Genomic DNA, 55,963 nt, shown 5'->3' with positions numbered 1-55,963 from the left:
CGAATTCCAGCGCCACACCGGCATAGCCCTCGGCGGCGGTGGAGGTCATCGTCTTCAGCCCGTCGAGATCCGAGAACTCGGTCTCCATCGGCTTGATCAGCAGGGTCTCGCTGTCCTCGGCCGAAATGCCCTGGAAGGGGACCGAGACGAAGAGGGCGGGGATCTCGATATCCGGCTCGCCCTCCTTTGGCAGGTTTCCATAGGCATAAGCGCCGGCCAGCAGCGACAGTATGATGAAGGCCATGATCATCCGGGCCCGCGAGGCGGCCCAGTCGATGACCCCGGTCATTGCCCCGTCTCCGCCGTGTCCTCGGGGAAGCTGGCCACCACGGGCACGCCGGCGATCACGTATTCCTGCCCGATGGTGATCACGTCGGCGCTCTCCGGCAGGCCAGTCACGTAGATGCCACCGGGGGTGTCGCGGATGATGTCGACCGGCACGAAATCGGCCCGGCTGTCGGAAGTGACGACGCGCACGCCCAGGGTGCCTTCGTCGTTGAGCGTCAGGGCGGAGGGCGGCAGCAGATGTGCCATGACGCCCGGCGCCGCGATGGCCAGGCTGGCGGTCTGTCCATCGCTGATGTGAAGGTCCGGGTTCGGCAGGGAGACCTCGACCTTGAAGGTGCGGGTGGTGGGATCGGCAGAGCGCGACAGGAAGGTGACGACCCCCTCCACCTCCTCACGGTTGGCCGAGAGCAGGGCGCGGGCCGGCGCCCCGACCGAGACGCGGCTCACTTCGGTTTCGGGAAGGTAGCCGACGATATGGATGGGATCGAGTGCGATCACAGTGGCGCAGAGGCTGCCCGCCTGCAGGAAGGCGCCCAGTTCTGCGGTGTCATCCTCGAGCAGGCCTGCAAACGGCGCGTGGATCCTGAGGCGGTCGATTTCCTTCTTCGCGGTGGCGACCGCGGCCTGGGCCGACTGGATCGCGGCGCGGGAACTGGCAAGACCTGCCTCGGCAGAGGCCAGGGAGGCCTCGGCAGACCGTACGGCCGCGCGGCGCGAGGCCAGCGTGGTATCGGATGCAAAGCCGCCGGCCGAGAGCTTGTCGGCGGCGTTGTAGTTGATCTCGGCCTCTTCCAGAAGCGCCTTGGCCTCTTCCACGCGGGCGGCTGCCGTGGGTGCGTTTGCCTCGGCTTCGGCGAGCGCTGCCTCGGCCTCGGCGAGCGAGGTTTCGCGGGTGCCGGAATCGAGTTCGCAGAGCAGGTCGCCGACGTCTATCAGGGAGCCCTTGCGCAGGGGGGGAGAGGTGACGGTGGAGCTGGTCTCTGCCATCAGGTCGACAGAGCGGGCGGCCTCGGTCTGGCCACGCAGCAGGACCGCGCTGTCGATCATCTGTGCGGCACTGTGCCGGGCCACGACGCGGATCACGTTTTCGGGGGCAGCCTGCCCGGCATCGGGCGCGCCATCGCCGGCGGCGACGGCTTTTCTTGCGGGGGCGGGATCCGCCTCGCCCCGGGCGACGTCGACCGCGGCATCCAGGCCGTCGCCGCGGGCAAAGGTAAGCAGGGCATCGCGCTGGATCAGCACCAGGTAGAGGGCGCCGACGACCAGAATTGCGGAAATAAATGAAAGCAAACGCATCGGAGGACCAAGGGTTTCGCGTAAAGGTTTCAAATGCACTTAGAGATACGTCCTGACATTGCAAGCGTCACGCGATATTTCCCGGGTCTCAATGTGGCCTTTCGGTTGTGCGCGCAGAGCGGAACGGGGCAGGACGTCCGCGGAGGGCTGCCCGTGCGGCGCCGCCATGGCCCTCGTGCCCTTGGCAGTCTTCGAGGGCTGCGGTAAGAGGGGCCGAAAGTGCAAGGGGGTGCGCCGGTGAGCGAGACCGACAGTTTCATTGATGAAGTGAATGAAGAGGTCCGTCGGGACCGTCTGTATTTCTATCTGCGGCGCTACGGCTGGATTGCGATCCTGCTGGTGATCCTGGCGGTCGGGGGCGCGGCCTGGGTGGAATACGACAAGAGCAAGACGACCGCCTCTTCGCAGGATTTCGGCGATGCGGTCCTTTCGGCACTGGATGCGGATGGCCCGGAGGCACGGGTGCAGGCACTGCAGAAGATCACCACGGATCAGCCAGGACAGCAGGCGATCGTGAACCTTCTGGTCGCCGGCGAGGCCGCCTCGATGGAGGATGGCGCCGACCTGGCAAGGCAGAGCCTGGAGAAGGTCGGTGGCGAGGGCCTGTCGACGATCTATTCCGACGTGGCGACCTACAAACAGGCGCTGCTGGCCGATGGCGGGACCTCTCCGGCGAAACGGCGCGAGACGCTGGCCAAGCTCGACGTGCCGGGCAACCCGATGCGTCTGCTGGCCGAGGAACAGATTGCGCTTACCTATATCGCGGAAGGCGACACGGATCAGGCGATTTCCATGCTGCAGCAGATCCTTGCGGACGCGGAGACGACGCAGGACTTGCACCAACGGGCAACACAGTTGATTGTGGCGCTTGGCGGCACGCCGGAAGCGGCAGGCTAAGATCTTGCCGGAGCTGGAAAACACCCGCTCCGGCCGCATGTGACATCAGAAGGCCGGGCGGGCGCGCTTCCGTTGCGGCAGAAGAACGAAGGCAGGGGCATGGCAAAGGCATTGACGACGTTCGGTGACGCCAAGGCGGGCACATCCGGCGCGGGCGCGCGGAAGAAACATCTGCCGGGCCGGCACGCGCGGGCGGTGGCCCTCAGCCTCGTGGCTGGGCTGACGCTGGCGGCCTGTTCGGAGCGCGAGGTGATTCTGCAGGGCGAGCGCCTACCGCCCCGCGCGGTGATGACGGACCAGGTGCCCGGTGACATCCCCGAAGTGCCGGTGAACAAGAGTGCGCCGATCTCGCTGCCCGCCATCACCGGCAATAGCGAATGGACGCAGGCCCCGGGCACTCCCTCTACCCGGGTCGCCAACGCAGCGCTCTCGGCCAATCCGCAGCTGATCTGGAGTGCCGATATCGGCGCCGGTGACAGCCGCAAGGCCTTTATCTCGGCCAGCCCCGTCGTGGCGGGCGGCCGCATCTTCACCCTCGACAGCTCGGCAACCGTGACGGCGACCTCGCCCTCGGGGCAGACGCTGTGGTCGGTCAGCCTGGTGCCGGCGCGCGACAGCGCGGGCGATGCCTCGGGCGGTGGCCTGGCCTATGGCGATGGCAAGCTCTTCGTCACTTCGGCCTTCGGCACGCTTACCGCGCTCGATCCGGCTTCCGGCGGAATCATCTGGCAACAGCGGCTGCTGGCCTCGGCCACCGGCGCGCCGGTTGTATCCGGTGGGCTTGTCTATGCCACCTCGGGCAACGACACGGCCTGGGCGCTCGACACCAAGCAGGGCCTGATCCAGTGGCAGCTCTCTGCCACCCCGACCACGAACACTTATTCCAACGCGCCGGCCCCCGCGGTCAGCAGCCAGTACGTCACCTTCGGTTTCGGCTCGGGCGAAGTGCAGACTGCGTTCCGCAAGGGCGGGCTGCGCGTCTGGGACACGATGGTTTCCGGCCGTCGCGTGGGCTATGCCCGCGCCAACGTAGAGGGCATCACCGGCGCGCCGGTCGTCTCGGGCAGTTCGGTCTTTACCGGCAATGCCTCGGGTCGCACCGTGTCGCTCAACCTCGACAGCGGCGAACGCAACTGGACCGCGGATGAGGGCCCGATGGGCCCGGTCTGGGCCACCGGCGGTTCGGTCTTCCTTGTATCCGACCTGAACCAGCTCGTCCGTCTTGATGCCTCGACCGGCGAACGGATCTGGGGCGTCGACCTGCCGCTCTTCCGCGAGACGCGTCCGAAGAAGATGGAATCGGTTTACGAGCATTATGGCCCGATCCTGGCGGGCAACCGCCTCGTGGTCGCCTCCAGCGACGGTCTGATCCGCTTCTTCTCTGCCACCAACGGCGCGATGACCGGCAGCGTCCAGCTGCCCGATGGCGCGGCCTCGGCACCGGTCGTGGCGGGCGGGACACTCTACGTGGTGAACAAGGACGGCAAGCTGCTGGCCTATCGCTGAGACGGGCGGGCCGGGACGGGGGCGCGGGGGCCGCGCACCTGTTCGGCCGGACCGATTGGAAAACGCTTGTACTGCGGGGGCTTTCCGAGGCGATAGTATTCGTGTATCCGGCCCCTTCGTAATGCTGCGGAGCACCCCATGTCTTTCACCCTGGCCATTGTTGGCCGCCCCAATGTCGGCAAGTCGACGCTGTTCAACCGGCTGGTTGGCAAGAAACTGGCGCTGGTCGATGACCAGCCCGGCGTCACGCGCGACCTGCGCGAAGGCGACGCGCGGCTGGGGGACATCGAGTTCACGGTGATCGACACCGCCGGCCTCGAGGAAGCCACGGATGAGAGCCTTCAGGGACGCATGCGCAAGCTGACGGAACGTGCCGTGGACATGGCCGACGTCTGCCTGTTCATGATCGACGCCCGTGCGGGCGTGACCTCGACCGACGAGGTCTTTGCCGAGATCCTGCGCAAGCGCGCGGCGCGCGTGCTGCTGGGTGCAAACAAGGCCGAGGGCCGTGCCGCCGACGCCGGTGTGCTGGAGGCCTACAATCTAGGCCTGGGCGAGCCGCTGCGCCTGTCCGCCGAACATGGCGAGGGGATGAGCGAGCTCTTCAGTGCTCTCATGCCGATCGCCGCGGAATTCGAGGAAAAGGCCCATCAGGCAGCGGCCCACGCACCGGCGATGGATGTGACCGTGGCCGAGGAAGACGGCACCGAGGCCGAGGATGAAGCGGCCTGGACCCCCACGGCGGACCGTCCGCTTCAGGTGGCGGTCGTCGGGCGTCCGAACGCCGGGAAGTCCACCCTGATCAACAAGATCCTCGGCGAGGACCGGCTGCTGACCGGGCCCGAGGCCGGGATCACACGGGATTCCATCTCGCTCCGTGTCGACTGGGACGGGGTGCCGATGAAGATCTTCGACACCGCCGGCATGCGCAAGAAGGCCAAGGTGCAGGACAAGGTCGAGAAGCTCTCTGTGTCCGATGGCTTGCGCGCGGTCAAGTTTGCCGAGGTCGTGGTGGTCCTGCTCGACGCGGCGATCCCCTTCGAACAACAGGACCTGCGCATTGCCGACCTGGCCGAACGCGAGGGGCGCGCCGTCGTGGTGGCCGTGAACAAGTGGGATATCGAGGACGAGAAGCAGGAGAAGCTGAAGGCCCTGAAAGAGGCCTTTGACCGCCTGCTTCCGCAGCTGCGCGGCGCTCCCCTGATCACCGTCTCTGCCAAGACGGGGCGGGGCCTCGACCGGCTGAACGCGGCCATCATCAAGGCGCACCAGGTCTGGAACCGTCGCGTCTCGACCGGCCAGCTGAACCGCTGGCTGACAGGGATGCTGGAACAGCACCCGCCGCCCGCGCCCGGCGGCCGCCGTATCAAGCTGCGCTACATGACCCAGGCCAAGACACGTCCGCCGGGCTTCGTGGTGATGTGCAGCCATCCCGACAAGATCCCGGACAGCTACTCGCGCTATCTGGTGAACGGACTGCGTGCAGATTTCGACATGCCCGGCACGCCGATCCGGCTGACAATGCGCGGGCAGGGGGACAAGAACCCCTATCAGAACAAGACCAAGTCGACGCCCTCGCGGCTGCGCAAGCACCTTGGCAAGGCGCCGGCCAATGCGTCGAAGACGTCGAAGAAATCCCGGCCTTCCGGTGGCAGGCCACTGGGACGGAAGCCGAAATGAGAAAGGGCGCCCCGTGGGGCGCCCTTTTCCCTTTCGCGTGAACCACGCTCAGCTGATCGCCCGATAGCGGTTGATGCAGCGGACCTCGACCACGACCAGGACAGCCAGCACCACGGCGGTCAGCAGGCTGAACCCTAGGCGGCCGGCCAGGAGATTGTCGATCAGCACGCCGAAGGTCGCCCAGAGCACGCCGGCAACGTAGAAGGGCAGCCCCTCTTCGCGGCGGGCGACGACCAGCGTGATGATGGCGGCGAGCAGCAGGAAACCGGCATGGATGAGCTGGACCGGGGTGGCACCGTACCCGGTGACGGTGACGGCGGTGCCGACGCAGCTGGCGGCGGTCAACCAGCCGGCATAGAGGCCGATGGGGCCCTGGGCCCAGAGACGATCCTCCAGCGGCGCGCGCATCAGCGCCATCAGGGCAGTGACCAGCATCGCCCAGATCAGGACGGTGGCGGCGATGGGCGAGAGATTGGCCACCGGGATCCACGCGGCGCCGATGGCGAGGCTGAGGATCAGAGGGGTACGGTGGGGATCCCAGCTGGGATGGAAGGGCCTTTTGATCAGGCCGAAGAGCCCCGAGATGACCAACCATGCATAGATGATCGTCCAGATGATCGCGAAGGTCCAACCCGTCGGCTGGATCGGCGGGTCGATCTGCGGCACCGGGAACTGGTCGGCGGTAAATCCCGAGAAGCCGGGCGAGACGATGGGCGAGAGCACGAAGGCGATCGCCGCGATCAGGACCAGGGCCGGTTTGAGCCGTGACATGGGAAGCTCCTGCTAAATTTCTGTAAACTATACGCAAAGGGCCCCGGCATGGTTCACCGGGGCCCCTGAATTTCGCATCATTTGTGTCGTGCAGGCAAGCGTGCCTTCACCGGGGAGGGTCAGATTTACGCCGCATCGGAAACGGGCAGGCAGCGAGCCGAGCGCAGAGAGACGGGCCGAACGGGGCAGGGGGATCTGCTTCTTGCGCCTGACCGGATGATGCGGAGCCTGTTCAATAGACGCAGACGAGACGGCCGTTGACGTCGCCCGCATGCAACCGGTCGAGACCCGCCGGAATTTCCTCCCAGGTGATCGTTTCCAGTTTGGGGACGAGTTTGCCCTTTGCAATCCAGTCCAGGACGGTCGCGATGTCGTCCTTGCTGCCACCGTTGCTGCCGCGCAGGTCGACCTTCTTGATGATCATCGGGTAGGTGTTGATCACCGCCTCCAGCTTGCCCATGCCGACGAGCACGACCCGGCCGCCCGGCGCCACGGCCTCGATAGCGCCTGCCGTTGTGGTGCCGAACCCTGCGAAATCGATGATGAGATCAAGCGCGTCTTCCTGCAGTTCGGTCACGTCCTTCACGACCTTCTTCGCGCCGAGGCTGTGGGCGTAGTCCCAGTTTTCCTCCTTGATTTCCGCCACGTAGAGCTCGGCTCCGTTCAGCACGACGAGCTGTGCCGCAAATTGACCAAGGCCGCCAAGGCCGATGACGCCGACCTTTTCGCCGGCTTTCAGGCCACCGCGGGTCAGGGCGCCCTGAGAAGTCATGCCTGCGTCGGTGGCAGAGGCCGCCATTTCGATGGGCATGCCGTCGGGGACCGGCACGAGGGCCTCCTCGGTGGTCACGATCTTTTCGCCAAAGCCGCCGTCGATCACGAAACCCGGGGTTTCCAGCATCGGCCAGATCGCGACCCGGTCACCAACCTTGAAGTCCTGTACGTCGGGTCCGATCTCCTCGATCTCGCCGGCAACCTCGTGGCCCATGGTGACCGGAAGCTGCGGGATGTTGGCGAGCCATTTCTCATCTTCCAGAACGCCGCAGTCCGTATGGCAGAGGCCGGCGGCCAGTACCTTGATCTTGACGTTCCTTCCCGTCACCTCCGGTTCGGGCTTTTCGACTGCGACGAGCGGTTCGTTGGTTCCGGTAAAGCTCCAGGCTTTCATCTGCCTTGTCCTTTCTACGTGTAAATCAATGCATTCAGCCGCCTGGCCGGGGAGCGGCGGACGACTCGCGAAGAAAGGTAGGGATTTATTACGCTCGCGTAATGACACGCATCAAGGTTTTGGCAATGGTGGCAAAGTCCCTGCCGAGGAGCGGTCAAAAAAGGCCCCCGCCGATGTGGCGGGGGCCTCGGAAATGACTGGCCGGGGCGTGGGCTCAGGCCAGCGTGCCCTCGGCGGTCAGAGTCAGCTTGCCGCCGAGATAGGGGCCGAGCACCTCCGGCAGTTGCACCGAACCATCGGCCTGCTGACCGTTCTCCAGCACCGCGATCAGGCAGCGGCCGACGGCCAAGCCGGAACCATTAAGCGTATGAACGAACTCGGGTTTCCCCCCCGCTTCCGGGCGGAACCGGGCGTTCATTCGGCGGGCCTGGAAATCGCCGCAGACCGAGACCGAGGAGATCTCGCGGTAGGTGTTCTGACCGGGCAGCCAGACCTCGATGTCGTTGGTGCGGCGGGCGCCAAAGCCCATGTCGCCGGTGCAGAGCGCCACGGTGCGATAGGCCAGACCCAACTTCTCGAGGATCCCCTGGGCGCATTCGGTCATGCGGTCGAGCTCGGCGCGCGAGTGGTCGGGGTGGGTGATGGAGACCATCTCGACCTTCTCGAACTGGTGCTGACGAAGCATGCCGGCGGTGTCACGCCCGGCGGAACCTGCCTCGGAGCGGAAGCACTGGGTATGGGCGACGAAGCGCCGAGGAAGGTAATTTTCCTCGAGAATGCAGTCATTTACGATGTTGGTCAGCGGCACCTCGGCGGTGGGGACGAGCCAGTAGCCGTCTTCCGTCTTGTAGCTGTCCTCGCCGAACTTGGGCAGCTGGCCGGTGCCGTACATCATTTCTTCACGCACCAGGACCGGGGTCCAGGTCTCGGTCAGGCCGTTCTCGTCGACATGGGTGTTCACCATGAACTGCGCGAGCGCGCGATGGATGCGGGCGACGGCGCCGGAGAGCACCACGAAGCGGGCGCCGGAGAGTTTCGCCGCCGTCTCGAAATCCATGCCGCTCTTCACGCCCTCGAGCTCGTAATGCTCCTTGGGGGCAAAGTCGAAGCCGGGGATCTCGCCCCATTTCCGGATCTCGACATTGTCGTTCTCGTCCTTGCCGTCGGGCGTGTCGTCGAAGGGCAGGTTCGGGATTCCCATAAGAAGATCAGTGAGTTGCTGATCAAGGTCCTTGGCCTTTGCCTGCATCTCGGCCACTTCGGCCTTCTTCTCGCCGACCAGGGCGCGCAGCCGTTCGAACTCGGCCTCGTTACCGGAGGCCTTGGCCTTGCCAACCTCCTTGGAGGCCTTGTTCTGCTCGGCCTGGGCGGTTTCGGCGGCGTGGATCATGCCACGGCGGGCGTCGTCGAGCGCGAGGATCTCCGACGACATCGACGCGGCGCCCCGACGGGAAAGAGCGGCATCGAAAGCGGCCGGGTTCTCGCGGATAGTGCGGATGTCGTGCATGTCTGGCACTCCTGATTAACTGAGTCGTGAGGGGGTTATGCCGGATTTCCTGCGAAAGCGTAACCGGGCAGATTTCACGGCGGTTGACAGCGTGTTTTGCCCGCAGCGCCGCGAAACCCCCATGCTGTATCGCGTCGGTTCGACGTCGGTATCACGTCGGTACTGCAGTGCAGCGAAAATCGCGAGTCGAAGGGTTAATTTTGCCGCGCTGCGGCGGAAAGATTTCCCGAATTATTTTCGGCAGGGTGCAGCGCGGGGCCAGGGGGCGGAACGGGCGGCGACGGGGCAGGGGGCGCTGCCCCCGCGCCTGCGGCGCTCCCCCGCCGTATTTCGGGAAAGATGAAGGGAGGGCGGCTGCAGGGCGCCGGCGCGGGACGAGGCGTGGCAGATCGGGGGGCGTCGGCTTGAACTGGCCGGTTCCGTCGCAGGCTGTGCAGATGCGCACCGACGCGGTTCCATCTTTGGGAATAGCGGGGCGGGTAACAAAGATTACATTGTTATCAGCAAGACAAACGAGAGGGTCACCCGCGAAGGTGACCGCACATTCGGCCCGAGGGCCAGGAGGACAAGATGACCAAGAAGATTGCCGTGATCGTGGGCTCGCTTCGCGAGGGCTCCTTCAACCGCATGATCGCCGACACGCTTGTGAGCGTGGCACCGTCGTCGCTCGAATTCGAGATGGTGAAGATCGACGATCTGCCGTTCTACAACCCGGATCTGGACGAGGGCGATGCGCCGGCGGCCTGGACCACCTTCCGCGAGACGATGAAGGGCATGGACGGCGTGCTGTTCGTGACGCCTGAGTACAACCGCTCTGTGCCGGCCGTGGTGAAGAACGCCCTCGACGTGGGCAGCCGACCCTATGGCGCCAGCATCTGGGACGGCAAGCCGGCCGCCGTGGTGACGGGCTCGATGGGGGGCATCGCCGGCTTTGGCGCCAACCACCACCTGCGCCAGTCGCTGGTATTCCTGAACATGCCCGCCATGCAGCAACCCGAGCTGTACCTGGGCGCCATCCATGAGCTGTTCGACGAGAACGGCGCGCTGAAGAGCGAGGAGACCAGGGCCTTCCTGACCTCGGCCATGGAAGCCTTTGCGAAATGGGTGGAGATCCACGCATAAGACCCGGGGTCTAAGGGTAGAAAGCGGAGAGCGCCGGCATTGCCGGCGCTTTTTGCGTTTCGGGGCCGGACAAGGGAGGCTGTGCAATGGAGCCTGTGCAAGGGAGGTTGGGCAAGCGAGGTTTGGCAAGGCCAAGGAGCTGCAGGAACCCCGGCGCAGGGGCGTCGCGCAGCGGAAAGGGTCCTCTCGCGGCTTTGTGATGCAGGGCGGCACCGCGGCCGCGCATCCGGGGCCGCGCCAACCCGACGCGGGGGCGCGATGCAAACGGCCTGTTTTCCATGGTGCTCCCGGCGCCGCGGCAGCCATGGCGGTATGGCGGGAGGGGGTCTGCACGCAGGGGGCGAGGGGCGCGGCGCCGCCGCGATGGCCGAAAGGCCGGGACCGGCGCCGCGTCGGACCCGTTCCGCCTTGCAATCCGGGCCAAGCAAACATAGGTTCCGGCCAAATTCGCGGGGGCTCCCCGCCCTGTCAAAAAAGGAACCCCCATGGACACAGGCGCTATCGCACAATTCCTGCCGCTTATCCTGATCTTCGCGATCATGTATTTCCTGCTGATCCGTCCGCAGCAGAAGAAGCTGAAGGACCACAAGGCCATGGTCGAAGCCGTGCGCCGTGGAGACCAGGTCGTGACCCAGGGTGGCATCATCGGCAAGGTCGCAAAGGTGCGTGAAGACGGCGAAGTGGAAGTGGAGATCGCCGAGGGCGTGAAGATCCGCGTCGTGAAGTCCACGCTTGCCAACGTGGTGTCCAAGACCGAGCCGGCCACCGCCGAAGCCAAGGACAAGTGAACCGCAGCCGCGGTCACATGCTCCGATGGTCGCGGGCGCCGCGACCGTCCTTCGACGCAATGAAATAACCTCGAAAGGGCCAGCTTATGCTGCAAATCGAGACGTGGAAACGGGTCCTGATCTGGGGGCTTGTTGCCCTCGGACTGCTGCTGGCCCTTCCGAATGCCTTCTACAGCCGGGTCGAGACCTACAACGATGCCGTGGCCGCCAATGACGGCGACCGCGCAGGCGTTCCGGGCTGGCCGCGCTATCTTCCCTCCAATCTCGTCAACCTGGGTCTCGACCTGCGGGGCGGTGCGCACCTGCTTGCGGAAGTGCGCGTCGCAGATGTCTACGAGACGCGGATGAATGCGCTCTGGCCGGAAGTGCGCGACCTGCTGCGCGACGAGCGCGACACGGTAGGCACCATCCGCCTGCAGCCGCAGAGCGCCGGTGATACCCTGGTGATCCGCATCGGCAACCCCGATGGCATGGAAGCGGCGATCAGCGCCGTGCGCGGCCTGGCGCAGCCGGTGACCACGCTGACCGGCACCGGGCAGAGCGACATCAACGTGACGGGCGAGGGCGACCTGCTGACGATCCAGCTGTCGGAGGCCGAGAAGGAGGCGATGGACGACCGCACGGTGCGTCAGTCGCTCGAGATCATCCGCCGCCGGATCGACGAGGTGGGCACCCGCGAACCGACGATCCAGCGCCAGGGCACCGATCGCATCCTGATCGAAGTGCCGGGCGTGGGCAGCGCGGAAGAGCTGAAGGACATCATCGGCACCACGGCACAGCTGAACTTCCAGCCGGTTGTCAGCCGCACCACCGATCCCGATGCCCCTGTCGGCCCGGGCCAGATGCTGGCCCCCTCGGTTGACGAGAGCGGCCTCTACTACGTGCTGGAAAGCGCGCCCGTGGTCTCGGGCGAAGAGCTGACCGATGCGCAGCCGACCTTCGACCAGAACGGCCGGCCGGCGGTGAGCTTCCGTTTCAACCCCTCGGGGGCGCGGAAGTTCGGCGATTACACGGCCGAGAACATCGGCAACCCCTTTGCCATCGTCCTTGATGACGAGGTGATCAGCGCCCCGGTGATCCAGGCCCATATCGCGGGCGGGTCGGGGATCATCACCGGCAATTTCACCGTCGAGGACAGCACCAACCTGGCCGTGCTTCTGCGCGCGGGCGCGCTGCCTGCCGGGCTCGACTTCCTCGAGGAACGGACCATCGGGCCGGAACTGGGCGCCGACAGCATCCGTGCCGGGGCCGTGGCATGCATGGTGGCCGGCATCGCGGTGCTGGTCTTCATGTTCGCGAGCTATGGCCTGTTCGGTTTCTTTGCCAATATCGCGCTGCTGATCAACGTGGGCCTGATCTTTGGCCTGCTGAGCCTGATCGGCGCGACGCTGACCCTGCCGGGGATCGCGGGCATCGTGCTGACGATCGGCATGGCGGTGGATGCCAACGTGCTGGTCTTCGAGCGGATCCGCGAGGAACTGAAGACGGCGAAAGGGCCGGCGCGGGCGATCGAGCTCGGCTATGACCGGGCGCTGAGCGCCATCGTGGATGCCAATATCACCACCTTCATCGTGGCCGTGATCCTCTTCGTGCTCGGCACCGGCCCGGTGCAGGGCTTTGCGGTGACGCTGGGGATCGGGATCGTGACATCCGTCTTCTCGGCGATCTGGGTGACCAGGCTGCTCGTGGTGATGTGGTTTGAACGGGCGCGGCCCAAGAAGATCGAGGTGTGAGATGCGGCGACTGAGACTTGTTCCGGAAGAAACACACTATGATTTCTTCAAGTACCGCTACCTGACCTTCGGCATCTCCTGCGTGGCGATGGTGGCCTCGGTCATCCTGTGGCTGACCATGGGGCTGAACTTCGGCATCGACTTCCGCGGCGGCACGACGATCCGCACCGAGAGCGAGAGCGCCGTGAGCGTGGGCGATTACCGCGCCGCGCTGGACCCGCTGGGCCTGGGCGACGTGATCATCTCGGAGGTCTTCGACCCGTCCTTCGGCAGCGACACCCACGTGGCCAGCATCCGCATCCAGGCGCAGGATGGCGACGAGAGCGTGACCAACACCACCGTGCAGACCGTCGAGGCGGCGCTGCAGGAGGTGGATCCGACGATCAAGTTCACATCGATCGAGAGCGTGGGGCCCAAGGTCTCGGGCGAGCTGGTCAAGACGGCGGTGATGGCGGTGGGCGCGGCGCTGGCGGCGATCCTGATCTACATCTGGCTGAGGTTCGAGTGGCAGTTCTCGGTGGGGGCGGTCTTTGCGCTGTTCCACGACGTGCTGCTGACCATCGGGATCTTCGCGCTGTTCCAGATCAAGTTCGACCTGGCGACCATCGCGGCGCTGCTGACGATCATCGGCTATTCGATCAACGACACGGTGGTGATCTTCGACCGGCTGCGGGAGAACCTGCGCAAGTTCAAGACCATGCCGCTGATCGACGTGATGAACCTGTCGGTGAACGAGACCCTGAGCCGGACGCTGATGACCTCGGGTACCACGCTGATCGCGCTGATCGCCCTGCTCGTGCTGGGTGGTGACGTGATCCGCGGATTTGTCTTTGCCATCACCTGGGGCGTCGTGATCGGGACCTATTCCTCGGTCTATGTTGCCAAGAACGTCGTTCTGTACCTGGGCGTGAAACGCGACTGGTCGAAGAAGGACAACAACAAGGGCAACCAGTTCGCCAACATCGATGCCTGACCTGACAGGCGGGATGGGCGGCGGCCTGAGCGGGCTGCCGCCCATCCCGGGATTGCTCCTGCTGACGGGGGCGATCCTGCTGGCCGGGCTGGCGCGGGGCTTTACCGGGTTCGGCACGGCGCTGATCTTCATGCCGATGGCGACCCACGTGGTGCCGATGCCGGTGGCGATGGTGGCCCTGACCCTGACCGACATGGTGAGCTGGCCGGTGATCGTGCCGAAGGCCCTGAAACAGGCCGACCGGCGCGAGGTGCTGATCCTGACCCTGGCCGCGGTGGTGGCAACGCCGCTGGGCGTGCTTCTGCTGGGCCTGGTGGAGGAGGGCGCGCTGCGCTGGATCGTCTCGGGGCTGGTGCTGGCAACGCTGCTGGCGCTGATCTCGGGCTGGCGCTACCGGGGCCGGGTGACCACGGCGGGCGTGGTGGCGATCGGGGCCGCGGCGGGGCTGCTGGGCGGGTCGACCGGGCTGGCGGGGCCGCCGGTGATCCTGTTCTACCTGGCGGGCGCGGCCGCGGCGGCGGTGGTCGTGCGGGCCAACACGATCCTGTTTCTGGCCCTGATCGACATCGCGATCCTTGCGAATCTCTTTCTGCAGGGCAGGGTAAGCAGCGAGGCGCTCTGGCTTGGCGCCCTGCTCGTGCTGCCCTATGCGGTGGCGATGCTGGGCGGACAGGCCCTGTTCCGCCCCGGACGCGAGCGGGTGTTCCGCCCGCTGGCCTACAGTTTCATTGGCCTGTCGGCACTGGCGGGCCTGCCGCTCTGGGACGCGTGAGCGCGCGCCGGGGCGCAGAGCAAGACGGGAGACGCAGATGCGACTGAACGAGATCAACTATGACAATGCCCGGCCGATCGACGGCTACGGGCCCGGGTTTTTCCGGATCGCGGGCAAGGCCCACGAGGCGCCGATTCTGGTGACCGCAGAGGAGGTCATGGGCTGGGGCGGTTTCGAGGATACCGATACGCCGCTGGCCTTTGCCGGCGAGATCGACGTGCTCTTCGTGGGGACGGGGCCGGAAATGGCGCCGGTGCCGCGCGCCTTTCGGGCCGCGCTGGAAGAGGCCGGGATCGGGCTCGAGCCGATGCCGACCCCCTCGGCCTGCCGGACCTTCAACATCCTGCTGTCCGAAGGACGCCGGGTGGCGGCGGTGCTGCTCTCGGCCTGAGGGAGGGGATGGCCGGCCAGCCGATTTCGGGGCCCCGGCGGGAGTGTTTCGGGAAAGATGAAGGCAGGCGCGCGGATCTGCGGACCCGCGCCGCTCGCATATTTCCGTGCAGAGCATGGGAACGGTTTGCGCTGGCTCAAGGTTGCGGCCGCATGAGGCCATTAGGGTGCTGAAAAGCGTGGGCTTTCCGTGGGCCCGGCGGTGCGTTAAGGGGAGCGGATGGAGCTGTCTGTGGAAGATCTGGCCGTCGCGCGCGGCGGTGTGCCCGTGCTGGAGGGGCTGACGTTCGCCGTGCAGGCGGGCGAGGCGCTGATCCTGCGGGGGCCGAACGGATCGGGCAAGACGACATTGCTGCGCACGCTCGCGGGGCTGCAACTGGCGCTGCGGGGCCGGATCTCGGTGGAGCGCGAGGCGGTGGCCTATGCGGGCCATTCCGACGGGCTCAAGGCGCAGCTGAGCGTGACGGAGAACCTGAGCTTCTGGGCGCGGGTGCACGGGCTGCGCGACATTTCCGCGGCGCTGGAGGCCTTTGACCTGAAGGGGCTGACGGCGCGGGCCGCGGGCACACTCTCTGCGGGGCAGAAACGGCGGCTGGGCCTTGCCCGGCTGATGGTGACGGGGCGACCGCTCTGGGTGCTCGACGAGCCTACGGTGTCGCTCGACGCGGCCTCGGTGGCGCTCTTTGCCGGCGCGGTGCGCGGGCATCTGGCGGGCGGCGGGCTGGCCGTGATCGCGACCCATATCGACCTGGGCCTCGACGACGAGGCGCGGGTGCTCGACGTGGCGCCCTTCAAGGCGACCCGGCCGGCGCCGGGGACGCTCGATGATTTCGACGAGGCCTTCCTGTGATCGCGCTGCTGACGCGGGACCTGCGCCTGGCCGTCAGGGCGGGCGGGGGCTTTGGCCTCGGCCTCGCCTTCTTCCTGATCGTGGTGGCGCTGGTGGCCTTTGGCGTGGGGCCGCAGACCGACCTGCTGTCGCGGATCGCGCCGGGGATCCTCTGGCTCGGCGCGCTGCTGGCCTGCCTGCTCTCGCTCGACCGGATCTTTGCGCTGGACTGGGAAGACGGCAGCCTCGACCTGCTGGCGACGGCGCCGCTGCCGCTGGAGGGGATCGTGAGCATGAAGGCCCTGGCGCACTGGATCACCACCGGGCTGCCGCTGGTCGTGGTGGCGCCGGTGCTCGGCCTGCTGATGAGCCTGCCGGTGGCAGGATATCCCTGGCTGGTGATTTCGCTGCTGGTGGGCACGCCTGCGCTGAGCGTGATCGGCACCTTCGGCGCGGCGCTGACGGTGGGGATCAAGCGGGGTGGGCTGTTGCTGAGCCTGCTGGTGCTGCCGCTCTACGTGCCGGTGCTGATCTTCGGTGCCGAGGTGGCGCGGCGGGGCGCGGACGGCATGGCGGTGGATGTGCCGCTGGCCCTGCTGGGGGGCATCACCTGCGGCTGCATCGCGCTGCTGCCCTTTGCCAGCGCGGCGGTGCTGCGGGTGAACTTGCGATAAAGTGAACGGACGACAGATAGGCGCCGGGGCGCCGAACGGATAGGAAATGGCATGGCCTCGATCTGGCAATATGCAAACCCGAAGAAGTTCATAGACACCTCGGACAAGGTGTTGCCCTGGCTGGCCCTGGCCACCGGGGCAGTTCTGGTCGTGGGGCTGATCTGGGGGTTCTTCTTTACCCCCGACGATTACCGGCAGGGCAGCACGGTCAAGATCATCTACATCCACGTACCGAGCGCCCTGATGGCGATCAACGGCTGGCTGATGATGCTGGTGGCGAGCCTGATCTGGCTGATCCGGCGGCACCACGTGAGCGCGCTGGCCGCCCGGGCCGCGGCGCCCGTGGGCGCCACGATGACGCTGATCGCGCTGATCACCGGGGCGATCTGGGGCCAGCCGATGTGGGGCACCTGGTGGGCCTGGGACCCTCGGCTGACCTCCTTCCTGATCCTGTTCCTGTTCTATCTCGGCTACATGGCGCTCTGGGCGGCGATCGAGGATGGCGACATTGCCGCCGACCTGACCTCGATCCTCTGCCTGGTCGGCTCGGTCTTTGCGATCCTGAGCCGCTACGCGGTGAACTTCTGGAACCAGGGCCTGCACCAGGGGGCCTCGGTGATGCGGGCGGGGGCGCTGATGGGCGATGACGCCCAGCGGGTGAGCAACGTCTTTGCGGTGCCGCTCTTCGTCTGCATGGCGGGTTTCGTGATGCTCTTCGTCGTGCTTGTGCTGCTGCGCACCCAGACCGAGATCCGCGCCCGGCGGATGCGGGCCCTGATGGCGCGCGAGAGAATGTCTTGAGAGGGAAATGATGCCTGATCTGGGAAAATACACGGATACGGTGCTGTCGGCCTATGGGCTGACGTTGCTGCTGCTGGTGGTTCTGGTCGTTGCCAGCCTGTGGCGCGCGCGCCGGGTCAAGGCGCAGCTGGCCGAGGTCGAGGAGCGCGTGAAACATGGGGTTTAAACCGCTGATGGTGCTGCCGCCGGTGATCTTTCTCGGGCTGGCGGGGGTTTTCTACTTCGGGATGCAGCGCGAGGACCCGGACCAGCTGCCGACCGCGCTCGCGGGCAAGCAGGCGCCGCCCGTTGTGCTGACGCAGCTGGGCGACAAGGAGAGCTTTGACGACGCGGTGTTGCGCGACGGCGGGGTCAAGCTTGTGAACTTCTGGGCGAGCTGGTGCGCACCCTGCCGGGTCGAGCACCCGAACCTGAGCCGGCTGTCGGAGGAAGAGGGCGTGCCGATCTATGGCGTGAACTACAAGGACAAGCCGGAGAATGCCCTCGGGTTCCTGGCCGAGCTGGGCGATCCCTATTCTGCGACGGGGGCCGATCCGGACGGTCGCATGGCGATCAACTGGGGCCTCTACGGCGTGCCAGAGACCTACGTGGTGGATGGCGACGGCACGATCCTGCTGCGCTTTGCGGGACCGGTGACCGAGCGGGTGATCCGCGAACAGATCGGCCCGGCCATCGACAAGGCCCGTGCGGGAAGTTGAGATTAACCTTTAACTACGACCTGTAACAATTTGAAAAGGCGCCATTATGGCACCTTCTTCTTCATGTGATGGTCAGCCGTGGGAATGGGCGTGGTGCCCGCCGTGGTCCCCGTGATCATGCGCGTGATCATGCCCGTGACGATGGCCGTGCGCGCCGTGGTCGGTCATGCGGGGATCCATCATGCCCTCTTTCACGCCGTGGGTTATCAGCCAGTAGTTCACAGGCCAGGCCGCGAAAAGGCCGCAGGTGAGCGAGATCACCAGCGAGGACCAGAAGACCCAGCTGCCCATCCCCGCGCTGCCGGCGAGGAGCAGGTCGACGCCGATCGCGACGATTTCCATGACGGTGATCGAGGGCGTCTCGGCCTTGAGCGCATCGGTAAAGGCGGTGCGGAAGGCGGTACCACCCTGGACCTCGGGGCCGACGGTGAGGGCGAACCCGAAGACATAGGCGAGGCAGAAGGTGACCACGGAGGTGGTGAGGTTGCTGGCCGATAGGATGCCGACGGTGATGATCACGCCGGTGATCTCGCCGATGCCGCAACCGGAATAGCAATGCGCCACGGAGCGGAAGGCGCGGCGCCAGTTGGCATCGTCGGGGATCTCCTTGCGGCCGGTGCGCCAGTAGACCGCGAGGCCGATCACCCCGGCCGAAGCCACGGTGAAGATCCAGACCAGCTTCATCAGCGGCATGAGGTGGGAGTTGTTCACCCTGAGGTCGCGGATCACGAGGATCAGGCTGGGGATCATCAGGACCAGCCAGATCGCGATGAACCAGGGGGTGTCGAAGAAAGCGCGTATGTCCTGCATCAGGTACCTCCCGGACCCAACGTGGACCCGGGCGAAGTTGTTCCGACAGAGGCGGAGCCGAAGGCTACATTGGCCAGGTTTTCGGCAGGCGGGCCATCTGTGCCGCGCTGCTCATCAGGGCGATGTAATTGTCGATGCGGTGATCCTCGCCCTCGTTGACGATCTCGGGGCTCATCCAGGCGGTGCCGCCCACGTGGCGGAAGCCCAGGAAGTTGAAGGGCACGTGACAGACGGTGTCATCGGTGCGGCAGAGGTTCAGCACGAATTTCTCGCCTGCGAGGCGGGTGTTGCTGCGCCGGGGCCGGGGCGAGGCAAAACCTATGGTGGGAACGCCGAGCGAGGCGCCGACGATCTGCGCCGAGGCGGCGCCGAGGGAATGGCCGATGATCAACTTGGGCTTCAACGGCTTGGCAAAGGCATAGATCAGCCTGGCGTGATGCAGGAAGCCGGCATGCCAGGCGGTGTTGCTGTCGCCCTCGGAGACGGCAAAGCCTGTCTTTGCGTCGCCGAAGAGGTTGAGATTGTACTGTGGCCAGTCGGAGGGTTCGTTGGTGCCGGGAATGACAAGGGTGCCGTCGGCGAGAAAGGCGGCCTGCGCGCCCTCGAGGTCGATCCGTTCGACGATGTCCACGCTGGCGGGCTGAAAATAGACCGCGGACATGATTTCTGCCGCTTGGATGCAATTCATCTGCGTGCTCCGGAAAGGGATATGGAAATGGGTCTTGAAAATGCGCGTGGGGCCCGGTGGGCCCCGACACGTGTTTCATGATGGCGGACTGCTTTGAAATAAGGGCAGTCTGCGTCAGACGGCGGGCCCGTCAATTTCCGTGAGGTCCGGCAGGCATGCGTGCCCTGGGCCGGCCGCTCGGAAGCCTAGTCTTCCTCTGGCGGGTTGGCGATCATGCCGGGGATCAGGAAGAGATCCGCGACCAGCCAGGCCAGAAGGATGCCGATGGACAGGTGACCGACGTAGAAGACCATGGTCATGAGACCGACGACGAAAAGGGTCATCATGATCAGGGCGGATTGGATCCGGCCCAGGTAGAACCGGTGCAGGCCGATACCGCCGGTCATGATCAGCAGCAGGTAGGCGCCGATCATGGATTTCCGTGCAGGGCAGGGACGCTCCTCCGTCCGAACCGTCGTGAAGTCATATGCAAGTGCCATAGTACGCTCCTCCCGCGACTACATGTCTCAGGGTAAGCGTATAGGTTGAGTGTTGACAAGATGTTTTATCAACAAAGAAAAAGGGCCCCCGCGGGAGCCCTTTTCCGAAATTTGTAATTATCCGTTCAGGATCAGGACTTTGCGAGATCCCGGAGCACGTAGTGCAGAACGCCACCATGCTCGACATATTCCTTCTCGATGGCCGTATCGATCCGGCACTTGAGAGTGATGTCCTTGGTGGTGCCGTCGGCGTAGGTGATCGTGCAGGTCACGTCCTGCAGCGGGGTCACCTCGGTCAGGCCCTTGATGGTGAAGCTCTCGTCGCCCGTCAGGTTCAGCGACTTGCGGGTGTCGCCGCCGGTGAACTCGAAGGGAATGACACCCATGCCGACCAGGTTCGAACGGTGGATACGCTCGAAGCTCTCGGCGATGACCGCCTTGACGCCCAGAAGGGCCGTACCCTTGGCCGCCCAGTCACGCGAGGAACCTGCGCCGTATTGCTCGCCGCCGATGACGACCAGCGGGGTGCCGGCTTCCTGATAGGCCATGGAGGCCTCGTAGATCGAGGTCTGTTCGCCATCGGGGCCCTTGGTGTAGCCGCCTTCGACGCCGTCCAGCATCTCGTTCTTGATGCGGATGTTGGCGAAGGTGCCGCGCATCATGACCTCGTGGTTGCCGCGACGCGAGCCGTAGGAGTTGAACTCGCGCACCGGAACCTGGTGGTCCAGCAGGTACTTGCCGGCCGGGGTGGTGTCCTTGAAGGAACCGGCGGGCGAGATGTGGTCGGTGGTGATCATGTCGCCGAGCAGGGCCAGCATGCGGGCGCCCTCGATGTCCTTGATCGTGCCGGCATCCTTGCCCATGCCCTGGAAGTAGGGCGGGTTCTGGATGTAGGTCGAGGTCGGCGGCCAGTCGTAGGTTTCACCGCCGGACACTTCCACGCCCTGCCATTTCTCGTCGCCCTTGAAGACGTCGGCATACTTGGACTGGAAGGCCTCGCGGGTGACGACCTTTTCGACCAGTTCGGCGATCTCGGCGTCGGTGGGCCAGATGTCCTTGAGGTAGACATCCTTGCCGTCCGGCGTGGTGGCGATCACGTCGTTGGCCAGGTCGATGTTCATGTCACCGGCCAGGGCGTAGGCGACGACCAGCGGCGGCGAGGCCAGGTAGTTGGCGCGCACGTCGGGGCTGATGCGGCCTTCGAAGTTCCGGTTGCCGGACAGGACGGAGGTGGCGATCAGGTCGTTGTCGTTGATCGACTTGGAGATCTCGGGCTGCAGCGGGCCGGAGTTGCCGATGCAGGTGGTGCAGCCGTAGCCCACGAGGTTGAAGCCGACGGCGTCGAGGTGCTCGGTCAGGCCTGCGGCGTCGAGGTACTCGGTCACGACCTGCGAGCCGGGGGCCAGCGAGGTCTTCACCCAGGGCTTGCGGTTCAGGCCCAGCTCGTGCGCCTTCTTGGCAACGAGGCCGGCGCCGATCAGCACGTAGGGGTTCGAGGTGTTGGTGCAGGAGGTGATCGAGGCGATGACGACGGAACCGTCGTTCAGCTCGTAGTCCTCTCCGTCGACCTTGGCCGACTTGATCAGCGGACGGTCGGCAACGGCGGTGTCACCCTCGGCAACCATGTCGCTGGCGGCCTTGGAGATGTCGATGCCGCGGAACTCGGCCACGACCTTCTTGAAGGCCTCGGCGGAGCCGGTCAGGGCCACGTAGTCCTGCGGGCGTTTCGGGCCGGAGATGGCGGGGACGATGTCGCCCATGTCCAGTTCCAGCGTCGAGGTGTAGACCGGGCTGTAGTCGGCATCACGCCAGAAGCCGTTTTCCTTTGCGTAGGCTTCGACCAGCGCGATGCGATCCTTGTCGCGGCCGGTCTGTTCCAGGTAGCGCAGGGTTTCGGCGTCGATCGGGAAGAAGCCGCAGGTGGCGCCGTATTCGGGGGCCATGTTGGCGATCGTGGCACGCTGGGCCAGGGGCAGGTTGTCGAGGCCGTCACCGTAGAATTCGACGAACTTGCCGACGACGCCGTGTTTGCGCAGCATTTCGACGACCTTCAGCACCAGGTCGGTGCCGGTGGTGCCTTCGACCATCGCGCCGGTCAGCTTGAAGCCGACGACCTCGGGGATCAGCATGGAGATCGGCTGGCCGAGCATGGCAGCTTCGGCCTCGATGCCGCCCACGCCCCAGCCGAGAACGGCCGCGCCGTTGACCATGGTGGTGTGGCTGTCGGTACCGACGAGCGTGTCGGGGTAGGCGACCTCTTCACCGTTCTGGTCCTTGTCGGTCCAGACGGTCTGGGCGAGGTATTCCAGGTTCACCTGGTGGCAGATGCCGGTGCCCGGCGGAACCACGCGGAAGTTCTCGAAGGCGGTCTGACCCCATTTCAGGAACTGGTAGCGCTCCATGTTGCGCTCGTACTCGCGGTCGACGTTCATCTGGAACGCGCGCGGGTTGCCGAATTCGTCGATCATCACCGAGTGGTCGATCACGAGGTCGACGGGCACCAGCGGGTTGATCTTCTTGGCGTCGCCGCCCAGGCCCAGGATGCCATCGCGCATCGCGGCGAGGTCGACCACGGCGGGAACGCCGGTGAAATCCTGCATCAGCACGCGGGCCGGACGATAGGCGATCTCGCGCGGGTTCTGGCCACCCTGCTTGCCCCAGTCGGAGAAGGCCTTGATGTCGTCGACGGAGACGGTCTTGCCGTCTTCGAAGCGCAGCATGTTCTCAAGGACGACCTTGAGCGCCGCAGGCAGCTTGGAGAACTCGCCGAGGCCGGCGGCTTCGGCGGCCGGAATCGAGTAATAGGCAATGCTCTGGTCACCAACCGTCAGCGTCTTGCGCGTCTTGCTGGTGTCCTGTCCGACTACGATGGGCATGGAGATGGCTCCCTTCCATTGTGAATAAGGGGTTCGTGCTGACTGACTTCTGCCCCATCGGCGTGAGGCAATCAAGAGGTGTCGCGATAATTTAGTATACATTTGTGCACAACGGCGGGATTTCAATGAATGACAGGCGGCGCTGCCACGCTGCCGCAGGGGAAGGAGGCAGCGGCGCGGCGCTCTGCCGCAGGGTGGGGCAGGGCGGCAATGCTGGCGCCGGCGGGGACAGGCGCGGGGGCATGAGTGGGGCAGGCAGGGAAAGGCGTTGGGCAATGGCAACAGGTTCCCCGATGCACGGGCCTCTCGCAAAACCTTGATTGGCTATTCCTGCCCGTGTTGTCTACCTATCGGCGGATGATTGAAACCAGTGGAGGGAGCCGGAATGATCGGACGGCCCGCGATGATCGGACGGCGGAATGTTCTGCTGATGGCAGGCGTGCTGGCGATGTCCCTGCTGGGCGCCCAGGCGCGGGCGCAGGAGACGTCGACCCCCACAGGCCCGGCCGGTGATGCCGGAGGGGCGGCCCCCTCTGCCGCGGCCCCGACGGCCCCGACCGCCGCAAGCGCGGGGGCTGCCGTGCAGTCGCCGGTGGTGGTCGAGCTTTTCACCTCGCAGGGGTGTTCCTCCTGCCCGCCGGCAGATGAGCTGCTGGCGCAGATGCTGAACCACGATGACATCCTGCCTCTGGCCCTGCACGTGGATTACTGGGACTACCTGGGCTGGAAGGACAGCCTGGCGGATCCGATCTATACCAGCCGGCAGAAGGCCTATGCGCGCGCCAACGGCAAGCGCATGATCTATACCCCGCAGATGATCATAGACGGCGCCGGTTTCGTGAAGGGCGCGCATCCGCTGCAGGTGGCGGAATATGTGTCTCTCTTTCGCAGCCGGCCGCGCAATTTCACCCTGACCGCCGAGCCCACGGGCAGCGGCAGCTATCGCGTGACGGCCGAGGCCGCGGGCGAGGTGCCGCCCGTGCCGATGGTGCTGGAACTGGTGCAATACACGCCGAGCAAGGACGTGAGCATCACCCGAGGCGAGAACGCCGGCAGCCACGTGCAATACGTGAACATCGTGAACCGCTGGGAGCTGCTGGGGGAGTGGAACGGGCAGGGCGATTACGTGCTCGACGTGACGATCAACGCCGAGATGCCGGGCGCCGTCCTGCTGCAGCGCTCGGGGCATGGGCCCATCGAGGCGGCGGTCAAACTGCCCTGAGCCCCGCCCGGGTTCAGTGAATGGATTTCCAGCGCTTGTGGATCCAGAGCCATTGCTCGGGATGGGCGCGGATGATCTTCTCCAGCCGGTCGTTGTAGGCCTGCATCATCTCTTCGGGGGTGCTGTGCGGGATCGGCGCCTCGACCACAACGCGGCAGTGGATGCCGTCCTCCTCGCGCAGGCACCAGATCGGCATCAGCAGCGCATCATGCTTGAGCGCCAGCTCGGCCGGGGCGAGCGAGGTATAGGCGCGCTTGCCGAAGAAGGTGAGCGGCGCGCCCTCTGTCACGTGCTGATCGACGAGGAAGGCGATGAAATTGCCCTGTTTCAGGAACTTGACCATGTTGGCCAGCCCGCGGCGGTCGCGCGGGAAGGCGGCGCCGTTGGTCTGCATCGCCCGGGCGTAGTGACGGTTGAAGTAGACATTGTCGAGCGGCCGGTAGAGGCCGGCGAGGATGTCGTCGCGATAGCGGCTGGCGGTGACCACTCGGAAGGCCTCGTAGCTGCCGATATGGGCGCCGACGATGACGACGGGCTGACGTTCGGCGGCGGCCTTGTCGAGGATCTGCTGGCCGGCGCCCTCGATTGCATCGCCCTGCACCTGGCGCAGCTCGACGCCCGAATACATCTCGATCATCGAGCGGGCGGCGATGTCGGGCACCTTGCGTTCGAGCAGGCGAACCTCGTCCTCGGGCAGGTCGGGCCAGACATAGGAGAGGTTGGCGCGGATCCGCTTGCGATAGCCGGCAACGGGGGCCAGAACGCGGCTGGCCAGCCAGCCGGTGAAGCGCAGGCGCGTCTCGTAGGGCATGGCCAGTGCAAGCCGGACGCTGCCCCCGAGAAGCATGTTGACCAGGTACTGGCCGACACGTGTGGGTAGGGGCAGGTCTTTCGGTTCCATCGCGGTCTACAGTCCCTCGGGTGGTGTCTTGGCCTGCGCGGGCAGGGCCGGCCGGGCCCCCCGCGTCTCTCGGTGCCAGACATAGACACCGGCGCCCACGATCACAAGCGCGCCGGTGATGGTCCAGGCATCGGGGATCTCGCCGAAGACGAAGATCCCCCAGAGGGTGGCATTGACCAGGCCAACATAGCCGAAGGGCGCCAGCATCGCAGCCTCGCCCAGCGAGAGCGCACGCACCATGAAGAGCTGGGCCACGGTGCCTAGAAGGCCCAGCACGACCATCACCAGGGCCACGTCGCGGGGGGGCGTCTGCCACTGCCAGGGCAGGGCCGCGGTGAGCAGGACGGCGCCAAGGAGCGCAGCGTAGAAGAGCGATGTCCAGGGGTTTTCACGGGCGCCCACGTAGCGGGTGGTGAGCGCATAGGCGGCGTAGCAGCAGGCGGCGAGCAGCGGCCAGAGCGCCCCGGCGCTGAGCACGCCCGAGCCGGGGCGGATGATGATCATGGCGCCCGCCATGGCGGCGAGGATCCCGAAGATCCGCCGGGGGCCGAGCTTTTCGCCCAGGAAGAGCGCGGCACCCAGGGTGATCAGAACCGGGTTCACGTCCATGATGGCGGTGCTCTCGGCGAGGCCGATGCGGGTGAGGCCGATGTAAAAGCAGCCCGTGGCCCCCATCAGGAAGACCGAGCGCAGGAATTGCAGTACGGGAAAGCGGGTGCTGAGGACCTGGCGCAGGCGTGGCGAGATGATCAGGGTGACCACGATGACCTGCCCGATGTAGCGCGCCCAGAGCGCGTTGAAGGCATTGCTGCCCTCGGCCACGTATTTCGCGGCGGCGTCCATGCTGGTGAAGCCGAAGACGGCGATGATCATGTAGAGGATCGCGCGGGCATTGCTGGACATGAGGTCATCCGGTGCGGGCCCGGACGGCACGGGGCACGCGCGCGGCGGGGCGGAAATCAGGGCGAGAGGCCCGGAAACCGCGCCCGGCGGAGAGCCTAGGGGGGCAGGGAAAACATGTCCATAGCACGTATCACGTTTCGGTGATCGCGCGGGAGGCGGCGGCCGGGGCGGGAGGCTATTCCTCTTCTTCCTCGTCGCCCGCCAGCAGCAGCAATTCGCCCGATGCCTCGAGCTTGCGGATCTCGCTGATGACCTCGTTCATGGCATCTTCGCCGTCCTTTGCCTTGACCTTGCCCTTGTCCTTGACCTCTTCGCGGATGCTGTCGGCGAGGCGGGCGGACATGTTGCCGAGGATATACTCGGCGGTCTTGGCCTGTTCCTCCTCGGTGGCGGCGGCCAGGGCGGTGACGAGCACGGCGGGATCGAGCTGTCGCACGATCTTGGGCACGTCGCGCGGGGCGATGCGCGAGGGGATGTTTGTGAAGGTGAAGATGGCCTTGCGGACCTTCTCGGCAAAGTCGCTGTCGGTCTCGTCCAGTCCCTCCAGGACATCGTCGCGGGTGGCGGCGGTGGAGAAGTTTAGGATGGCACCGACCCGTTCGACCGGGTCCTTGTCGAAGACGGAATCCGGCTGGGCATCGAGTTGCGAGGCGAGGGAGAGGCCGATGCGGTCGAGCGCCTCGGGCGTGATGGCAGAGGTCAGCGACACGGCATAGGTGATGCGCCGCGCCTTGGGGCCGGGCAGTTTCGACAGCAGCTGTGCCGCCTTGGTGGTGTCGAGCTTCGACAGCATGACTGCTGCGATCTCGGTGCTTTCGTTCTCGGCGATGGGGATCAGCTTCTTGACGTCGAGGGCGCGCACCCGCTCCCAGGGATCGCCGGTCTGGCGCACGCCGGCCTCCTTGCGGAGCCGCGCTGCGGTATGGGCGCTGATCTTGCCGTCCAGCACCGAAAGCGCCCCCGCAATGCCGCGCGGGAAAGTCAGGCCGAGGGCCTCCAGTTCCTCCATGAATTCGTCGACGACCATGGCGAGGGTATTGCGGTCGATGTAGCGCATGTTGCCGAGGAGGAGCGTCAGCTCGGTCTGCATCTCGTCCGGCAGCTCCTTCAGCGGCACGTCCATGCCGTGATTGAGCAGTAGCCGCACGATGATGGCCGCCTTCTGCTTGCGTGTCAGTTGGCCGGGCACGGACGGCATTGCCGGCGGTGCGAGCTGCGCCATAGGCGTGAGATTGCCCATATTCCCCTCTTGTTCCGTGTTTGACGCAGATAATCAGGGAAGGGTGAAGAAAGGCTGAAAGGCCGGCGAGGGCGCCTAGCCGTTCAGCGGCATGACGCAGACATTGCTGTCATGGGCCGCTTCCTCGGCGGGGGCCTGCCCGGCCGGCAGGCTGCAGGCGGCGGGAGGGGGCTCGTTGGAGGCGGTGACGCCGCGCGAACAGGCCATGGCGCCACCGGCCAGCGGGAGCGTCAGGAGAGCGGTCAAGAAAAGGGTCCGGGTCATGGCTATCCTCGTTTCCATGACGAAAGGATAGCACGAGCCGGACCCGCTTCAAATGCGCGTGAGCTGTGGTAGGCGAAATTCGCCTGCCACAGGCAGGATCATGCCTCGCCGAAGACCCGACGGAAGATCGTGTCGACGTGCTTGGTGTGGTAGGCCATGTCGAATTTCTCGTTGATCTGGTCGACGCCGAGCGCCTTGACCACATCCTCGTCCGCCAGCAGCTGTTCGCGGAAATCGACACGGTCTTCCCAGACCTTGAGGGCGTTGCGCTGGACCATGGAATAGGCGTCCTCGCGGCTGACGCCGGCCTGGGTAAGGGCCAGCAGCACCCGTTGCGACATCACCAGGCCCGGGAACTTGTTCATGTTGTCGAGCATGTTCTCGGGGAAGATCAGCATCTTGTCGACAACGCCGGCGAGGCGGTTCAGGGCGAAGTCGAGCGTGATGGTGGCATCGGGGCCGATGCCGCGCTCGACGGAGGAATGCGAGATGTCGCGCTCATGCCAGAGGGCGACATTTTCCATTGCCGGAACAACGGTCATGCGGACAAGGCGCGCAAGGCCGGTCAGGTTCTCGGTCAGCACGGGGTTCTTCTTGTGCGGCATGGCCGAGGAGCCCTTTTGCCCCATGGAGAAGAATTCGGCGCCTTCCAGCACCTCGGTGCGCTGCATGTGGCGGATCTCGATCGCGACGTTCTCGATCGAGGAGGCGATGACGCCGAGGGTGGCGAAGAACATCGCGTGACGATCACGCGGGATGACCTGGGTCGAGATCGGCTCGGGCTTCAGGCCCAGCTTTTCGCAGACATGCTCCTCTACCGCCGGGTCGATGTTGGCAAAGGTGCCGACGGCGCCCGAGATCGCGCCGGTGGCGATTTCCTCGCGGGCGGCCAGAAGGCGGGCCTTGTTGCGGTCCATTTCGGCGTAGAAGCGGGCAAAGGTCAGACCCATGGTGGTGGGCTCTGCGTGGATGCCGTGGCTGCGGCCGACGCGCACGGTCATCTTGTGCTCGAAGGCACGTTTCTTCAGCGCGGCCAGCACCTTGTCGAGGTCGGCCAGAAGGATGTCGGCGGCGCGGGTCAGCTGGATGTTGAGGCAGGTGTCGAGCACGTCGGAGGAGGTCATGCCCTGGTGCACGAAGCGGGCCTCCTCGGCGCCGACGTGTTCGGCGAGATGGGTCAGGAAGGCGATGACGTCATGCTTGGTGACGGCCTCGATCTCGTCGATGCGGGCCACGTCGAATTCCACGTCCTTGGCCTTCCAGACGGCCTCGGCGTTTTCCTTCGGGATCACGCCCAGCTCGGCCATGGCGTCGCAGGCATGGGCCTCGATCTCGAACCAGATGCGGAACTTGGTGGCAGGCTCCCAGATGGCTGTCATCTCGGGACGGGCGTAACGGGGGATCATCGGCAGCATTCCTTCCTGGCAAGAGGCATGTTCTGGCTTCGCAGGCCTCATAGGCGAGGTGCCCCGTCTTCACAAGGGTGCAGAGGGAAAGGCCGGGCGGATGTGCGGTTGGCGCCGCGGTGCAGTGGCCGTAAAAGGGGCATGGAAGGGAACCGGGCTGGAGGGGGCATGACACCTGAGCTGATGGATTTTCGCGGCATCTGGCAGATGAGCCGGCGGATCGACGACCGCAAGGCCGGCGAGACGGCCCATGCCGAGGGCCAGGCCGAACTGAGCCCGCGGGAGGGCGGGCTGCTCTATCTCGAGCGCACCGAGCTGCGCCTGCCGGGGCGGCCGCCGTTCCAGGCGGAGCGGCGGTACCTGTGGCAGGCGGCGCCCGAGGGCGGCATCGAGGTGCTTTTCGACGATGGTCGCCCCTTTCATGTCTTTGATCCGGCCAGCGGACGGCCGTCCGCACGCCATGACTGTGAGCCCGATCTTTACCTGGTGAGCTATAGCTTCGCCGGCTGGCCCGAGTGGCAGGTCACCTGGCGTGTGACCGGCCCGCGCAAGGATTACCTGATGCACAGCACCTACACGCCGGCTGAGACGGGCGGCACATCCCCCTGATCCGCTGCGAGACCGGCCGGGCTGTCTGCGGATCTGCGATCAGGGCGAGATTGCAAGGCGCGATCAGGCAGATTTCCGACGCCGCTCTGGCTAGGCGCGCCTGTGGTCTTGACGAGCCGCTGCTGCATGGAGACTGACGCCCCGCCTGGCAGGGGATGCGCTGAAACCGGCACTGGTACCCCTGGGCTGCCGCGGTCAGGGAGGCCAGGGGCGGTCCGGCGGAATACACCTCATGCGGGAGCGGGCCGATTTCCCGGGCCGCACCTGCCTGCGCCGCAGGCAAACGCGCGGAGATGACGCGAGGAGCGTCGTTTTCCGGCTCGCCCGGCGGAAATCGTGGCGCTAGCGTTCGGTCATGAGCACACCGATCCTGCAGACCCGCATACCCTATGACATCCCTTCCCGCCTGCCCGGTACGGCGCCGCTGGACCCGTCGGACTGGATCATGGTCGACGATGCCTTTGCCGCGCAGATGGCCCTGCGCGAGGACCTTCTGGACAACCGCCTCGAAGATGTCGTGCAGGTCTCGGAAGGGGCCAGGCCCGCTGCGGCGGAGCTCTATCGCACCGTGCTTGGGCAGCTCGCGGAGCGGCGCGATTACACCGTCGGCGCTGACCGCGTGACCCGGCCCGATGGCGTGACGGTGACCCTGAGGCCGGACCGGCCGATGGAGACCCTGGGGCGGCTGGTGCAGCAGGATTTCTGCCTGATGGAAAAGCCGCAGGGCGGGGACGAGCATGTGCTGACCGGCGCGGTGCTCTGCTTTCCGTCCTACTGGACCCTCGCAGAGAAGTTCATGAAGCCGATGGTGGCGATCCATGTGCCGGTCGCGATCTACGACGACGCCCTGGCCCGGCGGGTGCAAAGGCTGCTCGACGGGGTGCAGCCGGGCCGGCCGATGTGGCGGGCCAACTGGCTGCGGCATCCGGATCCGTCGCTGTTTCACCCGCGGCTCGAAAGCGCGCCACGCGACGACAGTTTCAAGGACGATTCCCCCTATCTGCGCAGCGAAAGGCAGAGCCTCTGGCGGCTGCCTGAAACAGGGGCCGTGGCCTTCGGCATCCATACCTTCGTGGTGAAGACGCCGGTGGCCGAGGCGGCAATGGCCGCTGCGGAGACCAGCGCCTGAGGTGTAACGCGCGGTTCATGCACTGCGTGAGCTTTGCCTGGCAGACAGTTGATCCCAAAATGAAAGGGGCGCCCGAACGGACGCCCCTCTTTTTGCAAATTCCGATGGGGATCAGCAGGAGTAGTACATTGCATATTCCACGGGGTGCGGAGTGTGCTCGTACATTTCCAGCTCTTCCATCTTGAGGGCGATGTAGCCTTCGATCTGGTCCTTGGTGAACACGTCGCCGGCCAGCAGGAAGTCCATGTCCTTCTCCAGCTCGTCGAGTGCTTCACGCAGCGAGCCGCAGACGGTCGGGATGTCGGCCAGTTCCTCGGGGGGCAGGTCGTACAGGTTCTTGTCCATTGCGTCGCCGGGGTGGATCTTGTTCTTGATGCCGTCGAGGCCGGCCATCATGAGTGCGGCGAAGCACAGGTAGGGGTTGGACGAGGGATCGGGGAAGCGAGCCTCGACGCGTTTTGCCTTGGGCGATTCTGCCCACGGAATACGAACGCAACCCGAACGGTTCCGTGCGGAGTAGGCGCGCAGAACGGGGGCTTCGAAGCCCGGGATCAGACGCTTGTAGGAGTTGGTCGACGGGTTGGTGAAGGCGTTCAGCGCTTTCGCGTGCTTCAGGATGCCGCCGATGTAGTACAGCGCCTCGTCGGAGAGGTCGGCGTACTTGTCGCCTGCGAAGAGCGGCTTGCCGTCCTTCCAGATCGACATGTTGACGTGCATGCCGGTGCCGTTGTCGCCCTTGATCGGCTTCGGCATGAAGGTTGCCGACTTGCCGTAGGCCTGAGCCACGTTGTGGATGACGTACTTGTACTTCTGAAGCTCGTCGGCCTGCTTGGTCAGGCTGTCGAAGATCAGGCCCAGCTCGTGCTGGCAGGACGCCACTTCGTGGTGGTGCTTGTCGACCTTCATGCCCATGCGCTTCATGGTGGAGAGCATTTCGGCACGGATGTCCTGACCGTCGTCAACGGGGTTGACCGGGAAATAGCCGCCCTTGATGCCGGGGCGGTGGCCGGTGTTGCCCATCTCGTAGTCGGTGTCGGTGTTCCAGGCTGCGTCCAGTGCGTCGACCTCGTAGGAGACCTTCTGCATGGAGACGGCGAACTTCACGTTGTCGAAGAGGAAGAATTCCGCTTCCGGGCCCATGTAGGCCGCGTCGCCGATGCCCGAGGACTTCAGGTATGCTTCTGCCTTCAGAGCGGTGCCGCGCGGGTCACGCTCGTAGGGTTCCATGGTGTCGGGTTCGACAACGGTGCAGTGAATGCACAGGGTCTTCTCGGCGTAGAACGGATCGAGGTAGACCGACTCGGTGTCGGGCATCAGTTTCATGTCGGATGCTTCGATCGACTTCCAGCCGGCGATGGAGGAACCGTCGAACATGAAGCCTTCTTCGAGGAAGTCTTCGTCGACCTGATCAGACATCACCGTCACGTGTTGCAGTTTGCCCCGCGGATCGGTGAACCGGATGTCGACGTAAGCGACGTCCTCGTCCTTGATCAGCTTCAGAACCTTGTCCTTGCTCATTCCCTTTTCCCTTCGGTTTTGAGTCTCTTAGAGTGCGCTCGTCAAAGAGCGTCTGTGCCGGTCTCGCCGGTCCGGATGCGAATGGCCGTCTCGATCGGGGAGACGAAGATTTTGCCGTCGCCGATTTTCTCGGTCTTGGCCGCATCAACGATTGCCTGAATCGCGCCATCCACCTGGTCGTCGTCCAGCACTGCCTCGATTTTCACCTTCGGCAGGAAGTCGACAACATATTCGGCGCCGCGATAGAGCTCGGTATGACCTTTCTGACGTCCAAAGCCTTTTACCTCGATGACCGAGAGCCCCTGAACGCCCACGTCCTGAAGCGCCTCCTTCACTTCATCAAGCTTGAACGGCTTGATGATCGCTTCGATTTTCTTCATCGGAAACTCCTCGCAGTAACGTCGTTCCGGTCAGACCACTTTCGCAGCACGCCCTCAATTGACTAATGTGAAAGCCGGGGAAGAGGCCAGAGTCCGCGCGAAAAAACCGCGTGAAAACTGTGCGGAGTGATCAAAATTTGTGCAATATGAAAAATCATCCGATTTTGTTGACCGGTGGTGGCATGCGCGCCGTGGAATTGGCCGCCATGGAGGCCGGCGAAGTGACCGGCCTGGAGCTCATGGAGCGGGCCGGACAGGGCGTTCTCGCGGCGATTCTCGCGAAATGGCCCGAGCTGGAGGCCACCCGCGAGAGGCGAGCGGTGATTCTGTGCGGTCCGGGCAACAACGGCGGTGACGGATTCGTGGTGGCGCGCCTGCTGAAGGCGCGTGGCTGGGAGGTTGTGCCGAGGCTGCTGGGCGATCCGACGCGGTTGCCGCCGGACGCTGCCGCGAACCTTGCACGATGGCGGGAACTGGGTGAGGTCGTGCCACTGGAGGCCCTGGGCGTGGAGGCACTGGACGGGCCGGTGGACCTGATGGTGGATGCACTTTTCGGCACCGGGCTGGCCCGGCCGCTGTCGCCGGAGGTTGCAGGCATCCTGACGCAAGCCATTGAGGTCGCAGAGCGAACTGTCGCCGCCGATATTCTCTCAGGGCTGTGTGCGGATAGCGGGCGGAGCCTTGGCGGGGCGCCGGCGGGGCGGATCGATCTTGCCGTGACCTTCCAGACGATGAAGCCGGGACATCTGCTTGGCGAGGGCGCCGGAGCGATGGAGAATGTTGTCGTGGCAGACATCGGATTGACGAGCAGGACAGTTGCCGCAGAGGCGCGCGGACAGGGCGGAGCAGTCACCCTGATTCAGGATGAGGCCTGTTGCGCGGACGTCGCGCAGAAGGATGGCCCGAGCCACAAATACAACCATGGACATGCATTGATCCTGTCCGGCGGAGCCGGGCGGACCGGTGCGGCCCGGCTGAGCGCGCGGGCGGCGCTGAGGATCGGGGCAGGCCTGGTGACAATGGCGGTGCCCCCTGCGGCGCAGATGGAAGTGGCCGTGCAAATCACGGCGATCATGCTGCGCCGGGTCGGAAATTCGCGGGATCTGGCGCAGTTGCTGGAGGATAAACGCTATTCTGCGCTCTGTCTGGGGCCTGGTCTGGGCGTGGGAGAGGGCTCCCGGGCGCTGGTCGAAACCGCGCTCATGGCGGATCGGTCCGTAGTACTCGATGCCGACGCGCTGACGTCGTTTTCCGATGCACCGGAGGCGCTCTTTGCCATGACACGGGGGCGGGCGGTGGTGATGACGCCGCATGACGGGGAATTCGCCCGACTGTTCCCGGATCTGGCCGACCGGATGAAGGGAACGGCGGCGCATGGGCCGGCCTATTCGCGGGTGGACGCAGTGCGGGATGCGGCCGTGCGGGCAGGCTGCGTGGTGTTGCTCAAGGGACCCGTGACGCTGATGGCAGAGCCGGGTGGGTGCTGTCTTTGCCACGATGCGCTGAGGAAAAGGCCGGCGCCCTGGCTTGCGACGGCCGGCGCGGGCGATGTTCTGGCCGGGATGATTACCGGCCTCTTGGCGCGGGGGTGGGGTCCGCTCGAAGCCGCCGGGCAGGGGTCCTGGCTGCACGTTGAAGCGGCGCGTCGTTTCGGGCCGGGCCTGATCGCGGAAGACCTGCCGGAGATCCTGCCCGAGGTCATGGCCGCGATGGCGTCCTAGCCGGCGGAGCGCCGGCGCAGCGGAACAGGCAGTTCGAGCCCGCCTGCATAGATGACGTGGCTGCTGTCGAAGGTGAGGGAATAGAGTGTCATCTCGACCTGGCCGAGAGAGCGCGCCCGGATGCCGTCGGCAAGGGTAGAGGCCTGGGCCAGAAGAGAGGTGAACTCGACCCGCTGGCTGGAGGTGGCAAGCGCGTCGGCCGCGCTGCGGAGATAGATGATCTGATGACCGGGGAGAATGATGTCGCGAGCGTCGGACGCGCGGCCCAGCCAGGGGCCGCAGACGGATATGCCTTCGCAGGTCGAGCGCAGATGGGTGATGTCGCACAGGATGGCGCTGCCACACTGTCGAGTCACGATGCGGTCGCCGGGAACCAGGTATTCCACGGGGATCTCACCCTGCAGGGTCAGCACCGGCGTGCCAATCGCGAGCCCGACCGGGCAGGCCGACGCCCTGTCCGCCTTTGCAGGCTGTTGCTGTCTCCGGGCGAATTGCATCGGGCCATCGGTCCTGAGCTTGTCGATCGGCCCAGACTAACCGATCACGGGCATTCAATCTATAGTCGATTAAGATTGCATATAATTCTCGGAAAGGTGGGTCGGGAGCGTATGAAGCGGTGCTGCGACTTGAGATTTTCAGCCGAAAGCACGGCATCTCCTGGCGTGGTTGTTTTTACGCTTCAAACCGCCAATGCCCTTTGCTAGTAAGCCTGACACGCAGAGGGTCCAAGCAGACCTCTGTGCAGGTTGCGGGTGTGGCGGAATTGGTAGACGCACCAGATTTAGGTTCTGGCGCCTTTGGCGTGGGGGTTCGAGTCCCTTCACCCGCACCATGTTGATTTAATTGGACAAAACCGCGGTCTTCCAAGCGGGTTCTGTTGCGCCTTGCGGGATTTCGCTTTCTTTTCCCACATTCCCCTTCCAGTCGTGCTCCGTTCTTCGACCAGCCTTCCCGGATTTGCTGCGCAGGCTTCTTATGCTGCTTGTGATCGGCGCGGTTTCGATACTTCTGGTCCATGGAAAGGATATGGTGGCAACTCAGGGCCTGTATCTGCGCGTCTCTGCAACCTGCTTCGGCTCGCTGGACTGCTGCAGTGTCGTGCCTACCATGGGGCACAGAACCCTTTGATCGGCTGGCGCTGCCTGTGGCTGCATGTTTCACGTCTTTCAGCTGTGAAGGTATCGTGAGCAATCATTTCTGGCCGACCGAGGCGCAGATGGCGCGTGCTCAGCGATGCTGCCAAAGGTCCACGGCCGGCCTTCTGTTGATGACAGACCCGGTCTTGGAGGAATGATTTTCTTCAATCGCAATGGCTTGCCCTGGCGTGTTGGGCCGAAGGAATTTGGCCCAGCCAAGACGCTCCACAACCGCTGAAAGCGCTGGAGCGAGATGGGCGTGTCTGCGCAGATCTTCGATGGTCCGGCGGTCGACGCGCGGTAGCCCGCGACCATCATGATCGATGCGACGCATCCCGGAGCACATCGCAAGGCATTGAACCTGCGGTCGAAAAAAAGGGGGGCTTTCCTTTTGTAAGCCCCCCTTCGCTTCATGTCCTTCTTCGCCGCAGCAGCACGGAGGCCAGCACCAGAAGAACGATCACCACAGCCGCAATCCCAATGAGCAGGCGCACGATTTGCAACAGGTTCGAAGACGGGCCACCGGCGCGGATCTGAGCCACATCCATGGCGTCAACGTCGAAAGATCCATTCCCGAACTGCTTGGATGTGTAGTTGGTCAGCTGTGCGACTTCTTCATCGGTAAGGCTGTTGAAGGCATTAACCTGCATGCCGAAGGGCGGCATGAAGACATGCCCCTGGTCGGTGGTGCGATCAATGCCGTTCAGCACCGCCGCGATGAAGTTCGACGCGTCGGGCCCCGTGGTTGCCGAATTGTGAAACAGGCTGGGGTAATATTGGTCTTTCGTCCCGGTCCCGTTGAAACCATGGCAAGAGGCACAATTCGCCGAATAGATCCGCGCCCCGGAAGCCAGGCCGGTTGGCGCCGCATCCAGACCACGGAAAGACACCGTCATGTTGCCCGGTTGCCCCTTGTCGAAGCGTCCCTCTGTCGCTGAACCAGCAGAGGCAGGCACATCCGCCAGATAGGTGGCAATGGCCTCGAGATCCTCGGTCTTCAGCCTTGAGAAACTGTGTTCCACCGCCTCCGCCATGCTGCCGCCGGCCTGGGCCCGACCTTCGGCGCGACCGGTCCGTAGATAGGAAACGATCTCATCCTTGGACCAGCTGCCGATGCCTGCCTCTGGATCGGAGGTGATATCGGGGGCGTACCATGGGCCCACCTGCGCCCCTGCGAGGAACTTGTCATCCAGTTCCTGCATCAGGGCACCGCGCGGGGTGTGGCAGGTAGAGCAGTGCGCCGCCCCCTGCACGAGGTAGGCAGCACGGTTCCAGGCGTCGGATTTCGACGGATCAGGTTGATAGGTGGCCGTATCACGGAACAGCAGGTTCCAGCCGATCATCGACGCCCGGATGTTGAACGGGAATGGCAGGTTGGTCTTGGCGGAGGGTTTGTCCACTGGCGTCACACCCTGCATGAAGTAGGTGTAGAGCGCATGCATATCCGCGTCGGAGAGCTTGGCGAAGGCACTGTAGGGCATTGCGGGATAGAGGTTCGCCCCATCCGCACGCACTCCACGCCGGACCGCGTCCGAGAACTGGGCCTCGGTATAGCTGCCGATCCCGTAGGTCTTCGAAGGCGTGATATTGGTCGCGACGATGTCCCCCACAGGAGAGGAGATCACGTGGTTCCCCGCGTAGGGTTTGTCGGTCGTGCCGGTGTGACAGGCCACACAGTCTGACGCGGTCGCGATGTAGCGTCCGCGCTCGATCAGGGCATCCTGCGCAGACGCGCTTCCTGCCAGAAGCAACGCACCAAGGGAAAGCGAAACGAGAACGGTCTTCATCAAGCGCTTTTCGCCTCCGAGATCAGGGCCTCGGCTGCACGGAAGGCCAGAGAGGTCATGGTGATGGTGCTGTTGCCACAGGCGGTCGAGGCCATGGCCCCGCCGCCCGGCAGGTACAGATTCTCGTGATCGTGGGTCCGGCAGACCGTGTCGACGACGCTGTCGGCCGGGTCATGGCCCATGACAGTGCCGCCCATCAGGTGCTTGGACGTGGAGAACTTCATTCCGGCCGACTTGAAATCCGTGGCGCCGATAGCCTCTGCGATCTGCTTGACGATGGGTTCGGCGTAGTCACGGGCTGATCGGCGTGTATAGTCCCCCACGTCCCAGTAAACGCTGGGGCGAGGCAGGCCGAAGGCGTCCTTTCTGGCCGATAGGGTCAGGCGGTTGTTCGGATCGGGCAGCATCTCGTAGGCGGCAACCACGGCGACCGTGCAGGCGGTGAGACGACGGATTTCCTCGTCCAGCGCCCGGCCGACCTTGCCGGTCTTCAGCGCACGTTGCGCGATGTAGCGGTTGCGGGCGAAGTTGTTCATGCGGAAATAGGCACCTGCATGTTCGCTGCGGAACGCCCCTTGAGACGTCTCCATGATGCCGCTGTTCACAACCGGTCCCTGGCCCAGCCAGTAGGGTTCGGTCGTGGTGAAGGTGTAGCCCTGCTGCGGATGGTCCATGATGTTGCGCCCCACCTGGTCGGAGGAGTTCGCCAGGCCGTTCGGGTTGCGGTCATCCGCGGACATGAGCATCAGCTTGGGCGTCTCGATACCGTTGCAGGCCACGACGAAATGCTCGCCCGTCACGCGATGGCTCTCGCGATTTCGGTCGTAGTAGTGGACTGCGGCGATCTTGTTCGCCTCGGTGGTTTCGACCCGGTAGACGACGGAGTTTTCGAGGATCGTTGCCCCCTTCGCCTCCAGCCGGTTCAGCGCGGTAGCTGCGTCGTATTTCGCGCCAACCGGGCAGACCGGGACACAGTTGTTGTTGGCGCAGCACGCCGGACGATCATCATAGGGCGTGCCGGAGTTGCGGGCCTGGGCAACAGGCAGGTTCCGCAATCCCATCTTCTCGCCGATGACGCGAGTGAACTTCTGCTCGCCCTGGCTCATCGGCAGATGCGGCATGGGGTAGGCCATCGACCGCGGGCGACGCGGCCATTGGTCCAGCGGGTCGGAGGGGCCACAGATGCCCAGCTTGTGCTCGGTCTTGTTGTAGTAGGGATCCAGGTCTTCATAGCTGATCGCCCAGTCGCGCCCCACGCCGTAGAGGCTTTGAAGCTGCATGTCCTCGGGCGTCAGGCGCCAGCAGGTTCCGGCCCAGTGCCAGGTGGAGCCACCGGCATAGCGCACGTAGGTCGGATTGTAGGTGTTGGGGCCCGTACTCTCGAGATACTCCTGCCCCGGATAGGGATGCTGCGCCATCTCGGTCGGGACATAGGCGGCCGTGGCCGCAGGCTTGGCCCCCAGCGGCAGGTTGCGGTAGCGCTCGACGATCTCGGAGCGCGTGACGCGGGGGCCGGCCTCGATCATCAGGACTTCGAGCCCGGCGTCGAGGCATTCCTCGGCGATCACGACACCGACGACACCGGTGCCGACAATCACGACTTGAGAAGATGTGGTCATGGGAAGCTTTCGGGTAACTGGTGAATGGTCAGAACTGCGGCAGGTTGGCCAGGGGATAGAGCTCCCGGCCCCAGCCGTTCGGCGCGGAAAATCCGAAGGTCGGGATCGGCACCATGTCGAGCGTCGGCCGATAGAGCAGCGCTTCCTCGTACGTGAAGAGCGTCGCGTCCCGCTCTCCGGAAGAGGAGCCGGTGTACCAGGCGGCAATCACCCAGTAGGCGAAATCGCGCAGCGGGCCCTCCGGGAGGTCGTCGAAGAAGTCCTCGACACGGGTGGCATTCCGGGCCGTTGCCGCGGTCGAAATCTGTTCCAGCATTTTGTCAAGGTCAGGGTATCTGGCAGCGGCGTAGGCGGCGATGCGCGCGCTGTTCGCCGGATCGAGTTCATGGTTCACCAGCAGTCGCGAGGCGTTCAGGAATGCGCGTTCGATGCTGGCGTCTGAGGCGGCCCAGAGCGGGGCTGGAGTGCTTGCGGCAACCAAGGCGGCGGCGCTTCCAAACAGGAAGCTGCGCCGCCCCGGGCGAAAAGAAGGTCGGGACATTGGCAATGAAACCTCGGGGGCTACAGGCTGCGTGCCGGGCGTGTCGTGCACGGCCGTGAGAGATGGCGCAGTCGGTATTCCTTGACCAATAATAATACAAATCGTAATAATTTAACTATTAATAAGCAGGTTCAATCAATATGCTGCCCCCTTCACGCCAGCTCGAAGCTTTCCTCGCCGTTGCCGAGGCGCGCTCCTTCCGCTTGGCAGCAGACCGACTTGGCATGTCGCAGCCCGCCCTGTCGCAGAACGTCGCCCAACTGGAAGCGTACCTCGAGACCAAGCTGTTCCTGCGCAACACCCGCTCGGTCCGCCTGACCGCCGAGGGGGAGGAACTGCGTGGACATCTGCAAACACTGCTGCCCGCCCTGCGAGACGCGCTCGACCGGACGCGCACCTTCGGTCAGGAAGAAGGCACGATACTACGGTTGGGTTTCCTGGCGTCGGCGGCCGTAAAATACCTGCCTTACGCGCTGCAGCGTTTCAGGGCGGAATTTCCCAAGGTGGTCGTGCATGCGCGCGACGACACGGCGGAAGGCCTTTTTGCGGCGGTAAACGAGGGGAACCTGGACCTGGCTGTAACCAGCTTCCTGCCGCACAAGACACTCCAGGTGGAATTCGAGTTGTTCCGTGCGGATCCATTTGTTGCCGTCCTTCGAAGGGACCACCCGCTGAGCGAGAAGGAAGAGGTGACCTGGGCAGAGCTTCTTGCGTATGATTTCATCGGCGCCAACAGTGGTAGCGGGACCAGGCTGGCAACGGATGAGGCGATGCGGGCCATCAACCGACCTGCGCGCACCTCGATGGATTTCAACCACTTCACTGCAGTTGCTGCGATGATCGAGGCAGGCATGGGTGTCAGCGCACTTCCGACGGTCAACTGTCCCCCCGAAGATCACCATGCACTCTGTACGCGCCCTCTGGTCTCGCCGTCTGTCACACGAGACCTGGGTATCCTGACACCAAGCCGTGACGGGGCAATTTCTCACATAGTGCAGCAATTCCGGGCTCACCTGATTGCGTCTGTCGAAATTGCCCATCGGGATGATCGGATCGACACGGGGCAGTGAGGAGTATTCTGCTTGCGTTGTGGTGATCCTCGGCACAGCGCTCCTGTTCAAAGTCTGAACGTCTGTTGAGGTCCAGGGGCGGGTTGTGGTTTGGCCATGCGGGTTCAGCGGCGTGGCGCATGAGACTGGGGAGGGCTGCAGCCCATACGATGGCCTATCGAGAAGCGCGCTCGTCATTGTTCTCGGAGCAGAGCTCGCTCCTTTGATGGCGCAGTGTCGGGCACACGCCATGTCCCGCAGTTTGCTCCGGCAGGGGCCATTCGTCCGTCGCGGCTTTCTGCGCCGCACGCGCCTTGAAGCAGCATCATGCCTCCTGTGTTTCGTCATCTTCCGATCTCCTCGTCCCTGGAGACCAAGAGGAGTGAGATTGCAGCGACTTTCACTGTCCGATTTTCGGGCAGCAGCCAGTCAGGGCCAGGACACATCGGATGCAATCATGTCGGTGGGGGGGCGACATACTTTCAGGAAATGCCGGTTCCGGTGGCGGTATGTGTGAGGCGATGGCCTTGAGGCACCTCGAGACACCGGGGCGCCGCGCCTTATGCCGGTCGCTCTACCGGAAGCGGTCATCCGCAAGTGGGTTGGCAGCGGCCGCAGCCCAATGCGGGTTTCAGATGGTGCAAGGATGCGCTACTGGGTTTTGGGCCAGGCCAAGCCAAGCTGACACATTTCGCAAATGGATTGACAGCCTTGGCTCACCGATCAAAATCACTCGCCAGCACGATGATCGATTGCTACCCAGAACTGCTCCGCCACATGACACGCCGCACCGGTGCCGCAGTGGACGCCGAGGACCTGTTGCAGGATCTTTGGATCCGCCTTCAGCACGCGTCACCCCGCGAGGTGGATCGACCGCGCGCCTATCTTTTCCGTGCAGCCGACAACATCGTCGTCGATTTCTTCCGCAAAAGACTGCGCCATCCTGCGGAAGAGCTGCCGCCCGAGATCCCGTCGCGGGAACCGGACGCGATGGCGCAGATCGAGGGCCGGCGACAGGTCCGATCTCTTGCCGAAGCGGTACGCCAGCTGCCCCGTCGCCAGAGGGAGGCCCTGCTGCTTTACCGGGTGCATGGCATGACCCTGGAGGAAACGGCGCGTCACATGGGTATCTCGGCAAGCGGGGTCGAAAAGCTCATCGCCAAGGCATTGATCCGGTGCCGACGGGAAGTCTGCCCGGACGGATTAGACCCATGAGTCGGGAGGAGCATGAAGCGGCCCGCTGGCTCATGTGCAGCGCCGAGGAACGTGAAACGTCGCCGGAGTTTGCGCGCTGGATCGCGCGACCGGGAAACAGAGCGCTTTTCGATCAGATGGCTGTACTGCTGGATCTTTTGCCACAGGACGAGGCACTCGGCGCGATGCCGCTGCCCGGAGCGAGACGGGTGTCGCGCCGGGCGTTGATCGGGGGAGGCATTGGGCTGGCCGCAGTGATGGGCGGGCTGGGCATTGCGACATCGGACAGGGGCGTCTTGCAGACTGGGCGCGACGAACGGCTTACGGCGGACTTGCCCGAGGGCGAGATCCTTCTGGATGCCGGCAGCCGTCTGTCGCAACGTGAAGGGGCGCCGCTGGAATTGCTGGACGGGCGGGCGGAGATCCGCAGTGCCGCCACCGTCGCGCTTGTCCTTCCGGGGTGTCGCGTTCAGGCCCGCGGGCGGGTCTCGCTACACCGGGCCGGGCCAGGCAGTGAAATAACTGTTATCGAAGGCAGCTGCACTGTCATCCCCGACCTGGGTCCGCCCTTTGACTTCGGGGTTGGTGATCAGGCGTTGATTGTGCCGGGTGAGCCTGCACGCAAGCGGTCTGTCGACTTGACCGAGGTACTGGCCTGGACCGAGGGGCGCGCGGTATTCGAGGATCGTCCGCTATGGCTGGTCATTGCGGATCTCAACCGGTACCGGCGTGGCCAGGTCCGGCTGATTGGGGCGCTGGCGGCGCGGAGGGTCAGCGGCGGCTATCCGATCTCCGACCCGGAGCAGGGGCTGGATGGCCTCGTTGCCGGGCTTGGGCTGAGGCGTCGCGATGTGACGCCCTGGCTGGTGCTCCTGTCCGCGTGACAGGAAGTTGATAAAAAAAATCAGGAATTAGGGGTGAGGAAGCCGGTCGCGACTTCGTCATAGGTCTGACAGTGAAATAAAGACGGGATGCAGACCATGACCACCTCACGACGCCGGGCCTTGCTGCTGGGGGCAGCGCTGACCTTGACACAGACGGGGGGCGCGTTTGCTCAGGGGTCCTACGCGGTGTCGGCGGGTTCGCTTGCCGCGGGTCTGAACGCGCTCGGAAGCCAGGCCGGTGTCAGCGTCATAGCGCCGGCCGATCTGGTCGGTGGTCGTCAGACGGCCGGGGTCTCGGGCGCAGACTCGCTGGACCTGGCGCTGAAGCAGCTGCTGGCGGGCTCGGGGCTGGTGGCCGAGACAACGGCCTCCGGTGCCGTGGTCGTGCGCCGCCCGGAACCCGTCTCGGAGGCGGGTGCGATCATGCTTGAGGCGATCTCCGTCACAGGGGCCACGGGGGACGGGCCGGTGCGTGGCTATCAGCCCGAATGGACGATGTCCGCCACCCGCACAGATACGCCGCTGCTCGATGTGCCGCAGACTGTCGATATCGTCGGCCGACAAGAGATCGAGGACCGACAAGTGCAGTCGCTGACGCAGGCCGTGGAGACGGTGCCGAACGTTCAGCAGAATTCCACCAGTGGCAACCGGGGCGATACCTTCCTGCTGCGCGGGTTTCAAAGCAGCGCCTATGCCATTGACGGGACGTCTATTTCACCCGCGGCGGACCGGCCCGAGGTTTTCCTGGACTTTGCCAACGTCGAGCGTGTCGAAGTGCTCAAGGGGCCTGCCGCCGTGCTTTATGGGCAGGGCGAACCCGGTGGCGTGATCAACATCGTCACCCGTCGGCCAGAGGCGACGCCGGGCGGCGACGTCAGTCTTTCGCTGGGCAGCTTCGGGCAGAAGCGGCTGGAGGGCACCGCGACCGGCGCGCTGGACGAGGCGGGGCGGCTGCGCGCGCGTGTCAGCGCCTCGCTGAACGCCGAGGACGGTTTCCAGCGCGAGCGCCCGGAGAGCGAGCGTCAGTTCGTCGCCGGAGTTCTGGAGTGGGATGCCACCGAGGCCACGACCGTGACCTTCGGGATCGACTACACCCATCAGAGGCTGCCGTTCGACCGGGGGCTGATCGTGGGGGCCGACAACGAGGTGATCGATGACCGCGACCTCTGGTTGGGCGAGGACTGGTCGATGATCGATAGCGAAAAGGCCCGCCTGACCTTCGACAGTGAAACCCAGTCGTTCGACGGGCTGGTGCTGCGCAGTCACCTGGCCTTCGAAGATTCCAGCACCGCGGATCAGGGGATAGACCTGCGCGGTCTGGAGGCTGACGGCCGCACCCTGAATCGCCGCTGGACCAACCGGACCGAGGATCAGCAGAACCTTGACCTGCGGTTGGAGGCCGAGGCTCAGCTGACCACGGGCAGTGTCGATCACACGGTCCTGGCAGGGGTCCAGTACGGTTGGTCCGAGATGGACTTCCGGAATGCCCGCGCCAACATCGACCCGATCGATATCTACGATCCGGTTTATGGCGCGGCGCAGATTGCCCCCGAGGAAACCCGCAACGCCTACGTCGAGACCGTTCGGCGGCGGTCGGTCTATCTTCAGGATCAAGTCGATCTGTCACCTAGCTGGAAGCTGCTGGCCGGTCTCCGCTACGACGACTACGATATCTCTCGCGACGTCACCGTCGGCAGTGTGGTGCCCGATACGTCGGATGCGGCCTGGACCGGGCGGTTCGGCGTCGTCTACCAACCCACCACGTCGCTGTCGCTCTATGGCAGCTGGGCACAGAGTTTCGTGCCGCAGGCCGGGGTTGACCGGGAAGGTGCGACCTTGCCCGCCCAGGAGGGGGAGCAGTTCGAAATCGGGCTGAAATACGATGCGGGTGCGCTGTCCACGACCCTTTCCGTCTTCCAGATCACCAAGAGCAATGTCGCCACCTCCGACCCCGACGCGCCGGACGCTGACTGGTCCGTTGTCACCGGTGAACAGCGGGTGCGGGGGATCGAGGCCGAGGCGACGGGGGCGATCGGGCAGGGGTGGCACTTGCACGGGGCGGTCGGCCTGCTGAATGCAGAAATCACCCGCGACGAGGATTACGCGGTCGGCAATCGCCTGCCGGGCGTGCCGAAGGTCAACGCCAGCCTCTGGGCCACATATCAGCCGCAGGGTGCAACATTGGCCAACTGGACCTTTGGGGGAGGAGTTGTCCATGTAGGCAGCCGCGAAGGTGATCTAGACAACAGCTACGATGTCGCGGGCTACACCCGTTTCGATGCCTCTGCCGAATGGCGTCCGCGGGAGGATCTGCGCCTTCAGGTGATGTTGCGCAACATCACGGACGTATCCTATATCGTGTCGCCCGTTGGCAGGACGGAAAACTATGCCGGCGCGCCGCGCAGTGTGGTGGCCAAGCTGACCTACAGTTTCTGAGGGGCGACATGACGCAGGACGCGCCTCTGCGCCTCTACATGGTGCGCTTCGGGTACGGAGCGCGCCCGCTTCTGCATGACATCTCGCTGACCGTGCGGCGCGGCGAGGTGCTGGCGCTGGTCGGGCCGAACGGAAGCGGCAAGAGTACCTTGCTGCGCATCATGGCTGGACTGCTTCGCCCGGACGCCGGGCGGGTCACTGTCTGCGGGGCGGATGCTGCAGCGCTCGGCCGGCGCGCCTATGCACGGCGAGTAGCCATGCTGACGCAGCAGGGTGGCGAACCGGGATCCATTCGTGTGGCGGATCTGGTGGCGATGGGACGTTTTCCACATCAGGGCTGGCTGCGCCGGGCCAGCGCGGCAGACCGCTGTGCCGTACGTGACGCCATGCGTGCCGCCGAGGTTGAGGATTTGGCGGATCGCCCGATGAATCGCCTCTCAGGCGGGCAGCAGCAGCGCGTCCGCATGGCGATGACGCTGGCGCAGGGTGGCGACATCCTTCTGTTGGACGAACCGACCACGTACCTGGATCTGCGCCACCAGTTTGGCCTGCTCGATCGCGCCCGTCGCGTTGCGGCCGAGGGGCGGGCGGTGGTCGCCGTGCTGCACGATTTTTCGCTGGCATCGCTCTATGCCGACCGCTTGGCGGTGCTGCACGAGGGGCGTCTTGACGGGGTGGGAGCGGCAACCGAGGTGCTGGACCGGGCGGCGCTGGCGCGGGTGTTCGGCGTTTCGGCCCGGCTGGTCCGCGATGGGGCCGCGATCTTTCCGGTGCCCGATGTCTGATGCATTCCTCCGCACTCTGGTCCTTGTCGGGCTGTTTGCCGGTCTGATGGTTCTGGCGCTGCTGCACCTGAGCCTCGGCGCGGTGCCGGTCCCGCCGGCGGCGGTCCTGGCGGCACTGTTCTGCCCGGAGGGCAGCTTTGCCGAAACCATCGTGCGGTCCCAGAGGCTGCCGCGGCTGATCGTGGCGGCCTTTGCCGGAGCGGTTCTGGCCGTCGCGGGCTTTGTCCTGCAAAAGGTGCTTCGCAATCCCCTGGTGTCGCCCTCGACATTGGGACTCAGCGGCGGCGCAGCGCTGGCAGTGGCGGCGAGCCAGTTCACTTTTTTCCTGCCCGGGCAGGGCCTGCTGCTGCCCGGAACGGTCGGTGCGGCTCTGGCGCTTGGTGCGACGCTTGCATTGGCGCGCATGATCGCGGGCCAGGGGGATCCGAGGATCGACTTGGTGCTGGCGGGGGCGATGGTGTCGATGCTGTGCGGCGCCCTGGTGACACTGCTGATTTCGCTCGATCCGCAGGCTTTCGACGGGGTGATGCGCTGGCTGGTCGGCGACATCGGCCGGCGTGACATCTCCGGTCTGCCGGCGGTCGCCGCTCCTGCCGCGCTGGCGCTGCTGGTACTTCTGGTGTTGTCGCCCGTGACCGACCTCCTGCTGGGCGGAGAAGACGATGCCCGCGCCATGGGCCTGTCCGTTGGCTGGGTAACGGGCGGCTGTATCGCCCTCTGCGTGGTCCTTGCGGTGGCGGCCGTGGGTACGGTTGGACCCATCGGCTTTGTCGGGCTGGTCGTGCCGCATTTGGCGCGGCTGCTGCTGGGCCCGACGGGGCTGCGGCCGATGCTGGGGTGCCTGCTTCTGGGGCCGGGCATCTTGATCCTGGCCGACCTGTTGGCGCGGGTTCTGCGCGCGCCGCAGGTGATGATCACCGGAACGGTCATGGGTATCGCCGGTGGTGGGATCTTTCTCGCGCTGATCCTGCGCCTCGGGCGGCGGGGGCTGACATGAGGGCCTTGGTGCGGATCGGGCTTATTGCGCTCTGCGCTGCGCTGATATGGTGGGCGCTTTCCCAGGGCCTGACTGAGACCACCTTGGCGCAGCGCCTTGCGGCCCTGTGGCCCGGCGATTCGGTCGATCCCGCAGCGGCCCGGATCGAGGCACTGCGCCTGCCGCGCATCTATGTGTCTCTGCTGGCCGGGGCGATGATCGCCGCCTCGGGCGTGATCCTGCAGGGCGTGGCGCGCAATGGTCTGGCGGATCCGGGCCTGCTGGGGGTGTCGCAGGGCGGGGTACTGGCCATTCTGGCGGGCCTCGTGCTTTTCGATCTGTCCGAAAGCGCGCTTGTGCCGCTCGGTCTTTTTGGCGCCCTCACGACAGCCGGAGCGGTGTTGCTGATCGCGCGGCGCAGCCTGTCCGGTGGGGGGCTGATCCTGGTCGGGATCGCGGTGAACATCCTCTTGGGCAGCGTGACGGAACTGATCACCACATCTGGGGACATGGCGCGGTTTGCGCGGCTGGCAGTCTGGTCGCGCGGGTCGCTCGCCGGGGCGTCGGGGCAGGACGTCACCCTGATCGGAACCTGGGCGATTGGCCTGTTGCCGCTGGCGCTTATTGCGGCGCGCTGGCTGGGTCCGCTGTCGGTGGGCGAAGATCTTGCCCGCGTGATCGGTATCGACACGCGACTGGCCGTCCCGCTGCTGGTAGTGCTGGCCGCAGCGCTGGCGGCTCCGGTGGTTGCGGTCTGTGGCCCGATCTCCTTTCTCGGACTGATCGCCGGGCATGTCGCGCGCCGCCTTGTAGGGGGGCGCATGGCCGATATCCTGCCGGCGGCCATGTTGCTGGGCGCGGCGGTCCTGCTTGTGGCTGACACGCTCGGCCGCAGCCTGTTTCAGCCGATGGTCATCCCGGCAGGGATCGTCACCTCTGTCGGCGGTTTCCTTGTCTTCATCCTTGCTGCGCGGCTCGGCCGGCGCACCCGCAACACTTGAGAGGTTCGATGTTTCGCCTTATTGCCCTTTTCCTCTGCCTCGCTTCGATGGCCAATGCCCGCGAGGTCGTAGACGACACCGGGCGCGAGGTCACCGTGCCCGATGCGCCGCAGCGTGTCGTGTCGCTGCACGACTGGACGCTGACGGTAATGTTGCACGAACTGGGGGTACCGATGGCAGGCAGCAGCTACCGGATCGCGCCGGACGGCACACGCTTCATGCGCGGGGCCACGGATCTCTTCGGTCTAGGCGAGGCGGAGATCCCACTTGCCTCCATCCACGGTCAGATCGACGCCGAGCGGATTGCCTCACTGGCGCCGGACCTGATCATCGGCAACGTCGGGGACGTCGCCGGTCAGCGGGACCAGTTGGCCGGGATCGCTCCGGTCCTGTTGTTCAATGCCGTCACGGATGAGGCCCCCATGGAGCGCTACCGCAGGGTGGCTGTCTGGCTTGGTGCCGCGGCGGTCTTCGACCGGCACATGGCAGCGCTGCCCTCGGCATCGGCCGGCTCCGGATGCAGCTGGGCGTTGGTGAACGCGGCCTCGGGCGATGGCACGCTGACCGTGGCCCGGCACTACGGCGCGCTGGATCTGGCCGCCGCACGCATGGGCTGGCACCCCGACGAGGCGGTCGGGATGGTGCCGGAGGCGGCTGATCGTGCGATCCTGAGCCCAGAAGTCGCAGGCGCGATCGTGCCGGATGTCCTGGTCACCACCTATCTGGCGAGGCGCGGCGAAACGGCGCGCAGCGCGCGCGAGGCCTTTGATGTGGTGGCGCCGGGCTACCTGGACTTTGTCGAGCGGCAGGGCACCCAGGTCATCGCGCTGCCGCGGGAAACCTACTATCCGACCAGTTTCCGCGGCACGGAAAGCGCGGTTGCAGCCTTTTCTGCGGTCAATCTGGCAGGGTGCCGATGATCGGCCGCGTGAAGGCTGCAATGACGGCATGGGCGCGGCGCATCCTGACCGAAATCCGCGTGCTTTGGCTTGCGGCGCGGGACCGGCGAACGCCGCTGGTGCTGCGGCTGGGGTGTTTCATGGTGGCCGCGTATGCGCTCAGCCCCATTGACTTGATCCCCGATTTCATCCCCGTGCTGGGGCTGCTGGACGACCTGTTGCTGGTGCCGCTCGGCGCGATGCTTTGCCTGCGGCTTCTGCCCGACACATTGCGGAAGGACCTGCGGCAGCGGGCCGGCGACACACCGCGCGTGTCAAAACGCGCCGGGTTGATCCTGTTTGCAGGCACCTGGCTGGTCATCGCGATTGGCGGCTTTCTGGCGCTGTCACTATAGGGGCTGAACCAACGCCGCGCCCGGAAAGCGCGTTGAGCTGTCCGCCGAAAATCGTGCCTCCATTTGGGACAGGATCAGCAGGCGCGCGATCCTCGGCAGGAAGGTGAGCGGAAATGCCGAAACGCGAACGGCACCCGTTTGCATTCGTGGCGAATGCTGCGCTCCGCGCGTTGGATGAGATGGGAAGAGACATGGGGCGGCGAGGACAGGCTTGCGCGGTTCCGCAGCCCTCGATCAAGTCGCTGCGGTGGCACAGGTCCTGCGCTGAATGGTCCAGTTCGCGTATCTGCTTCGGCTGGTCAAGACGGCAGACACTGGCGGGTGGCCGGAAAGGGGACGGCCCCGGTTGAAACCGGAGCCGAAGTGATATCAGTGGCCGAGCTCGCAGGCCACCAGGTTCATCCAGTAGGCAACACCGACCGGGATCAGGGCATCGTTGAAGTCGTACCTGGGGGTATGGACGAAGGCGGCTTCCGGACCGTCGCCATTGCCGATCATGACATAGGCGCCAGGCACCTTTTCCAGCATGAAGGAGAAGTCCTCGGATCCGCCTGCCAGCGGCGCTTCGGCGTCTACCATCCCCTGGCCCACAGCGAGGCCTGCCGCGGCGGCGGCGCGCTCGACTTCCTCTGCCGTGTTGACCAGCGGGGGATAGCGACGGGTGTAGACAAGCCGGGCGGTGACGCCATGTTGTGCGGCGCAGCCGTCGGCGAAGGCACCGATGGAGGTTTCCAGCAGGTCACGGATTTCGGGTCGATAGGATCGCGCGGTGCCGCGCACCACCACCCGTGCCGGGATGATGTTCGGACTCATGTAGTCGCCGGCGTTGATGTGGCCCACGGAGATCACCGCGGAATCTGTCGCGGGCACCTTGCGCGAGATGATCTGGGCAAGGGCGGCCACGAACTGACCGGCGGGGATCGTCGGATCCGTGGCGGCGTGGGGCATGGCGCCATGGCCGCCGGTGCCTTCGAAGATCACCTCCCAGGTGTCGCCGGCCGACATGTAGGGCCCCGGGCGGGTCTGCACGCGGCCCAGGGGCTCCTTGGGGGCATTGTGCACGCCGTAGACGGCATCGCAGGGGAACAGATCGAAAAGACCATCTTCGATCATCACGCGTGCGCCTCCGAGGCCTTCCTCTGCGGGCTGGAAGATGAAGTGGACGGTACCCGCGAAATCAGGATCGGCGGCGAGTTTCTCGGCGGCTCCGAGCAGCATTGTGGTGTGGCCGTCATGCCCGCAGGCGTGCATCTTGCCCGGAACCTCGGAGGCATAGGGCAGGCCGGTCTGTTCCTCGATGAAGAGGGCATCCATGTCGGCGCGCAGTGCGATGACGCGTTGGCCGGGATGCCTGCCCTTGAGGGTGCCGACGACACCGGTTCCGCCGAGGCCGCGATGGATCTCGAGACCCATCTTCTCGAGCGCGGCGGCGACGATGTCGGCGGTGCGGAATTCCTCGAAGGCGGTTTCGGGGTGGCGGTGGATGTCGTGACGCAGCTCGGTGAGACGGGTGATGAAATCCGTGTCGGCGCGCAACGCGTCAGGCGTGATCGGGGGCATTGAAGTCACTTTCCGGGCTGGCGGCCCGTTGGTTCGCGAGGGCCATGGCTGTGCGCGCAAGCCCGTGCAGGAAGATGGCAATGATGAAGATCGGCACGGTCACTGCGACGAAGATCGTCGGCATGTCGAAGGTCTCTGCCGTGGTGTAGAGATTGCGTGCCAGGAAGGAGCGGGCGGGGTTCATGCCGGGCCCGTAGAAGCAGAAGAAGAGGATCGGTCCGAGGAAGGCCACCACTGCCGCACCGCGCAGAACCGCCGCGATCGCGAGGACCAGTCGGGGCAGGGTGCGAGGCAGTTTGACCAGCTGCGGATCGAAGCCTTCGCGATAGGAGATTGAGGCGCCCATCAGGCCGACCCAGACCATCGCATATCGCGCGGCCTCTTCGGTCCAGGCCGGGGGGGCCGCGAAACCGTAGCGGGCCACGACCTGCAGCGCGATGAAGGCGACCATCAGCACGAGGCCCACCAGCGCGACGCAGCGCAGCAGGCGGTCGACGCCGAAGCTGAGCCGGTCGAGGAAGATTGCAAGCTTTGTCATGTAGGGTTCCCAATGCGGGGCCGGGGGCGCGACACGGGCCGCGCCCCCGGGGTCAGGGTGTCACTGGATGAATTGCGAAATGTAATCCGCGTCTTCCTGCGCCACGATCTGGTTCCAGACCGAGCGGGAAGCCTCGACGAACTTTGCGCGCTCGCCTTCTTCCAAGGGGGTGATCTCGATCCCGCCGTCCTGGATCTTCTGTTCGAAGTAGGGGGCCTGCTGCTCGGCCCATTCGCGGTTGACCGCGATGCCATGGGCGACGGCTTCGTCGACCCAGCCCTGCTCTTCCTCGGTCAGAAAGGAATACCAGTCGTCGGAGAGCATGATGACCTTCGGTACGGGGCCAGCATCGAGCGGGGTGAAGTAGTTCAGCAGCTCGACCTGACCTGCTGCAACCACGGTCGAGGGCGGATTGAAGTGGCCGACGGCCACGCCCGTTTGCAACGCGTTCGGAGTTTCGGCCCAGGAGACCACCGTGGGCTTGGCGCCCCACGCTGCCATGTAGGTGACCTGGTCACCGTTCTGCGCGCGCAGGCGCATGTCCGCGACGTCGGACATCCGGGTGACCGGCTTTTCGGTGTTGAACAGGCCAAGCGTGCCACCGCGCATGGCGAATCCGGCGACACGCAGGCCGAGGCGGGAGGCCTCGTCGTTGATCTTGTCGATGGCATGGCTCTGCTCGACCATCCGGTCGAAGGAGGCTTCGTCGGAGGTCAGGAACGGCAGGAAGAGCGTGGAGGCCCATTTCGAGGCCTTCATCAGCGAGCCGCCGTTGCCGATGTTCACGTCGATCAGGCCCTGGGAAGTCTGGTCGAAACGGTCGCTCTCTTTGCCAAGGGTATTGGAGGGATGCACGACAACGTTCACGCCATGCTCGCCCATGCTCTTGGCAAAGGCGTCGATGAAGACGTATTCGGCGTCGTTCTGAAGGTCCTCGCTACCGGCAAAGGCGATGACGACATCGTCCATGGCCTGGGCGTCTGTGGCAGCCAGCGCGGCAAGGCTGACGGTTGCTGCGAGAAGTGTTTTTTTCATTTGGTGTCTCCTGTTGGATGGATCAGTTGAGAAGCCCGAGGTAGCGGGGAAGCGTAAGGGAGATCGCGGGAACGTAGATGAGGACGCCCAGCAGGATCAGCTCGACCACGAGGAAGGGCAGCGTTGCGCGCACGAGACGCCAGTAGCCGATGTCGACCACCGTCGAGAGGATGAGGAGCACGCCGCCCAGCGGCGGGGTGAGGAGGCCGACGGTGAGATTGAAGCCCACCAGGATGCCCATGTGCACGGGATCGACGCCTAGGAGAATTGCCGGGGGGATCAGGAGCGGCCCGAGGAGCGCCACCGCGGCCTTCACGTCCATCACCATGCCGGCGGCCAGGAAGATCAGATTCAGCACGATCATGTAGCCGGTCGCGTCCAGGCCAATGTCGCCGATCAGTTGCGCGAGCTTGCGCGGCAGCTGTTCGACCGAGGTGAGGTAGCCGAAGGTTGCCACTGCCACCAGGATGATGAAGACGGCGCCCGAGAGCACGACGGTGCGGCTGAGGGCCTTGTGCAACTCGCTCAGGGTCAGGCGACCATAGAAGGTGCCCACGGCGAGGGCTGCCAGCGAGGCCACACCGGCTGCCTCGGCGGGGGTCATGAAGCCGAAGAGGATCCCGGACAGGATGATGACGGGTAGCGAGAGCGCCGGCAGCGCCTGACGCAGCGAGGGCCAGAAGGGCGGGATCTCGGAATCCTTGCCGCCGGGATGGTCATAGCGATGGGCCATGATGGCGTTCATCACCATCAGTACTGCGGCCAGAAGCAGCCCCGGCACGACACCAGCCGCAAAGAGCGCCACGACCGATGTGTTCAGCAGGGCACCGTAGAATATCAGGATGATCGATGGCGGGATGATCGGCCCGATGATCGAGGAGGCCGCGGTGATGGCGGCTGCATAGTCTCGGGTGTAACCCTGACGCTCCATCTCCGGGACGAGTGTATTGCCGAGGGCGGCGGCATCGGCAGTGGCTGATCCAGAGATCCCGGCAAAGAAGACCGAGGTCATGATGTTGACGTGGGCCATGCCGCCCTTGAAGCGCCCGAGCATCGAGAGGGAGAAGCGGATCAGCGCTTCGGTCACGCCCCCCCGGTTCATCAGCTCGCCGGTCAGGATGAAGAGCGGCATCGCGAGGAAGGCGAAGACGTCGAGCTGGCTCATTGCCCGTTGCGGCAAGGCTGCGAGATAGCGCGCCTGATCGAGGGTGAAGAAGCCGATGATCGTGGCGCCACCGACAAAATAGGCGATGGCCGAGCCCGAGAGCAGCGTCGCGAAAAGAAAGAGGAAGGGTAAGATCGGCATCAGTGTCTCCTTTGAGCGGAAACAAGGGAAGCGACCGGATATAGGCAATACGATAAATAATGGTTAATCTATACGTATCAGCTATGGGATTCGCTGATCTGGAAAGATAATTCGACGGTGGACGCGGCGCGTCCAGGCGCCAGTCGGGGGCGAAAGCGCCGTCTGTTCCTTGCCGGATTGCGCAGATGATTAAATAAGCAGCGCTCTGGAGGCGACATGGAAGGCATCAACCTGCACCGTCTTCAGGTGTTCCGGACCGTATTCGAAACCGACAGCGTCAGTGCCGCCGCACGACTGATGCGTTTGTCGCAGCCCACGGTCAGCCGGCATCTGCAGATTTTCGAGGACGAGCTGGGCCTGGTGCTCTTTCGCAATGTGGCGGGACGCCTCGAGCCCACCTGGGAGGCGCAGCGGCTCTATGCGGAGAGCGGCGGCCTCTTCGAGCGACTTGGACAGGTAGAGCATTCGGTGGAGTCGATCCGGCGTGGCAAGCAGGAAGCCCTGCGGATCATGGCGACGGCTGCGCTGGGCAATGCGGTGGTGCCCGACGCCATCGGGAGGCTCTACCGGCAGTTTCCGGAACTGGACATCGTGGTGGATAGCGGGCGGCAGACCAACCAGTTGCCGGCGCTGCGTGAGGGATCCATCGACCTTGGTGTCGGCGGGGCCTGGGGAGACAGGCCAGAGTTGAAACAGTGGACGGTCGGGATGATGCCCTTGATGGCAGTGGTTCCGCCGGATCATCCGCGGGCCGGCGAGGAGGCCTTTGATCTGGCCTGGCTTGAGGAGGGCGGATACGTCACCCACAACGTCCATGCCCCGCTTGGCTCGCTGCTCGAGGCGGAACTTAGACGCCGGGGGATCGAGCCGCAGAGACGCTTGACGGCGTTGAGTATTCCCTTTGCCGTTGGGCTGGCCCGGGGGGCGGGACTCTGCACCGTGGTGGACAGGCTGTCGGTGCTCGGACTAAGGGGGAGCGGGATGAGGATTCTGCCGCTGACGAGGGCGCTCGACCTTGAACTTGTGGTCACCCAGCTGGCAAACCGGCCGGAACGCAGCCCGGTCACGGCCTTCGTGGCGGCAATGCGCGCGGCCTATGCGGCGGTGGAGGTGCTGCCATTGAACGCGTGAGGGCCGCGGGGCAACCAAAGGGAAACCGGCCGGTGGAGGAGGACACCGGCCGGTTTCGGTTCTTCCGGGGGAGGATCAGAAGAACCCAAGCTTGTTCGGGTTGTAGCTGACCAGCATGTTCTTGGTCTGCTGGTAGTGGTCGAGCATCATCTTGTGGGTCTCGCGACCGATGCCGGACTGCTTGTACCCCCCGAACGCGGCATGCGCGGGATAGGCGTGGTAGTTGTTCACCCAGACACGGCCCGCCTCGATCTCGCGCCCGAAGCGATAGGCACGGGTGCCGTCGCGGGTCCAGACACCGGCGCCGAGGCCGTACATCGTGTCATTTGCGATGGCGAGCGCCTCTTCCTCGTCCTTGAAGGTGGTGACGGAGACCACCGGGCCGAAGATTTCTTCCTGGAAGACGCGCATCTTGTTGTGGCCTTTCAGGATGGTGGGCTGAATGTAGTAGCCGCCCTCCAATTCGCCGTTGAAACGCTCGGCATCGCCGCCTACCAGAACCTCTGCGCCTTCCTCGACGCCGATAGTCAGGTAGGACATTATCTTGTCCTGCTGTTCCTTGCTGGCCTGTGCGCCAACCATGGTTTCGAGATCACGGGGATCGCCACGCTTGATGGCCTTTACCCGAGCGATGCAGCGCTCGATGAATTCCTCGTAGATGTCTTCCTGGATCAGCGCGCGCGACGGACAGGTGCAAACTTCGCCCTGGTTGAAGGCGAAGAGCACGAAGCCTTCGACTGCCTTGTCTAGGAAGGCGTCATCTTGGGCCATCACGTCGGAGAAGAAGATGTTCGGTGACTTGCCGCCCAGCTCCAGCGTGACAGGAATGAGGTTCTCGGTCGCGGCCTGCATGATCAGGCGGCCGGTCTCCGTCGAACCGGTAAACGCGATCTTTGCAATGCGAGGCGAGCGAGCCAGCGGGGCTCCGACTTCGGCGCCGAAACCGTTAACGATGTTCAGCACGCCATCGGGAAGCAGATCCGCGATGGTTTCGATCAGCACCATGATGGCGGCGGGGGTCTGTTCGGCCGGTTTCAGCACGATGCAGTTGCCCGCTGCCAACGCAGGGGCCAGCTTCCAGGCGGCCATGAGGATGGAGAAGTTCCAGGGAATGATCTGTCCGACGACGCCAAGCGGCTCGTGGAAGTGATAGGCGACGGTGTCATGATCAATCTCGGACATCGTGCCTTCCTGGCTGCGCAGGACGCCGGCGAAATAGCGGAAGTGGTCGACGGACAGGGGGATGTCTGCGGCCATCGTCTCGCGTATGGGTTTGCCGTTGTCCCACGTTTCCGCTGTCGCGATCAGCTCGAGGTTCTCCTCTATACGGTCGGCAATCTGGAGCAGGATGTTGGAGCGTTCGGCGGCCGAGGTCTTGCCCCAGGCCTCCCGGGCTGCATGTGCGGCGTCGAGCGCAAGCTCGATGTCGGCAGCGGACGATCGAGCGATTTCACATACCTTCGCGCCGGTGATCGGCGTAATGTTGTCGAAGTAGCGTCCGTCGACAGGGGCTACAAAGCGGCCGCCGATGAAGTTGTCGTAGCGCGCCTTGAAGGGCGAGCTGTAGCCGCTGTCGACCTGGGTCATTTCGTTCATTTATGTTCCTCCGGTTTCCCGGGTCCTCCACCCGGGTCCTGAGAAGTGTGGCTGAA

At 65.0% G+C, this 55,963-nt stretch carries 52 protein-coding genes, 1 tRNA gene and 2 pseudogenes (1 of these 55 only partly in view); 30 read left to right on the top strand and 25 right to left on the bottom strand.

Features of this window, described 5'->3' with window-relative positions:
- Both AC0WR5_RS12510 and AC0WR5_RS12505 read right to left on the bottom strand, forming a co-directional pair.
- A protein-coding gene (locus AC0WR5_RS12510; RefSeq protein ID WP_475863558.1) for an efflux RND transporter permease subunit crosses the window boundary here: on the bottom strand, positions 1–289 show its start. 3,251 nt of this gene lie to the left of the window's left edge; 289 of the gene's 3,540 nt are visible here — the first part of the coding sequence; its start codon is at positions 287–289; its stop codon lies off the left edge, out of view.
- Positions 286–1,584, bottom strand: a complete 1,299-nt coding sequence (locus AC0WR5_RS12505; protein WP_475863557.1) for an efflux RND transporter periplasmic adaptor subunit — start codon at positions 1,582–1,584, stop codon at positions 286–288. The genes AC0WR5_RS12510 and AC0WR5_RS12505 overlap by 4 nt, the downstream gene beginning before the upstream one ends.
- A gap of 237 nt (positions 1,585–1,821) precedes the next feature.
- Between AC0WR5_RS12505 and AC0WR5_RS12500 the strand changes: the two genes are divergently transcribed.
- The 3 genes from AC0WR5_RS12500 to der all read left to right on the top strand — a co-directional run bounded on the left by AC0WR5_RS12500 (position 1,822) and on the right by der (position 5,667).
- Entirely contained in the window at positions 1,822–2,481 is a 660-nt protein-coding gene (locus AC0WR5_RS12500; protein WP_475863555.1) for a hypothetical protein, read from the top strand.
- Positions 2,482–2,580: 99 nt separating this feature from the next.
- Positions 2,581–3,987 (top strand): PQQ-binding-like beta-propeller repeat protein, encoded by a 1,407-nt coding sequence (locus tag AC0WR5_RS12495; RefSeq protein WP_475863554.1) that lies wholly within the window; start codon positions 2,581–2,583, stop codon positions 3,985–3,987.
- A 138-nt stretch (positions 3,988–4,125) separates the two neighbouring features.
- Positions 4,126–5,667, top strand: coding sequence for a ribosome biogenesis GTPase Der (der, locus tag AC0WR5_RS12490; protein WP_475863553.1), 1,542 nt, complete (start codon positions 4,126–4,128; stop codon positions 5,665–5,667).
- 48 nt (positions 5,668–5,715) lie between these two features.
- Here der and AC0WR5_RS12485 read toward each other — a convergent pair whose 3' ends face one another.
- The 3 genes from AC0WR5_RS12485 to serS all read right to left on the bottom strand — a co-directional run bounded on the left by AC0WR5_RS12485 (position 5,716) and on the right by serS (position 9,113).
- A complete protein-coding gene (locus tag AC0WR5_RS12485) occupies positions 5,716–6,438 on the bottom strand; it encodes a TspO/MBR family protein (RefSeq protein ID WP_475863551.1) in 723 nt (240 codons plus the stop codon).
- A 232-nt stretch (positions 6,439–6,670) separates the two neighbouring features.
- Positions 6,671–7,606 (bottom strand): zinc-binding dehydrogenase, encoded by a 936-nt coding sequence (locus AC0WR5_RS12480; protein WP_475863549.1) that lies wholly within the window; start codon positions 7,604–7,606, stop codon positions 6,671–6,673.
- A 214-nt stretch (positions 7,607–7,820) separates the two neighbouring features.
- A complete protein-coding gene (gene serS / locus AC0WR5_RS12475; RefSeq protein WP_475863547.1) occupies positions 7,821–9,113 on the bottom strand; it encodes a serine--tRNA ligase in 1,293 nt (430 codons plus the stop codon).
- A gap of 570 nt (positions 9,114–9,683) precedes the next feature.
- Between serS and AC0WR5_RS12470 the strand changes: the two genes are divergently transcribed.
- The 11 genes from AC0WR5_RS12470 (at position 9,684) to AC0WR5_RS12420 (ending at position 17,893) form a co-directional block, all read left to right on the top strand.
- The gene (locus tag AC0WR5_RS12470; RefSeq protein ID WP_475863545.1) at positions 9,684–10,235 is read left to right on the top strand and encodes an NADPH-dependent FMN reductase; all 552 of its coding nucleotides are present in this window, start codon (positions 9,684–9,686) and stop codon (positions 10,233–10,235) included.
- 485 nt (positions 10,236–10,720) lie between these two features.
- Positions 10,721–11,023: a preprotein translocase subunit YajC gene (gene yajC / locus AC0WR5_RS12465; RefSeq protein ID WP_475863544.1), complete on the top strand. Its 303-nt coding sequence runs from the start codon at positions 10,721–10,723 to the stop codon at positions 11,021–11,023.
- 86 nt (positions 11,024–11,109) lie between these two features.
- On the top strand, positions 11,110–12,756 hold the full coding sequence (secD, locus tag AC0WR5_RS12460; protein ID WP_475863542.1) for a protein translocase subunit SecD: 1,647 nt from the start codon (positions 11,110–11,112) through the stop codon (positions 12,754–12,756).
- A gap of 1 nt (position 12,757) precedes the next feature.
- Entirely contained in the window at positions 12,758–13,729 is a 972-nt protein-coding gene (gene secF, locus AC0WR5_RS12455; protein ID WP_475863540.1) for a protein translocase subunit SecF, read from the top strand.
- A complete protein-coding gene (locus AC0WR5_RS12450) occupies positions 13,722–14,501 on the top strand; it encodes a sulfite exporter TauE/SafE family protein (protein WP_475863538.1) in 780 nt (259 codons plus the stop codon). The genes secF and AC0WR5_RS12450 overlap by 8 nt, the downstream gene beginning before the upstream one ends.
- A 37-nt stretch (positions 14,502–14,538) precedes the next feature.
- Positions 14,539–14,892, top strand: coding sequence for an Mth938-like domain-containing protein (locus AC0WR5_RS12445; protein ID WP_475863535.1), 354 nt, complete (start codon positions 14,539–14,541; stop codon positions 14,890–14,892).
- A 219-nt stretch (positions 14,893–15,111) separates the two neighbouring features.
- Complete coding sequence (ccmA, locus tag AC0WR5_RS12440) at positions 15,112–15,741, top strand: heme ABC exporter ATP-binding protein CcmA (RefSeq protein ID WP_475863534.1); 630 nt, start codon at positions 15,112–15,114, stop codon at positions 15,739–15,741.
- A complete protein-coding gene (gene ccmB / locus AC0WR5_RS12435) occupies positions 15,738–16,394 on the top strand; it encodes a heme exporter protein CcmB (RefSeq protein WP_475863533.1) in 657 nt (218 codons plus the stop codon). Before ccmA ends, ccmB begins: the two co-directional genes overlap by 4 nt.
- A gap of 51 nt (positions 16,395–16,445) precedes the next feature.
- A complete protein-coding gene (locus AC0WR5_RS12430; RefSeq protein ID WP_475863531.1) occupies positions 16,446–17,195 on the top strand; it encodes a heme ABC transporter permease in 750 nt (249 codons plus the stop codon).
- A gap of 7 nt (positions 17,196–17,202) precedes the next feature.
- Positions 17,203–17,361, top strand: coding sequence for a heme exporter protein CcmD (gene ccmD, locus AC0WR5_RS12425; protein ID WP_475863530.1), 159 nt, complete (start codon positions 17,203–17,205; stop codon positions 17,359–17,361).
- Positions 17,351–17,893 (top strand): DsbE family thiol:disulfide interchange protein, encoded by a 543-nt coding sequence (locus AC0WR5_RS12420; RefSeq protein ID WP_475863528.1) that lies wholly within the window; start codon positions 17,351–17,353, stop codon positions 17,891–17,893. The genes ccmD and AC0WR5_RS12420 overlap by 11 nt, the downstream gene beginning before the upstream one ends.
- Positions 17,894–17,965: 72 nt before the next feature.
- On the opposite strand, the gene AC0WR5_RS12415 is transcribed toward AC0WR5_RS12420, so the two are convergent.
- The 4 genes from AC0WR5_RS12415 to acnA form a co-directional block, all read right to left on the bottom strand.
- Positions 17,966–18,703, bottom strand: coding sequence for a DUF4396 domain-containing protein (locus AC0WR5_RS12415; RefSeq protein WP_475863527.1), 738 nt, complete (start codon positions 18,701–18,703; stop codon positions 17,966–17,968).
- Positions 18,704–18,767: 64 nt separating this feature from the next.
- Positions 18,768–19,391: an alpha/beta hydrolase family protein gene (locus AC0WR5_RS12410; protein WP_475863525.1), complete on the bottom strand. Its 624-nt coding sequence runs from the start codon at positions 19,389–19,391 to the stop codon at positions 18,768–18,770.
- A gap of 185 nt (positions 19,392–19,576) precedes the next feature.
- Positions 19,577–19,870 carry a TM2 domain-containing protein gene (locus tag AC0WR5_RS12405; protein WP_475863524.1) on the bottom strand — a complete coding sequence of 98 codons (294 nt, stop codon included), beginning with the start codon at positions 19,868–19,870 and terminating at the stop codon, positions 19,577–19,579.
- 131 nt (positions 19,871–20,001) lie between these two features.
- Entirely contained in the window at positions 20,002–22,746 is a 2,745-nt protein-coding gene (gene acnA / locus AC0WR5_RS12400; protein ID WP_475863523.1) for an aconitate hydratase AcnA, read from the bottom strand.
- 385 nt (positions 22,747–23,131) lie between these two features.
- Here acnA and AC0WR5_RS12395 point away from each other — a divergent pair, with 385 nt between their 5' ends.
- Positions 23,132–23,968: a DUF1223 domain-containing protein gene (locus tag AC0WR5_RS12395; RefSeq protein WP_475863522.1), complete on the top strand. Its 837-nt coding sequence runs from the start codon at positions 23,132–23,134 to the stop codon at positions 23,966–23,968.
- A 13-nt stretch (positions 23,969–23,981) separates the two neighbouring features.
- Here AC0WR5_RS12395 and AC0WR5_RS12390 read toward each other — a convergent pair whose 3' ends face one another.
- From AC0WR5_RS12390 to purB, 5 genes are all read right to left on the bottom strand, one after another.
- Positions 23,982–24,869, bottom strand: coding sequence for a lysophospholipid acyltransferase family protein (locus tag AC0WR5_RS12390; protein ID WP_475863520.1), 888 nt, complete (start codon positions 24,867–24,869; stop codon positions 23,982–23,984).
- Between the two features lie 6 nt (positions 24,870–24,875).
- A complete protein-coding gene (locus AC0WR5_RS12385) occupies positions 24,876–25,772 on the bottom strand; it encodes a DMT family transporter (RefSeq protein ID WP_475863519.1) in 897 nt (298 codons plus the stop codon).
- 175 nt (positions 25,773–25,947) lie between these two features.
- Positions 25,948–27,012 (bottom strand): flagellar motor switch protein FliG, encoded by a 1,065-nt coding sequence (locus AC0WR5_RS12380; RefSeq protein ID WP_475863517.1) that lies wholly within the window; start codon positions 27,010–27,012, stop codon positions 25,948–25,950.
- A 75-nt stretch (positions 27,013–27,087) separates the two neighbouring features.
- Positions 27,088–27,276 carry a hypothetical protein gene (locus AC0WR5_RS12375; protein WP_475863516.1) on the bottom strand — a complete coding sequence of 63 codons (189 nt, stop codon included), beginning with the start codon at positions 27,274–27,276 and terminating at the stop codon, positions 27,088–27,090.
- Between the two features lie 98 nt (positions 27,277–27,374).
- The gene (gene purB, locus AC0WR5_RS12370; protein WP_475863515.1) at positions 27,375–28,682 is read right to left on the bottom strand and encodes an adenylosuccinate lyase; all 1,308 of its coding nucleotides are present in this window, start codon (positions 28,680–28,682) and stop codon (positions 27,375–27,377) included.
- Between the two features lie 168 nt (positions 28,683–28,850).
- Between purB and AC0WR5_RS12365 the strand changes: the two genes are divergently transcribed.
- Complete coding sequence (locus AC0WR5_RS12365; RefSeq protein ID WP_475863514.1) at positions 28,851–29,291, top strand: DUF6314 family protein; 441 nt, start codon at positions 28,851–28,853, stop codon at positions 29,289–29,291.
- A gap of 355 nt (positions 29,292–29,646) precedes the next feature.
- Entirely contained in the window at positions 29,647–30,420 is a 774-nt protein-coding gene (locus AC0WR5_RS12360; protein ID WP_475863513.1) for a heme-dependent oxidative N-demethylase family protein, read from the top strand.
- Positions 30,421–30,531: 111 nt separating this feature from the next.
- Here AC0WR5_RS12360 and glnA read toward each other — a convergent pair whose 3' ends face one another.
- Both glnA and AC0WR5_RS12350 read right to left on the bottom strand, forming a co-directional pair.
- On the bottom strand, positions 30,532–31,938 hold the full coding sequence (gene glnA, locus AC0WR5_RS12355; protein ID WP_475863511.1) for a type I glutamate--ammonia ligase: 1,407 nt from the start codon (positions 31,936–31,938) through the stop codon (positions 30,532–30,534).
- 41 nt (positions 31,939–31,979) lie between these two features.
- The gene (locus AC0WR5_RS12350) at positions 31,980–32,318 is read right to left on the bottom strand and encodes a P-II family nitrogen regulator (RefSeq protein WP_475863509.1); all 339 of its coding nucleotides are present in this window, start codon (positions 32,316–32,318) and stop codon (positions 31,980–31,982) included.
- A 110-nt stretch (positions 32,319–32,428) separates the two neighbouring features.
- Between AC0WR5_RS12350 and AC0WR5_RS12345 the strand changes: the two genes are divergently transcribed.
- Complete coding sequence (locus AC0WR5_RS12345; protein WP_475863508.1) at positions 32,429–34,039, top strand: NAD(P)H-hydrate dehydratase; 1,611 nt, start codon at positions 32,429–32,431, stop codon at positions 34,037–34,039.
- Here the strand turns inward: AC0WR5_RS12345 and AC0WR5_RS12340 are convergent.
- On the bottom strand, positions 34,036–34,536 hold the full coding sequence (locus tag AC0WR5_RS12340; protein WP_475863506.1) for a Hint domain-containing protein: 501 nt from the start codon (positions 34,534–34,536) through the stop codon (positions 34,036–34,038). The two genes, AC0WR5_RS12345 and AC0WR5_RS12340, sit on opposite strands and share 4 nt — an antisense overlap.
- Before the next feature lie 251 nt (positions 34,537–34,787).
- Between AC0WR5_RS12340 and AC0WR5_RS12335 the strand changes: the two genes are divergently transcribed.
- Together AC0WR5_RS12335 and AC0WR5_RS12330 are read left to right on the top strand one after the other, a co-directional pair.
- Positions 34,788–34,871: transfer RNA gene (locus AC0WR5_RS12335), tRNA-Leu, on the top strand.
- A gap of 351 nt (positions 34,872–35,222) precedes the next feature.
- Positions 35,223–35,560 (top strand): annotated as a pseudogene (locus tag AC0WR5_RS12330) (transposase); the annotation flags it as partial.
- Between the two features lie 25 nt (positions 35,561–35,585).
- Here the strand turns inward: AC0WR5_RS12330 and AC0WR5_RS12325 are convergent.
- Genes AC0WR5_RS12325 through AC0WR5_RS12315 form a run of 3 tightly spaced genes read right to left on the bottom strand, consistent with a single transcriptional unit; the run spans position 35,586 to position 39,122 of the window.
- Entirely contained in the window at positions 35,586–36,962 is a 1,377-nt protein-coding gene (locus AC0WR5_RS12325; protein ID WP_475863505.1) for a c-type cytochrome, read from the bottom strand.
- A complete protein-coding gene (locus tag AC0WR5_RS12320) occupies positions 36,962–38,581 on the bottom strand; it encodes a GMC family oxidoreductase (protein WP_475863504.1) in 1,620 nt (539 codons plus the stop codon). Before AC0WR5_RS12320 ends, AC0WR5_RS12325 begins: the two co-directional genes overlap by 1 nt.
- 28 nt (positions 38,582–38,609) lie before the next feature.
- Positions 38,610–39,122: a sugar dehydrogenase complex small subunit gene (locus AC0WR5_RS12315; protein ID WP_475863503.1), complete on the bottom strand. Its 513-nt coding sequence runs from the start codon at positions 39,120–39,122 to the stop codon at positions 38,610–38,612.
- Positions 39,123–39,262: 140 nt separating this feature from the next.
- Here AC0WR5_RS12315 and AC0WR5_RS12310 point away from each other — a divergent pair, with 140 nt between their 5' ends.
- The 9 genes and pseudogenes from AC0WR5_RS12310 to AC0WR5_RS12270 all read left to right on the top strand — a co-directional run bounded on the left by AC0WR5_RS12310 (position 39,263) and on the right by AC0WR5_RS12270 (position 48,741).
- The gene (locus AC0WR5_RS12310) at positions 39,263–40,192 is read left to right on the top strand and encodes a LysR family transcriptional regulator (RefSeq protein ID WP_475863501.1); all 930 of its coding nucleotides are present in this window, start codon (positions 39,263–39,265) and stop codon (positions 40,190–40,192) included.
- A 723-nt stretch (positions 40,193–40,915) separates the two neighbouring features.
- The gene (locus AC0WR5_RS12305; protein WP_475868996.1) at positions 40,916–41,386 is read left to right on the top strand and encodes an RNA polymerase sigma factor; all 471 of its coding nucleotides are present in this window, start codon (positions 40,916–40,918) and stop codon (positions 41,384–41,386) included.
- On the top strand, positions 41,383–42,249 hold the full coding sequence (locus AC0WR5_RS12300) for a FecR family protein (RefSeq protein ID WP_475863500.1): 867 nt from the start codon (positions 41,383–41,385) through the stop codon (positions 42,247–42,249). Before AC0WR5_RS12305 ends, AC0WR5_RS12300 begins: the two co-directional genes overlap by 4 nt.
- A gap of 96 nt (positions 42,250–42,345) precedes the next feature.
- Complete coding sequence (locus tag AC0WR5_RS12295) at positions 42,346–44,685, top strand: TonB-dependent siderophore receptor (protein WP_475863498.1); 2,340 nt, start codon at positions 42,346–42,348, stop codon at positions 44,683–44,685.
- A gap of 83 nt (positions 44,686–44,768) precedes the next feature.
- Positions 44,769–45,470: pseudogene (locus AC0WR5_RS12290) on the top strand (ABC transporter ATP-binding protein); the annotation flags it as partial.
- Positions 45,463–46,467, top strand: coding sequence for a FecCD family ABC transporter permease (locus AC0WR5_RS12285; RefSeq protein ID WP_475863497.1), 1,005 nt, complete (start codon positions 45,463–45,465; stop codon positions 46,465–46,467). The pseudogene AC0WR5_RS12290 and the gene AC0WR5_RS12285, both read left to right, overlap by 8 nt.
- The gene (locus tag AC0WR5_RS12280; RefSeq protein ID WP_475863496.1) at positions 46,464–47,447 is read left to right on the top strand and encodes a FecCD family ABC transporter permease; all 984 of its coding nucleotides are present in this window, start codon (positions 46,464–46,466) and stop codon (positions 47,445–47,447) included. Before AC0WR5_RS12285 ends, AC0WR5_RS12280 begins: the two co-directional genes overlap by 4 nt.
- Positions 47,448–47,455: 8 nt before the next feature.
- Positions 47,456–48,367, top strand: coding sequence for a hypothetical protein (locus AC0WR5_RS12275; RefSeq protein WP_475863495.1), 912 nt, complete (start codon positions 47,456–47,458; stop codon positions 48,365–48,367).
- A complete protein-coding gene (locus tag AC0WR5_RS12270; protein ID WP_475863493.1) occupies positions 48,364–48,741 on the top strand; it encodes a YkvA family protein in 378 nt (125 codons plus the stop codon). The genes AC0WR5_RS12275 and AC0WR5_RS12270 overlap by 4 nt, the downstream gene beginning before the upstream one ends.
- 369 nt (positions 48,742–49,110) lie before the next feature.
- On the opposite strand, the gene AC0WR5_RS12265 is transcribed toward AC0WR5_RS12270, so the two are convergent.
- The 4 genes from AC0WR5_RS12265 to AC0WR5_RS12250 are packed head-to-tail and all read right to left on the bottom strand — an operon-like array spanning position 49,111 to position 53,180.
- Complete coding sequence (locus AC0WR5_RS12265; RefSeq protein ID WP_475863491.1) at positions 49,111–50,301, bottom strand: amidohydrolase; 1,191 nt, start codon at positions 50,299–50,301, stop codon at positions 49,111–49,113.
- Entirely contained in the window at positions 50,282–50,839 is a 558-nt protein-coding gene (locus AC0WR5_RS12260; protein ID WP_475863489.1) for a TRAP transporter small permease, read from the bottom strand. Before AC0WR5_RS12260 ends, AC0WR5_RS12265 begins: the two co-directional genes overlap by 20 nt.
- A 60-nt stretch (positions 50,840–50,899) precedes the next feature.
- The gene (locus AC0WR5_RS12255; protein WP_475863488.1) at positions 50,900–51,874 is read right to left on the bottom strand and encodes a TRAP transporter substrate-binding protein; all 975 of its coding nucleotides are present in this window, start codon (positions 51,872–51,874) and stop codon (positions 50,900–50,902) included.
- 22 nt (positions 51,875–51,896) lie between these two features.
- The gene (locus AC0WR5_RS12250; protein ID WP_475863486.1) at positions 51,897–53,180 is read right to left on the bottom strand and encodes a TRAP transporter large permease; all 1,284 of its coding nucleotides are present in this window, start codon (positions 53,178–53,180) and stop codon (positions 51,897–51,899) included.
- A gap of 216 nt (positions 53,181–53,396) precedes the next feature.
- Between AC0WR5_RS12250 and AC0WR5_RS12245 the strand changes: the two genes are divergently transcribed.
- Positions 53,397–54,311 (top strand): LysR family transcriptional regulator, encoded by a 915-nt coding sequence (locus tag AC0WR5_RS12245; RefSeq protein WP_475863485.1) that lies wholly within the window; start codon positions 53,397–53,399, stop codon positions 54,309–54,311.
- Positions 54,312–54,386: 75 nt separating this feature from the next.
- Here the strand turns inward: AC0WR5_RS12245 and adh are convergent, their stop codons facing one another.
- Complete coding sequence (gene adh / locus AC0WR5_RS12240) at positions 54,387–55,907, bottom strand: aldehyde dehydrogenase (protein WP_475863482.1); 1,521 nt, start codon at positions 55,905–55,907, stop codon at positions 54,387–54,389.
- Positions 55,908–55,963 lie beyond the last annotated feature (56 nt).

The sequence above is a fragment of the Pseudooceanicola sp. DL12 genome, assembly GCF_056270665.1.
Note: the sequence above shows the minus strand (reverse complement) of the source record. Positions and strands in the feature narration are given on the sequence as shown.

Coding starts and splice junctions, on each gene's coding strand:
- AC0WR5_RS12505 (WP_475863557.1), bottom strand. CDS start 1,584: ATGCGTTTGCTTTCATTTATTTCCGCAATTCTGGTCGTCGGCGCCCTC.
- AC0WR5_RS12495 (WP_475863554.1), top strand. CDS start 2,581: ATGGCAAAGGCATTGACGACGTTCGGTGACGCCAAGGCGGGCACATCC.
- der (WP_475863553.1), top strand. CDS start 4,126: ATGTCTTTCACCCTGGCCATTGTTGGCCGCCCCAATGTCGGCAAGTCG.
- AC0WR5_RS12485 (WP_475863551.1), bottom strand. CDS start 6,438: ATGTCACGGCTCAAACCGGCCCTGGTCCTGATCGCGGCGATCGCCTTC.
- AC0WR5_RS12480 (WP_475863549.1), bottom strand. CDS start 7,606: ATGAAAGCCTGGAGCTTTACCGGAACCAACGAACCGCTCGTCGCAGTC.
- serS (WP_475863547.1), bottom strand. CDS start 9,113: ATGCACGACATCCGCACTATCCGCGAGAACCCGGCCGCTTTCGATGCC.
- AC0WR5_RS12470 (WP_475863545.1), top strand. CDS start 9,684: ATGACCAAGAAGATTGCCGTGATCGTGGGCTCGCTTCGCGAGGGCTCC.
- yajC (WP_475863544.1), top strand. CDS start 10,721: ATGGACACAGGCGCTATCGCACAATTCCTGCCGCTTATCCTGATCTTC.
- secD (WP_475863542.1), top strand. CDS start 11,110: ATGCTGCAAATCGAGACGTGGAAACGGGTCCTGATCTGGGGGCTTGTT.
- secF (WP_475863540.1), top strand. CDS start 12,758: ATGCGGCGACTGAGACTTGTTCCGGAAGAAACACACTATGATTTCTTC.
- AC0WR5_RS12450 (WP_475863538.1), top strand. CDS start 13,722: ATGCCTGACCTGACAGGCGGGATGGGCGGCGGCCTGAGCGGGCTGCCG.
- AC0WR5_RS12445 (WP_475863535.1), top strand. CDS start 14,539: ATGCGACTGAACGAGATCAACTATGACAATGCCCGGCCGATCGACGGC.
- ccmA (WP_475863534.1), top strand. CDS start 15,112: ATGGAGCTGTCTGTGGAAGATCTGGCCGTCGCGCGCGGCGGTGTGCCC.
- AC0WR5_RS12430 (WP_475863531.1), top strand. CDS start 16,446: ATGGCCTCGATCTGGCAATATGCAAACCCGAAGAAGTTCATAGACACC.
- ccmD (WP_475863530.1), top strand. CDS start 17,203: ATGATGCCTGATCTGGGAAAATACACGGATACGGTGCTGTCGGCCTAT.
- AC0WR5_RS12420 (WP_475863528.1), top strand. CDS start 17,351: ATGGGGTTTAAACCGCTGATGGTGCTGCCGCCGGTGATCTTTCTCGGG.
- AC0WR5_RS12415 (WP_475863527.1), bottom strand. CDS start 18,703: ATGCAGGACATACGCGCTTTCTTCGACACCCCCTGGTTCATCGCGATC.
- AC0WR5_RS12410 (WP_475863525.1), bottom strand. CDS start 19,391: ATGAATTGCATCCAAGCGGCAGAAATCATGTCCGCGGTCTATTTTCAG.
- AC0WR5_RS12405 (WP_475863524.1), bottom strand. CDS start 19,870: ATGGCACTTGCATATGACTTCACGACGGTTCGGACGGAGGAGCGTCCC.
- acnA (WP_475863523.1), bottom strand. CDS start 22,746: ATGCCCATCGTAGTCGGACAGGACACCAGCAAGACGCGCAAGACGCTG.
- AC0WR5_RS12395 (WP_475863522.1), top strand. CDS start 23,132: ATGATCGGACGGCCCGCGATGATCGGACGGCGGAATGTTCTGCTGATG.
- AC0WR5_RS12390 (WP_475863520.1), bottom strand. CDS start 24,869: ATGGAACCGAAAGACCTGCCCCTACCCACACGTGTCGGCCAGTACCTG.
- AC0WR5_RS12385 (WP_475863519.1), bottom strand. CDS start 25,772: ATGTCCAGCAATGCCCGCGCGATCCTCTACATGATCATCGCCGTCTTC.
- AC0WR5_RS12380 (WP_475863517.1), bottom strand. CDS start 27,012: ATGGGCAATCTCACGCCTATGGCGCAGCTCGCACCGCCGGCAATGCCG.
- AC0WR5_RS12375 (WP_475863516.1), bottom strand. CDS start 27,276: ATGACCCGGACCCTTTTCTTGACCGCTCTCCTGACGCTCCCGCTGGCC.
- purB (WP_475863515.1), bottom strand. CDS start 28,682: ATGATCCCCCGTTACGCCCGTCCCGAGATGACAGCCATCTGGGAGCCT.
- AC0WR5_RS12365 (WP_475863514.1), top strand. CDS start 28,851: ATGACACCTGAGCTGATGGATTTTCGCGGCATCTGGCAGATGAGCCGG.
- AC0WR5_RS12360 (WP_475863513.1), top strand. CDS start 29,647: ATGAGCACACCGATCCTGCAGACCCGCATACCCTATGACATCCCTTCC.
- glnA (WP_475863511.1), bottom strand. CDS start 31,938: ATGAGCAAGGACAAGGTTCTGAAGCTGATCAAGGACGAGGACGTCGCT.
- AC0WR5_RS12350 (WP_475863509.1), bottom strand. CDS start 32,318: ATGAAGAAAATCGAAGCGATCATCAAGCCGTTCAAGCTTGATGAAGTG.
- AC0WR5_RS12340 (WP_475863506.1), bottom strand. CDS start 34,536: ATGCAATTCGCCCGGAGACAGCAACAGCCTGCAAAGGCGGACAGGGCG.
- AC0WR5_RS12325 (WP_475863505.1), bottom strand. CDS start 36,962: ATGAAGACCGTTCTCGTTTCGCTTTCCCTTGGTGCGTTGCTTCTGGCA.
- AC0WR5_RS12320 (WP_475863504.1), bottom strand. CDS start 38,581: ATGACCACATCTTCTCAAGTCGTGATTGTCGGCACCGGTGTCGTCGGT.
- AC0WR5_RS12315 (WP_475863503.1), bottom strand. CDS start 39,122: ATGTCCCGACCTTCTTTTCGCCCGGGGCGGCGCAGCTTCCTGTTTGGA.
- AC0WR5_RS12310 (WP_475863501.1), top strand. CDS start 39,263: ATGCTGCCCCCTTCACGCCAGCTCGAAGCTTTCCTCGCCGTTGCCGAG.
- AC0WR5_RS12305 (WP_475868996.1), top strand. CDS start 40,916: ATGATCGATTGCTACCCAGAACTGCTCCGCCACATGACACGCCGCACC.
- AC0WR5_RS12300 (WP_475863500.1), top strand. CDS start 41,383: ATGAGTCGGGAGGAGCATGAAGCGGCCCGCTGGCTCATGTGCAGCGCC.
- AC0WR5_RS12295 (WP_475863498.1), top strand. CDS start 42,346: ATGACCACCTCACGACGCCGGGCCTTGCTGCTGGGGGCAGCGCTGACC.
- AC0WR5_RS12285 (WP_475863497.1), top strand. CDS start 45,463: ATGTCTGATGCATTCCTCCGCACTCTGGTCCTTGTCGGGCTGTTTGCC.
- AC0WR5_RS12280 (WP_475863496.1), top strand. CDS start 46,464: ATGAGGGCCTTGGTGCGGATCGGGCTTATTGCGCTCTGCGCTGCGCTG.
- AC0WR5_RS12275 (WP_475863495.1), top strand. CDS start 47,456: ATGTTTCGCCTTATTGCCCTTTTCCTCTGCCTCGCTTCGATGGCCAAT.
- AC0WR5_RS12270 (WP_475863493.1), top strand. CDS start 48,364: ATGATCGGCCGCGTGAAGGCTGCAATGACGGCATGGGCGCGGCGCATC.
- AC0WR5_RS12265 (WP_475863491.1), bottom strand. CDS start 50,301: ATGCCCCCGATCACGCCTGACGCGTTGCGCGCCGACACGGATTTCATC.
- AC0WR5_RS12260 (WP_475863489.1), bottom strand. CDS start 50,839: ATGACAAAGCTTGCAATCTTCCTCGACCGGCTCAGCTTCGGCGTCGAC.
- AC0WR5_RS12255 (WP_475863488.1), bottom strand. CDS start 51,874: ATGAAAAAAACACTTCTCGCAGCAACCGTCAGCCTTGCCGCGCTGGCT.
- AC0WR5_RS12250 (WP_475863486.1), bottom strand. CDS start 53,180: ATGCCGATCTTACCCTTCCTCTTTCTTTTCGCGACGCTGCTCTCGGGC.
- AC0WR5_RS12245 (WP_475863485.1), top strand. CDS start 53,397: ATGGAAGGCATCAACCTGCACCGTCTTCAGGTGTTCCGGACCGTATTC.
- adh (WP_475863482.1), bottom strand. CDS start 55,907: ATGAACGAAATGACCCAGGTCGACAGCGGCTACAGCTCGCCCTTCAAG.